Consider the following 55,791-nt stretch of genomic DNA (forward strand, 5'->3'; position numbering starts at 1 on the left):
CGCCGGGCCGGTGGGACATCCGGTCGCCGATGCCGAGCACACCGACGAGGTGGTCGAGCAGGTCGCGATCCAGCTGCTGGCCGGACATGGTGACCGGCAGCGCGATGTTGTCCAGAGCGCTCAGCTGCGGCAGCAGGTTGAACGACTGGAAGACGAAGCCGACCTTGTCCCGCCGTACCCGGGTCAGTGCCCGGTCGGACAGACCGGTCAACTCCATGCCGTCCAGGACCACTTGACCCGAGGTGGGCGAGTCGAGACCGGCCAGACAGTGCATCAAGGTCGACTTGCCCGAGCCGGAAGGGCCCACGATCGCCGTGAACCGCGCGGTGTCGAAGCCGACCGTCACCCCGTCCAGGGCCCTGATCTCGCTCTCGCCCTGCTGATAGGTCTTCACCAGATCGACGGCCGCGGCGATGTCCCCACCGTGGGTCGTGAGCATGTCCGCTCCCTGCCTCATCACCATGATTTCGCCTTTCCCTTCTCCGCGGGAGCGTCAGGAGGAAAGGGGCGGGAAAGTGAGCGTGACAAGGGCGTCCGCGCAGTGCTCATTGGCCTGGTCCGACAGCTGCGTCACCTTCTTTTCGGTCGGGTTCGCCTCGCCCTTCGCCTTCATGGCGGCCAGTCCGTGGTAATTGGAGACGCCGGCGGCGAGATATCCGTCCTTGAGGTCCGCCCTGCCCTTCTGCGCGGCCTTCTCCCACTGCTCGACACCCGCCCTGTCAGCGGGGATGTCCCGCGCGGAGTCGATGAGTCGCTGGGCGAGGGCGCAGTCGGACCTGGACGCCTGGCTGGGCTCGTTGCGCTCCTGCCACCAGAATGCGGCGCCGGTCGCGATCACCGCCGACAGGACCGCGGCGACAGCGCCGAAAACAATTGCCTTGGTCTTGCGCGGGCGGGAAACAGCGGTCATGACAGCCTCCGAGAAAGGTATTCCGTGCGGTCCGGTTCATTCCGGTTTTCTGGTCGACCGTTCGTCGAGCAACACGGTTGATTCTCGGAGAATGGGCGGCACCGGCACATCGGTTCAGAACCTGATCTGTGGGCCGCCGGTCTGCGACCGCGGAGGCAGAGCGGGACTACGACCGTGGTCGCAGTCCCGCCGAGTCGTCAGCTCGCGGGGCTCACCAGGCCGGAGTCGTAGGCGAAGATGACGGCCTGTACGCGGTCGCGCAGATCCAGCTTCGTGAGGATCTTTCCGAAGTGGGTCTTCACGGTTCCCTCCGCGATGAACAGCCGACCGGCGATCTCGCTGTTGGACAGGCCCTCGGCGACCAGTTCCAGCACCTCTCGTTCGCGCGCTGTCAGCAGGTCGAGCCGCTCGTCGTGGCGGGGCGAGGGATGCAGCTTGCCCGCGAACCGGTCCAGGAGTTGACGCGTGACGCGCGGGGCCACGACGGACTCGCCGGCGGCCACGACCCGGATCGCCGCCACGACGTCCTCGGGCGGGGTGTTCTTCAGCAGGAAGCCGCTCGCCCCGGCCTGCAGCGCGGCGAAGGCGTCCTCGTCGGTGTCGAACGTGGTGAGCACCAACACCCTTGGCCTGTCCGGGCGTTGGACCAGGCGCCGGGTCGCCTCCACCCCGTCCATGACGGGCATACGGATGTCCATGATGACGACATCGGCCGTGGTCCGGGCGAGCAACGCCAGGGCGTCCGCGCCGTTCTCCGCCTCCCCCACGACCTCGATGTCGCTCTGCGCGGCCAGCACCATCGCGAACCCCGCCCGGATCAGTGGCTGATCGTCCACCACGACGACACGGATCGGCCCGCGGGTGTCCCGCGTCCCGTCATGACCACCGCTCATGCCGTCACCGCCATCGCCGCCCACGCCGTCACCGCCATCGCCCTCGCCCTCGCCATCGCCCTCGCCTGTGCCGCCATCGCCTGTGCCGCCATTCATCCCGTCGTTCGTCGCGTCGTTCGTCGCGTCGTTCATCGCGAGGTCCTCACCGGCGAGGTCTCCACCGGAAGCTCCGCGTCGACCTGCCAACCGGCACCCAGACGCGGTCCGGCGGTGAAACTGCCGCCGGACACCTCCAACCGCTCGCGCATGCCCACCAGCCCGTTGCCACCGCTGACGCGGTCCGCCGCGGGCCGAGGGCCGGCCAGCCTGCCGGCCCCGTCGTCGACCACGCGGATCCGTACGGCGTCCTTGACGAACCGCAGCGTGATCGTCACGTGGGCGCTGGGACCGGCATGCCGCAGTACGTTGGTCAGGCTCTCCTGGACGACCCGCAGCACGGTCAGTTCGTCCGCCGTCGACAGTCCGCTCCGGTCGCCCTCGACGTCCAGGTCCACCTTCAGCCCCGCGGTACGGGCACGCTCGGCCACAGTCTCCAGATCGTCCAGCGAGATCCGGCGGCGATCGGTGTCCGGGTCCGGCGCCTCGCCCTGGCCGGGGGCGCGGTTGCCGCCGCGCAGGACCCGCACGATCCGATGCATGTCCGCGAGCGCGTCCCGCCCGGTGTCGCCGATCGCCTTCAGCGCCGTACCGGCCTTGTCGGGGTCGGACCTGAGGACGTAGCCGGCGCCGTCGGCCTGCAGGATCATCACGGCCAGACTGTGGGCCACCACATCGTGCAGCTCCCTGGCGATCTCGGCGCGTTCCTCGGCGGCCGCGAGCCGCACCAGATGCTCACGCTCCCGTTCGGCCGTGGCGGCACGTGCTTCCAGGCTGGCCACGTACAGCCGGCGGGTCCGCAGCACCATCGCGGTCAGCCATACGGCCACACAGACACCGCCGAAGGCGACGATGTCGACGAGGCTCTCGGTCGACGATCCGCCGAAGGGGACGAACCCGCCGAAGGCCAGCACCGCGCCGAGCAGCACGACCGCGCCCGCCGTGTGGGCGTGCCACATGGTCCGGGTGTGGGTGACCACCGAGACCATCGCGACGAGCACGGCCAGGTCGTACGCGGCCAGGTCGGACGCCACCAGCTGCTGGGCCAGCGCGAGCCCCACGACCAGAGCCATCACCGTCATCGGCCGACGCCGCCGGAAGACCAGTGCGAGGGCCATCGCCGACCCGATGAGTCGGTCGTCCGTCCGGTCGTGGCTCAAGGCGATGAGGAACACCAGCACGGCGATGGCGATGTCGTACGCCGTGTGCACCCACGGCAGAGCCAGCAAGCGGCGCAACATGGCCCCCAGGCTACGTGACCGGTCGCCGAACTCGTGGCCCTGGCGCTCGACTTCGACAGACGGGCACCAAGTCCTGGCGCACAGACCGACGAAGGGCAGCGTGTCCCGAAGCGACGCACACACGAGCGTGGAGCAACGGCTCTCGCAGACCCGCGAGATGTGCCGGCGGCGACCTCCTCCTGTCGCCCGGCGCCGGTGTCGCTCAATTCGCGCGCGGGGCAACCTCGTCGAGCGACGAAGGGCGAAAGGTCCTGCCGGGCATCCGGTGCGCCCCGGCCGACGGAGCATCGAGACCGGCCCCGGCCCGCGCACACCGATGTGGTCGCCGGAACGCTATGCGCGGCGGACCGTGGGGGCGGCAGGGCCGGGAATGGCCTGCTCCGCCCAGATGATCTTGCCGGTCGCCGTGTAGCGGGTACCCCATCGCTGGGCGAGCTGGGCCACGATCAGCAGGCCCCGCCCTCCTTCGTCGGTGGTCCGGGCATGGCGCAGGCGCGGCGAGGTGCTGCTGGCGTCGGAGACCTCGCAGATGAGGCTGCGGTCCCGGATCAGGCGGAGGCAGACCGGTCCGCTCGCATGGCGGATGGCATTGGTGACCAGCTCGCTGACGATGAGCTCCGTGGTGAACGTCAGGTCGTCCATGCGCCACTCCGCGAGCCGCCGGCCGACCAGGGCACGGGCGTGCGCCACGGCGGCCGGGTCGCTGGGCAGGTTCCAGGAGACGACCTGGTCCGGAGCCAGCACGCGGGTCCGGGCGAGGAGCAGGGCCGCGTCGTCCGACGGCGGACCGGTCAGCAGGGCGTCGACCACACTGTGGCCGATGCCTTCGAGGGTCGGCCGGGACACCGTGAGGGCCTCGCCCAGCCGGGACAGACCGACGTCGAGGTCCCGGTCGAAGGTCTCGATGAGGCCGTCGGTGTAGAGCGCGATGAGGCTGCCCTCGGCCAGTTCCAGTTCGACGGACTCGAAGGGGAGGTACCCGAGGCCGAGCGGCGGTCCGGTGGGCAGTTCCAGGACGTCGGCGGCACCGTCCGGGCCGACGACCACGGGCGGGAGGTGACCGGCCCGGGCCAGCGTGCACCGTCTGCTGACGGGGTCGTACACGGCGTACAGGCAGGTGGCTCCCATGAACGCGGTGCCCGCCGTCCCGTCCCCGTACGCCGCCGACTCCCCGCTGCCCTCCTCGGTGAGGCCGATGACCAGGTCGTCCAGATGAGCGAGCAACTCGTCCGGAGGGAGGTCCAGGTTGGCGAGCGTGCGTACGGCGGTGCGCAGGCGTCCCATGGTCGCCGCCGCGTTCATGCCGTGCCCGACCACGTCCCCGACGACCAGTGCGACCCGGGTTCCGGAGAGCGGGATCACATCGAACCAGTCGCCGCCCACACCGCTGGGGGCGTCCGCCGGGAAGTACCACGACGCCACCTCGAGAGCGGACCCCGCCGTCAGTTCCTGCGGCAGCAGATACCGCTGCATGGAACGGGCCGCGGCGCGTTCGCGGGTGAAGCGGCGCGCGTTGTCGACACTCACCGCCGCGCGGGAGACGAGTTCCTCGGCGAGACGGACATCGTCCTCCTCGAAGGGGTGGCAGTGCCGGGACCGGGCGAACGTCGCCACGCCCAGGGTGACGCCGCGCGCCCGTACCGGAACCACCATCAGCGAGCGGAAGTCGAACTCTCGCAGGGTGGCGCCCAGTGACTGGTCCTCGGTCACCCAGGCGCTGGTGGAGGGGTCCAGGATCCGTTCCACCAGGGTTCTGCTCTCCAGCAGACAGCGGGTCACGGGCGACGAGGCGGCGCGCCGTACCGTTTCTCCGACGGCCAGGGACGCCTCCGGACAGCCCTCGCGCACCGACTGCTGCGCCGCGCGGCGCAGCACGGGCGTCATGCCGACCGGTCCGGGGGCCGGCTCCTCGCCGCGCATCACCGAGTCCAGCAGGTCCACGGCGACGAAGTCCGCGACGAACGGCACGACCTCGTCGGCCAGTTCCTGAGCGGTCCGCGTCACGTCCAGCGTGCTGCCGATACGGGCACCGGCATCGTTCAGCAGGGCCAGGCGTTCCTGGGCCCGCCAGCGCTCGGTGACGTCGATGACCATGTACCAGACACCCACGTACCGGCCCCGGCGGTCCTTCATCGCGAAGAAGGAGGCGGAGTACGCGCGTCTGCGGTCGAGGCCCGTGAAGCCGGGGGCCCGGAACTCGTAGTCCATCACCGGGGACCCGGTCTCCAGAACCGTCCGCATCTTCTCCTCGAAGGCCTCCGCCTCCCCGCTCGGCAGCACTTCCGTCGCCTTCCGCCCCAGCCGCTGTTCCAGGGGGATCAGGCGGTCCAGCGGCCGGTTCACCCAGACGTAGCGCAGATCCGTGTCCAGGACGGCCATGCCGACCGGTGCGTGGGCGAGGAACGGCGAGAGCATCAACTGACTCATCCCGCCGCCCGGCATCCGCCAGAAGGCCCGTTTCGGCGGCCGGCCGACGAACCGGCCGAAGACCAGTGCGGCGACCGTGGCGACCAGCACGCCCGGGACCATTTCGTAGATGCCCGACTCCAGTGGCCCGAGCAGTGGATTGATCTTCTTCCAGAGGAGCACCGTCGCCGCGCCCGAGACGATCCCGGCCATGGCCCCCGCCCAGGTCATACGGGGCCAGTGCAGCGAGAGGAGGACCACCGGCCCGAAGGCGGCTCCGAAGCCCGCCCAGGCATAGGCGACGATGCTCAGCACACCGCCGCCCTCGAGCGCGATCACGAAGGCCACCAGGATCACCACGACGACGGCACCGCGACCGATCCACACCAGCGTCCTGTCGGAGGCACGCCGGTTGAGGAACGCGTGGTAGACGTCCTCCGTGAGAGCGACGGACGACACGAGAAGCTGGCTGTCGGCGGTCGAGATGATCGCGGCCAGTACGGCGATCAGCATCAGCCCGGCGACCCAGGGGTTGAGCAGGGTCCGGGTCAGGTCGATGTAGACCGTCTCGGGGTCGCTGAGCGGGACCCCGAGCTCCCCGATGCCCACGAGGCCGACGAGTGTGGCACCGGCGAGCACGACGACGACCCACACCGTTGCGATGCGACGGGCCGCGGGGATGGCACGGATGCTGCGGATGCCCATGAAACGGGCCAGGATGTGCGGCTGACCGAAGTAGCCGAGGCCCCAGGCGAGCAGCGAGATGATCGCGACGGCGCCGAGCGACCCGTCCGCCGACCACTGACCGCCCGCGTAACCGACGTCGGCCCCCGCGTCCAGAAGCTCCGGCGTCCTGCTCTCCACGGCGTCGCCCAGTGCCCCGAAGCCGCCGAGCGCCGCGATACCGACCAGCGGGAGCACGAGCAGGGCGAGGAACATCAGCGTGCCCTGCACCACGTGCGTCAGGCTCACGGCGAGGAAGCCGCCCAGACCCGAGTAGATGACGATCACCAGAGCGGTCAGCGTCACCCCGAGTCCGAAACGGATGTCGAAGACCTGCTCGAACAGCAACCCGCCGGCCACCAGACCGCTGGCGACATAGACGGTGAAGAACACGAGGGTGACCGCCGCCGAGACCATCCTGAGCATCCGGGTGCGGTCCTCGAACCGCTCCTCCAGATACGCCGAGAGACTCACCGCGTTGCCGGCGTGCTCGGTGTAGGTGCGCAGCCTCGGAGCGACGAACAGCCAGTTGAGGTAGGTGCCGACCGCCAGGCCGAGCGCGATCCAGCCGGCGCCGAGGCCGGCCGCGTACACCGCTCCGGGAAGGGCGAGGAACAGCCAGCCGGACATGTCGCTGGCCCCTGCGGACAGGGCGGCGACGAACGAGCTGAGCCTGCGGCTCCCGAGGGCGAAGTCGGCGAAGGTGTGAGTGCGGGTGTACGCCCAGACACCTATTCCGATCATGGCGGCCACGTACACGACGAACGTGGTCACGACCGGCGCACTCAAGTCGAACATGTCTGTCCTCGCCTGCGAGGTCCATGAGACGGGCGCGACCGTCGGCACGCCCGACAGCTGTGCACCCCGGCGTACAAATCTACAGATTCAGGTCACAGGGCGGCGACTCGCGCGTCCGCCGTCACCGGTGCAGCTGGGCGTCGGCGGTCAGGCACAGGTGCCCTCCCCCTCCCGGCCGGGCACGGCGATCATCAGCAGCGTCACGTCGTCGTCGTGGACGGCCGTGTCCGGGATGAGCGTCCTGATCAGCCGGGCCGCGGCACGGTCGAGGCTCTCCGGGTCCGCGGGAACGCCCTTCGGCACGGCTTCGAGGGCGTGGGCGAGCACGTCGATCTGGGCCTCGATGTCGGTGCCGGGCCGTTCGACCAGTCCGTCGGTGTAGAGCACGAGGGTGCTCCCCGGCAGCAGCGGCAGGGTCACCTCCTCGAACAGCGCCTCGCCGCCGCACGCGTCGTTGACGCCCAGCGGCACACCGACCGGTGCCGGCAGCCGGTGGGAGGGCCCGTCGGGGGGCAGGACGATGACGGGCAGGTGCCCGGCCGAGCACAGGGTGACCTCGCACGCGTCCTGGTCGATCACCAGGTAGGCGCAGGTGACGAGCTGGTCCGCCAGGTCGCCGACGAACGTGTCCAGCCCGGTCATGAGCAGGCTGGGCGACGTGCCGGTGCGGGCCAGCGCGTGGGAGGCGGCACGCAGCTGTCCCATGACGGCCGCCGCCTCCAGGCCACGGCCCATCACGTCGCCGATGACGACGCCGGTGCGACGTCGGCCGAGGGGGATGACGTCGAACCAGTCACCACCGACGCCGGGGTCCTGGACGGAGGCCAGGTAGCGGTGGGCGCTGGGCAGGTACGGAAGGCGGGGCGGCTCGCCCATGAGGCTGTGCTGCAGGGTGTAGGCGATGTGCCGTAGCTGCTCGTAGCGCTCGGCGCGTTCGGCCTCGGCCCGTCTGCGCTCGGTGATGTCCCGTACGGTCAGGAACACGAGGGTCTCGTGCTCGGCCCGGAGGCTGCTGACGCTCACCTCGACGGGGAACTCACGGCCGTCGCCGTGCAGCCCGTACAGCTCCCTGTCCATGATCGTCGGCTTCGGGGCGCGCAGGCGCAGGTAGGCGCCGAGGAGGGCGGCGTGCCGCCGACGGAGAGGACGGGGCACCAGGTCGACGACCTCGGTCCCGACGAGGTCATCCGGCGCACGCCCGAACAGGCGTTCCACCTGCGTATTGGCCATGACGATGGTGCCGCGGCCGTCCGTGATCAGGGTGGCGTCGGGGGCGGATTCCAGCAGCGCACGGAAGCGCCGGTGCGCCCGCTGGACCTCACGCTGAGCCGCGACCCGCTCGGTGATGTCGGTGACCACGCCGCACAGCGCGTAGGGCGTGCCGTTCTCGTCGTTGAGCGGGAACAGGGAGGTGAGGACGTCCCGTGGACCCCGCGGCAGGGTGATCGACTCCTCACGCTGCACGGGGGTGCCGTCGGTGAGCACGGCGAGCTCGGTGGCCCGCGCCTGACGCACGAGGCCGGGTGGCAGGACGTCCGCGTCCAGACGGCCCAGTACTCGCTCCCGGGACAGGCCCGTGTTCTCCTCGAACGTCGTGTTGACCGCCAGGAAGCGGCCGTGCAGGTCCTTGATGAAGACCAGGGCCGGCGTGTGGTCCATGAAGGCCTGCAGCAGCGCGTACTGCCGCACCTGCCGTTCGGCACGGGCATGAGCCACCTCGACACGGCGGCCCACGACCAGAGCCACGAAGACGACCGCCGTGAACACGGCGACGTGGCCGCACACCAGCAGCGTGGTGCCCAGCCGCGTCCCGAACAGCCCCGCGTCCTCACCTGCCAGAACGCTCCAGCCCAGCAACGGCGGCACGACCACGACAGTGGCGAACAGCCGGCGGCCCAGCGCGCCCGTGGTGCCCGTGTTCATCAGCAGCCCCGCGAGACCTTCGTCCGGCCGGGCCAGGAAAGCGGCCGTGCCCAGCAGCACCAGAGCGAGCGCGGTGTGCAGGGCCATGCCCGTGTAGGCGCCGAACCGCTCCAGCTCGGGCACCGCATAGGCGGCCCCGTACAGCCGGAGCATGCCGAGAGCCCCCACGGCCAGGCCCGGGATCTGGCTGCACCAGGCGGGGACCCGGGACGTACTGGCGCACAGCGACGCCACGGCCCCGAGGGTCAGCGCCGCGGCCGTGTTGGGGGCCATCCGGCCGGGCGTTCCCGTCGCCGCTTCCGCCGTGTCGTCGGTGAAGAGGAGCTCGTCGATGCCGAGGCCGGCCCCGGTCGTGTACTCCACGATGGTCAGTACGCCGATCAGGGCGGCCGCCGCCGCCACGGCGCGCGCCGCGATCATCCGTCGGCGGCCGGGACCGGTGGCCGCCACGGCCAGGGACAGCCCCAGCGCCAGAACGGCCACGGCGGTGTTCGGCTTCACGCTCACCGGGTCGCCGGGCAGCGCGCTCTTCAGCGCATCGACGTCGACGACCCATCCGGCCAGGCTCACCGCACCCAGCAGGGCTGCCGTCAGGGCGGCGGCCCGCGCCGTCACGCGAGCAGCGGCCAGGGCAGACGCCCGGAACGGCAGACCGTCGGCCTGTACCGCTCCACGTGCGCCGGGCAGTCCGGGCGCCTGCTGCTCTCTCGTCACCGCATCCCTTGCGAAGGAAGCACCAGCCAGCATTATCCAGGCCAAGGATAATAAGAGATGTAAAGGCCAATAAAAGCTAAACATAGAGCGATATGGCGTTTTCATCTCGCTATCGGCGTCTCCTGTCCGGCCACGACGCGCGATCACGAGCGAAGAACGGGAGCGGGGACGCGGGGGCGCCGGCGAAGCGGCGCGCCTTCGCCGGCCGGCGACGCCCGACCTGCACCGCCCTTTCGGTCAACGACGCCTCGCTGTGGTCGGCGGTGCCCGCTCCACGACGCACACCGGGACGAACGGCCCCTTGCGGCGCGGCCCGTCCGGCGACGCAGACTGCACGGCAAGAGGTACAGCCGTTCTCACAGTCCGAAAGCGGGTCCGACGCATGGACGGTCAGGTCACGGGCTCGACCGAGCCGACGCGGGTGCTGGTCGTGGAGGACGACCGCAGCATCGCGGAATCCCTGGCCCGTGGCCTGCGGCAGGCCGGATACGCGGTCGAGGGGGTGCGCACCGGCCGGGCCGCGCTGAGCGCCGCGGCTTCCGATGTCGTGCTGCTCGATCTGGGGCTGCCCGACATCGACGGGGTCGAGGTGTGCCGGATGCTGCGCGCACGGTCGGATGCCGCGATCATCGCGGTGACCGCGCGCGGTGAGGAAGCGGACCGGGTGGTGGCCCTGGACGAGGGTGCCGACGACTACCTGGTCAAACCGTTCGGGCTGGCCGAGCTCCTGGCACGGGTCCGGGCCGTACTGCGCCGCAGACGCCCCGCCGGCGCGGAGATCCTGCGGCACGGGCCGCTGGCGCTCGACCTGCGCACCCGGCAGGTTTCGTTGGGCGGACGGGCGATCGCGCTGACACCGAAGGAGTTCGGGATCCTGGAGTGCCTGACCGCCGACCCGGGCAGGGTGGTGAGCCGACAGCAGATCCTGGAGCGGGCCTGGGACGCCCATTGGTACGGCCCCACCAAGGTCCTGGACGTGCACATCGCGGCGCTGCGTCGCAAGCTCGGCGTGCCGGGACTGATCGAGACGGTCTACGGGCACGGTTTCCGGCTCGGTGCGGTCGAAGGGGCGCGGGAGCGGCCGTGACCCGCCGGATCACCTGGACGCTGCTCGCCCTGACCTCCGTGCTGCTGGTGCTGGCAGTCGTCCCCCTCGCCGTGTCGATGACGGCACGCGAGCGGGTCGCCTTCCGCGACGAACAACGGGCGGCCACGCGCTCGATCGCCGCGGCGGCGGAGGAGCACCTCTCCGACCGCAAGCCGCCCACCGGCATGCGCCGTGAACTGGAGACCGCGGCGCGGGCCGGGGACTGCGCCGCCGTGTACGACGCCGCCGCGCGACCGGTGGCGAGTACGCCCTGCACCGCCGCCCAGGGCGAGGAGGCGGAGGAACTGGTGGAGGACGTACTGGCCGGGCATGAGCCGGAGCCGCCGGAGGACGAGGGCCGGCTGCTGGCCGCGGAGCCGGCCGGTGAGGTCCGCCGACCCGCCGGCGTCGTCGTCCTGGCCCGCTCCTCGGATCCGCTCGACACCCGTGTCGCCGCGATATGGGGCTGGTCGGCCGCGATCGGCGCCGCGGGGCTCGCCGCGTCCGTGCTGTTGTCGGTCCGCCTGGCCCGGTGGGTGGCCGGACCGCTGTCGGCGCTGGACGTCAGTGCCCGGAGGCTGGGCGAAGGTGCCCTGGACGCGCGTGCCGACGTCGACGGCGGTCCACCGGAAGTACGCCGTCTGGCCGCCACGTTCAACACCATGGCGGCCCGTACGGAGGCCCTGGTGCACGGCCACCGGGCCGTGATCGCCGACGTGTCCCATCAACTGCGCACCCCGTTGGCCGCCCTGCGGCTACGGCTGGACGTCCTGGGCACCGGCGCCGAGGGTGACACGGCGGTGGAGCTGGACGCGGCCCAGGAAGAGATCGCGCGGCTGTCACGGCTGGTCGACGGGCTGCTCGCGGTGGCCCGTGCCGAGCAGGCGACGCCCCGGCCGACCATGGTCCGAGTCGGCGAGGTGGTGGCGGAGCGGGTGGCCGCGTGGTCGCCGGTGGCCGAGGAGCGCGGCGTGCGTCTGAGTACGTCGGAGGGGCCCGCCCTGACCGCCGCGCTCGGCAGCGGCCACGTGGAGCAGATCCTCGACAACCTGATCGCCAACGCCTTGGAGGCCGTTCCCGACGGAGGGAACGTGACGGTCGGCCACCGGCTGGTCGGGGAGTCGGCCCGGGTGTGGGTGCGGGACGACGGCCCCGGGATGACCGACGAGGCAAAGGCGGTCGCCTTCCGCCGGTTCGGCAATCCCGAGGCCAGAGGCACGGGGCTCGGGCTGGCCATCGTCCACCGGCTGGTCACCGTCAACGGGGGCGGCGTGCGGTTGGAGGACACGCCGGGCGGCGGGCTCACCGTCGTCATGGACCTGCCTCTGTGGGCGGGAGAGCCCTGAGATCTTCACCGGCTCAGAGATCTTTACCGGTTCCGAAGAGGACGTGAGCAGGTTCCCGGGTGCCGTGAGCACAGCCTGGAGGTGCACGCAGCCGATCGCGGGCCGCCGATCCACCAGGAGCCGCTGACATGTCTCCCTCGCTCGACGATTCCGGCCAGGTCCCGTCCCCCACCGACTCGGCGCGCACACGTGATCGTGGCTTGCGGCGGAGCCGCCGACTCACCCGCTGGATCGTCGTCGCCGCGGTGACCGGTGCGGCGGCCCTGGGCAGCCTCTACACCCACCTGCTCCCCGGAAGTTCGGCCTCGCCCGTGCCGTCGAGCCCGTCCCCGCACAACCCTGCGGTGTCATCCACCGGCTCCACCAAGACCGGTATCGAGGACCGTGGCGACTCGGCCCGTGACGACGCTGACGAAGAGCACGAGGGTGAGCACGAGGACGAGGGTGAGGACGAGGGTGAGGACGACGCGGGAACGGCTCCGGCGTCCCGACCGGCACCGCAACCCCCGGCTCAACCGCCCGCCCCCACCCGGCAGCAGCCCCACACCACCACGGGGGCGTCATGACCACCCGGGCTCCCGCCCCGTCCCCGGCCGCGGCCGTGTTCCCGGCGCTCGGCACGACTGCCGTGCTGCTCGTGACCGCCCCGGACGCCCGGCCGGCCGCGGAGGCCGTCCTGCGCGCCGAACTGGCCGCTGTCGATCTCACCTGCAGCCGTTTCCGGCCGGACTCCGAAATCACCCGCGTCAACCTGAACGCGGGAACCCCGACGACGGTAAGCGAACGCTTCGCCGAGGCCCTCCAGGCCGCTCTCCGCGCCGCCCGCCTCACCGACGGCGCCGTCGACCCGACGGTAGGGCGTGCCATGACCGCCCTCGGCTACGACCGCACCTTCACCTCCCTTCGTCCGGAGGACGCCCGCCCACTGCCACCCGCCCTCCCGGCCCCCGGATGGCGGCGGATCGACTTCGACCCGCGTTCCCGGCGGCTGCGGCTTCCGCCGCACACCCACCTCGACCTGGGCGCGACCGCCAAGGCCCTCGCCGCCGACCGCGCCGCCCGCCTGGCCGCCGCGGCCACCGGCTGCGGGATCCTGGTCGGTCTCGGCGGAGACCTCTCGGTGGCCGGTCCGGCCCCGGACGGGGGCTGGCGGATCGCCCTCGCCGACGACCACGCGCGGCCCGCCGCGGACCACGGCCCCACCGTCGCGGTGACCGGCGGGGCGCTGGCGACCTCAGGCATCCGGGTCCGCACCTGGCGGCGCGCCGGACGCACCCTGCATCACATCGTCGACCCGGCCACCGGTGAACCCGCCGCCCCCGTCTGGCGCACCGTGACCGTCGCGGCCGCCACCTGTGTGGACGCCAACACCGCCAGTACGGCGGCGATCGTGCTGGGCGACAACGCGGTCGACTGGTTGCGCGGCAGCGCTCTGCCCGCCCGGCTGGTCGGTCCGGACGGCCGCGTCGTGCGTCTCGGCGGCTGGCCGCCCGACTCCGCGCCCGCCACCACGTCCGGAGCCACCACGGGAGTCACCCCCGGAACCGGCTGCGGAACCGACCCCGGAACCGCTCCTGGAGGTCCGCGATGACGGCCTTGGCCCTGACCGGCAGCCCTCTCTGGTACGCGAGCCGCGCGAGCGGGACCCTCGCGCTACTGCTGCTCACCGCCACCGTGGTGCTCGGCATCGTCTCCGGCGGGCGGTCCCGGCCCCGTCGGATCGGCCGCTTCGAGCTCGGCGTGCTGCACCGCAACCTGTCCCTGCTCACGCTGACGTTCCTCGTCGTGCACGTGATGACGGCGGTGCTCGATCCGTTCGTCCACCTGGAATGGGCGGTGTCCGTGGTGCCGTTCGGGGCGTCCTACCGTCCCCTGTGGCTCGGTCTCGGCACGGCGGGGCTGGACCTGCTGCTGGCCGTCGCGGTCACCAGCGGGCTGCGCCGACGCCTGGGGGTGCGCCGTTGGAAGGCCGTGCACTGGCTGGCGTACGCGGCCTGGCCGCTCGCCCTCCTCCACGGGGTGGGCACCGGCACCGACACCCGGCTCCCCCTCCAGCTCTGGCTGTACGCCGGGTGCGTCGGCGCGGTGGTCCCGGCCGTGTGGTGGCGGCTGGTGAAGGCCGCCCCGGGACGGGTCGCCGGGCGTCTGACGGCCGCCGTCGCCGCTGCCGCCGTACCGGTGGTGCTCGCGGCGTTCCTCGCCACCGGGCCCCTGCAGCCCGGCTGGTCCCAGCGCGCCGCCTCGACGGTGCCCCTTCTCGGGGGTGGACGATGAACTCGTCGGCCACGGCACGGTTCGCTCCCCGCCCCCACGCACCCGGACCGGGCGATCCGGCCGCCGCCCGGCTGCTGGCGGGCTGGTACGCCACCGGCCGGGCGGCCACCCTGACCGATCACCTGAGGCGCCACGGGGCACTTCCCTTCACCTCGGCGACCGGCGGTCGCGCGCCCCTGCCGCTGGTGGAGGCCGTGGCGGCGGCCGGGCTCACCGGGCGCGGCGGCGCCGGGTTCCCCACCGCTCGCAAACTGGGCGCGGTCGCCGCACACCGGGGCCGAGGCGTGGTCGTCGTCAACGCCATGGAGAGCGAGCCGGCCAGCCGCAAGGACCGGTTCCTGATCGCCGTCGCCCCCCATCTGGTCCTCGACGGCGCCGTGCTGGCCGCCCTGGCGGTCGGCGCGGACACCGTCCACGTGTGCCTGCCCCGCGACCGCGCCGCCCAGCACCGGCAGCTCAGCGCCGCCGTGGAGGAGCGCCGACGCGCCCGCCCGGACCCGGTACGGCTGCTGGTGCACGGCCTTCCGCACTCCTACGTCTCCAGCGAGTCGACCTCTCTGGTGCGCTGGCTCGACGGCGGCCCGGCCCAGCCCCGGGGCGACCGGCCCCGCACCCACGAGCGGGGCGTGGGCCGCCGCCCCACGCTGGTCCACAACGCCGAGACCCTCGCTCATCTGGCCCTGATCGCCCGCCACGGACCGGCCTGGTTCCGGCAGGTCGGCACGGAGGACGAGCCGGGCACCCTGCTCGTCACCGTCTCCGGAGCCGTCCGCACACCCGCCGTGCTGGAGGTGGCACTGGGCACGCCGCTCGCCACGGTCCTCGATCAGGCCGACGGCGCCACGCAGCCGCTGCGGGCGGTCCTGCTCGGCGGCTTCGCCGGCGCCTGGCTCGCCGCCGAGCACCTGCGCACCCCGCTCACCCGGCACGATCTGGCCCCGCTGGGTGCGGCGCCCGGCGCGGGCGTGCTCGTCGCCCTGCCCGAGGCGTCGTGCGGCCTGACCGAGACGGCCCGCGTCCTCGCCTACCTGGCCGCGCACAGTGCCCGCCAGTGCGGCCCCTGCCGTCTCGGGCTGCCCGCCGTGGCCGAGGACTTCACCGCCCTGGCCACGGGACGGGCGGACGCGGTCCTGCTGGCCCGCCTGCGCCGCCGCGTCGGCCTGCTCCCGGACCGGGGCGCCTGCCGCCATCCCGACGGCGCCGCCCGCCTCGCGGCCTCCGCCCTGCACGCGTTCGCCGACGACGTCGACCACCACCTCGCCCACGGCGGCTGCCCGGCGGCCGATCGGCCGCCCCGGATCCCCGTGCCACCCGCCACAGCCCCGGGGACCTGGCGATGAGCCGCACCCGCACCCTGCGCGTCGACCGCGTCGCCTGCACCGGGCAGGGCCTGTGCGCCGAGCTCCTCCCGGAGCTCGTCCGCCTCGACGAATGGGGCTACCCCGTCCTCAGCGACAGGACCGTCCCCGACCGACTGCGCGCCCACGCCCGCCGGGCCGTCGCCGCCTGCCCCGTCCTCGCCCTGCACACGGAGGACGACCGGACCTGACCAGCGGGCGTCCCGGCCCGCGTACGGCACAGGCAGCGGGGCCGTACGCCCCTGGCGTGGCACCGGCCGACGCGGCGCGCCGCCGGACCGAAGCGAAGGTCGCCGTGCCGGGCGGACCCGGACCGGGAGCAAGCAGCGGCTTCCGGCCGCCCTCAGCCGGTGGGGAGCTGCTCGGCAGCGTCCCGCGAGGCCGTGTACGCCTTCACACGGAAGGCACTGCCTGCTGTGCGCCCCGCCAGCCACATCCTGGACCGGCGACATCGTCATCCGCACACGTGACGGCGCCGCCCTGGTCGTCAGCGCGCAGAAGGACGGCGGCCCCGGTGTCGTGGCCGCCTACGAGGCCGATGACATCGACCCCGCCACCCATCTCGGGTGGAGCGTCGTCGTCACCCGGCCTGATCACCGGCAGAGGAGTACGGGCCCGTTCTGGCGCTGCACGGAGGTCGCGCGCCCTCGGGCGGCCGGAAAGACGGCGGGGCAGACCGGATGCCGGGCACGCGCCCCACGAGGACGACCCGCGACGACGGCGTCGTCACCCGTCGTACTCACGCGTGCCCGGCACCGGGGCGGGACAAGCCGCCCGCCCCTTTTCCCGAGGAGCCGCTGTGGCAGCCCGCGCCGGTCCCCACTCCGGCGCAGCCCATGAGACGCTCCCGCCTCCGCGGGCCGCCACCCCTGTGCGGCCCGGGGCGAGAAGGCGGAGACGGGATCCTTCCCCCAAGAAGGGCCCCGTCACCGCTCGTCTCGCGGCCCGCTCTCCACCCTCACACCACAGGCGCCGCCGGAGCAGGTGCCGAACGACCCGTCCAGGGGGCCGACCGGCCCCACCGGCCCGCACCACTCCTTCTCGTCACCCTCTCTTCTCCATGCCCCAGGGCCCGATCACGCTCTGGGACGGCCCTGGCCTGCGGCGTGCGGAACGGCACGTGCCCGGCGGTGGTCCGCCTCGGCCTTCGGCAGGTTCCCGTCCGGCTCCGGGCCCCGCCGCCAGGGAAGGCGTCGCGCTGACGGGCTGTGCATGGCCTCTCCGGCGTGGCGGCGATCGGAACGTCGAGTACGTCGCCGCGGTCACCGGCCAGGATCGGGAACCTCCGGACGCCCGACGACGTTCGTGTCATGGCGGCCGGACGAGCCGCGCCGGCGGCACAGAGGACCCAACTGCTGGTTTCGTACGGCGACTTGACCGGGGGGCAAGAGGCGTGCAGCAGCACCGTGCTCATCCCGCGCGCCCCGCCGCCGTCGTGCTCTCCGCGCTGCTCGCGGTCCTGACCTTCTTCCTGCCGGTGTCGGCCAAGTCGGCGCCGGCATCACGCCCGTTCTCGACGGGCACCGCCGCCACGGCGACCGCACCGGCGTCCGCCACCACCGCCGACGCGCCGCGCCCCGTCACCGTGGCGCACGCCGCGCCCGGCCACGCCGACGCCGTACCGTACCCGTTCCACGGCTTCCTGGGCCCTGGCGCCGGGGACGCGGCCCCGCACCGCGCCGTCGGCGGTCCCGCCGTGGCCGTGGCGGCCGCCGTCGCCGGAGCGGGCCGGGGCGCCCACGCCCATCGCCCGCGCGGCCCTCCCTCCCGATGGAGCACCCAAGTCCGTACCGACGCCTGACCGTCCGCCTCCGCGCCCGGCACAGACGTCGGTTCCGTCTGCCTGCCCATCGTGGAGAACCCATGTCTCGCGCGCCCATGTGGCGGGCGATCGTCGCCCTAGGTGTGATCGCCGCCTCGCTCTACTTCGCCCTCACCCAGACCGCCCGCCTCGGCCTCGACCTGCGCGGCGGCACCCAGATCGTCCTGGAGACCAAGGACTCACCCGTCGTCGAGGCCGACGCCGAGTCGACCCAGCGGGCCCTGGAGGTGCTCCGCCAGCGGGTCGACGCGCTCGGCGTGTCCGAGCCGAGCCTCTACCGGTCCGGACAGCAGCGGATCTTCGTCGAGCTGCCCGGCGTGCAGGACCCGCGCGAGGCCGCCGAAGTCATCGGCCGTACCGCGCAGTTGACCGTCCACCCGGTGAAGGGCACCACGGACGCGCGCGACGCGGGCAAGGGGGAACCGGCCAAGGACGGCTCACGCGTCCTCCCCGACCCCGGCCAGAAGGGGGCCCACCTCGAACTCGGGCCCACCGCTCTCACCGGGGAGGGCGTCAAGGACGCCGAGGCGGTGCTCGACCAGCGGACGGCGTCGGGCTGGATGGTCGACCTCACCTTCCGTGGGCAGGCGGGCAAGGACTGGGCGCGGGTCACCGGGGCGGCGGCCTGCGCACCCCAGGGCGCCCCCGAGCGGCGCGTCGCCATCGTCCTGGACGGCAGGATCCTCTCGGCGCCCGGCGTCGACGCGAAGGTGGCGTGCGGGGTCGGCATCTCCGGCGGCTCCACGCAGATCACCGGCGGCTTCGGCCGGGAAGAGGCCCGCGAGCTGGCCGCGCTCGTCAAGGGAGGCGCACTGCCGGTGCCCGTCGAGGTCGTGGAGCAGCGCACCGTCGGCCCCACACTCGGCGCCGACGCCATCGCGGCCAGCACCCAGGCCGCGATCATCGGGGTCGCCCTGACCGGGCTGTTCATCCTCGTCGTCTACCGGCTGCTCGGCGCCCTGGCCACCCTCGCGCTCGCGCTCTACGGGCTGATCTCCTACGCCGCGCTGGTCGCCCTGGGCGCGACTCTGACGCTGCCCGGACTCGCCGGTTTCGTCCTGGCGATCGGCATGGCGGTGGACGCGAACGTGCTGGTCTTCGAGCGTGCCCGGGAGGAGTATCTGGGAGCCCGCGCCCTGAAGTCGGCCTCGGCGCGGTTGGACAAGCCGCTGCGCACCGGCTTCGCCAAGACCTGGAGCGCGGTCGTCGACTCGAACGTGACCACGCTGCTCGCGGCAGGGCTGCTCTTCTTCTTCGCCACCGGGCCCGTCAAAGGCTTCGGCGTCACGCTCTCCATCGGTGTCCTCGCCTCGATGATCACGGCCCTGGTGATCACCCGGGTCCTGGCCGACTTCGCGATCCGGCGCCGCTTCGTGCGCGAGCGGCCCGGCCTGACCGGGATCACCTCCACCGGCCGGGTGCGGGCCTGGCTCGCGCGCCGCGAACTCCGTCCGGTGCACCACCGGCGCCGCTGGCTCGGCGTCAGCGCGCTGCTGGTCGCGGTCGCCGTCGCCGGAATCGGCCTGCGCGGCCTGGACTTCGGGGTGGAGTTCACCGGCGGGCGCCTGGTGGAGTACAGCACCAGCAGGCCCGTGGACGTGGACGCGGCGCGCACGGCCGTCGCCGACGCGGGGTTTCCGCGCGCGGTGGTGCAGGAGTCGGGGGACGGGGACATCTCGGTACGCACCGGGGAGCTGAGCAACGACCAGCAGCACACGATCAGGACGGCGCTGGCGAAGGAGGGCGGCGAGGTCACCGTCGAGCGGGACGAACTGATCGGTCCGAGCCTCGGCGAGGAACTGCGCCGGCACGCGCTCATCGCGCTCGGCATCGCCGTCGCGGCCCAGCTGATCTACCTCAGCGTGCGGTTCCGGTGGACGTTCGCCGCCGCGGCGGTGTCGGCCATGGTGCACGACGTGCTGCTGGTGGTGGGCCTGTTCGCCTGGCTCGGCAGGCCCGTCGACAGCGTCTTCCTGGCGGCCCTGCTCACGGTCATCGGGTACTCCGTCAACGACACCGTCGTCGTCTTCGACCGGGTGCGCGAGGCGCGCCGCCGCGATCCGGCGGCGGACCTGGAATCCACGGCGAACAGGGCCGTCGTACAGACGCTGCCGCGCACGGTGAACACCGGTATGGGCGCGCTGTTCATCCTGGCGGCCCTGGCCGTGCTGGGCGGTGACTCGCTCGCTGACTTCTCCGTGGCGCTGATCGCCGGCGTGGTGATCGGCATGGCGTCGAGCGTGTTCACCGCCGTGCCGATCGCCGTGCAGCTGGAGAGCAGCCACCCGGCACCGCCTACGCGCCCCAAGCCCGGCGAGCACGACGGGCGGGGCGAGAGCGACGAGGACGGCGGCGGCAGCGGGGCACGCGGTCCGCTGGGGCGGCGCGGGCGGGCGCGGGGTTCTGGCGCCGTGGTGTGAGGGCGCGGGGAGGGACGCGGGGACGACTGGTCCGGGCGCCGCGCCAGCAGGCCCCCGCGGCGAACGGCGTCGGCGGCGGCCGGGCCACGGGCCTCGCCCAACGGCTCGCCTGGCTGTCCGAGGCGGACGCCCACGCGGGGGCCGAGCGCAGCTTGGTCGGCCTCCCGCAGGGCCAGGGGTGCCAGCCGCGGCCGCCATGAGCGGTTCCGCGGCTTCCTCGCTCATGTCGAGTCGGCGGTCGCGTCGACGGTCGCGTCGCGTCGACGGTCGCGTCGCGTCGACGGTCGCGTCGAGGCGGCGCGACACACCCTCGCGCTCCCCGCGGCGCATCCCCGCGCGGGACGACGCCCTGACGCCGCTGGTCACCGCCGCCCTGGTCACTGCCCCGGTCACCGCCTTGGTCGCCGCCCTGGTCAGCCCCCTCCTGCAGGCGAGCCCGGGCCGACGGCGCGTTGACACCCACCGGCCCCGGACGTTGACTGGCAGCACGGCACAGGGCCTGGAAGGGCAGGGCGACCGGGTCTCCGGAAGCCTGCGACAGGCCGCCCAGGAGGCGAACGGCGCCTTCGGGCGGTGACTCATCCCATGGAAGCGGTACACACGACGATGTACGACCAGACACGCGCCCAGCAGCCCGCGGACCGGCCCTCGGGTCACACCGGACGCCATGCCACGGGCCCGGAGCCGCTGCTCCCCTCGGACGGACGGGAGGAGATCGCGCACCGCCTCGGACATGCCGTCAACACCTTCGCGGACAGCCCGCGCGAGGCGCTGGAAGAGGCGGAAAGGGCGTTCGACGAAGCCGCCGCCCAGTTGATGAACGCCCTCGCGGAGCGGCGGCGGGCCCTGCGTGCGGGCTGGGCGGACCTGGACCACGAGACACAGTCCACCGAACTGAGGTTCGCACTGCGGGAGTACCGGGAGATCACCGGACGGCTGCTGCGCGTGTAGGAGGCCGTACAGGGCAGGGCGGGGCGGTAAATCCAAAAAACCACGGGGTCGAACAAGAAATCGTGCGGGATTATTTCCGGCCCCGTGATCGAGCATGCCGTGCTACTGTCGAATCAGGTTGCAGTTGTGGTTGCCAAAAGGGTTCATTTTCCGACGGGTTGATCATCACGGCGACACGGAGCCCACACACGGTGAGCTCCGAGCCCGTTTCCCGAAGGAGAAATGACATGGCTACCGGTACTGTGAAGTGGTTCAACGCCGAAAAGGGCTTCGGCTTCATCGCGCAGGACGGCGGCGGCGCCGACGTCTTCGCCCACTACTCGAACATCGCCACCCAGGGCTTCCGCGAGCTCCAGGAAGGCCAGCAGGTGTCGTTCGACGTCGCGCAGGGCCAGAAGGGCCCGACCGCCGAGAACATCGTTCCGGCCTGACACGCTCTGACGCTTACTTCGCAGCTGGGGCCCGCACCTTGGGGTGCGGGCCCCAGCTCGCTGCATTTTCCAGGGGGCTCTCCCCCGTTGTCTTCGGTCCGTTCTCGCGATTCTCTGCGCCGCTCACCGTGCTGCGGGAATTCCTTGATACGCGCCCGCATCGAGGAAGGTTCCGCATGAACCGAGCACGTCCGTCACGCAGTTCACGCACGACCCGCACCACCCGCACCACGCCCACCGCCCGCGCCTACGACCGTTTCGAGGGCCCCGCAGCCGGCCGCTCCGGCACCCGGCGCCGTCCCACGGCCGGGCCCAAGGGCCACGGTGGCGGCCGGCCCGCCGCGCCCGGAGGCGAGTTCGCGCTGCCGAAGACGGTCACGCCCGCGCTGCCCGCCGTCGAGTCGTTCGCCGAACTCGCCATGCCCGCACCGTTGTCGGCCGCACTCGGCCACGAGGGTGTGACCGTGCCGTTCCCGATCCAGGCGGCGACCCTGCCGAACTCCCTGGCCGGCCGTGACGTTCTCGGCCGCGGCCGCACGGGTTCGGGCAAGACCCTCGCCTTCGGCCTGCCGGTGCTGGCCCGTACGGCGGGGCGCCGCGCCGAGCCTCGGCAGCCGCTCGCCCTGATCCTGGTGCCCACCCGTGAGCTCGCCCAGCAGGTCACCGACGCGCTCACCCCGTACGCCCGCGCCGTACGGCTGCGCCTGGCCACCGTGGTCGGCGGGATGTCGATCGGCCGGCAGGCGAACGCGCTGCGGGCCGGGGCGGAAGTCGTCGTGGCGACACCGGGACGACTCAAGGACCTCATCGACCGAGGCGCATGCCGACTGGACGACGTCGCCGTCACGGTCCTGGACGAGGCGGACCAGATGACCGACATGGGGTTCATGCCGCAGGTCACCGCGCTGCTCGACCAGGTGCGACCCGGCGGCCAGCGAATGCTCTTCTCAGCCACCCTGGACCGCAACGTCGACCTGCTGGTCCGCCGCTACCTGACCGACCCGGTGGTCCACTCCGTCGACCCGTCGGCAGGCGCCGTCAGCACGATGGAGCACCACGTCCTCCATGTGCACGAGACGGACAAACACCGCACGACGACCGAGATCGCGGCACGGGACGGCCAGGTGATCATGTTCCTGGACACCAAGCACGCGGTGGACCAGCTGACCAAGCACCTCCTGGACAGCGGCGTCCGCGCCGGCGCCCTGCACGGCGGCAGGTCCCAGCCCCAGCGCACCCGGACCCTGGCCCAGTTCAAGGAGGGCCACGTCACGGTGCTGGTCGCCACCAACGTCGCGGCACGCGGCATCCACATCGACGACCTCGACCTCGTCGTCAACATCGACCCGCCCGGCGACCACAAGGACTACCTGCACCGCGGCGGCCGTACCGCCCGCGCCGGCGCGTCCGGCCGAGTCGTCACCCTGGTCACCCCCCGCCAACGCCGCGAGATGAACCGGCTGATGGCCTCGGCCGGCATCACCCCGACGACCACCGCGGTGCGCTCGGGCGAGGAAGCGCTCAGCCGTATCACCGGCGCCCAGGCCCCTTCCGGTGTCCCGGTCGTCGTCACCGCGCCGACCGCGGAACCGTCCCGCCGGGGCGAGGCCGGGGCACCGGCCTCAACCCGGGGCCGACGAGGCCGCACCGCTCGGGGCCGGTCCGCGGCCAGGCGCCGCGCCGCGTGAGGTGTCGGCGGGCCACGGGACGTGTCGGCGGGCCGCCGTCGCCCCCGGGGCCCGTCCGGAGCCATCTCGACCCGAACGTCCACTCGTACCGCAGGAGGCAGCCGTGACACCGGTTCAGACACCTCGAAGCCCCATCGCTCCCCATTTCACGCACAGGGCCGTTCACCTGGACACGACCGAGCTGCGGGTCGGTGACGACATGACCGTCGAGGTCGCCCTGTCCGTCATGGCCGGTGCCGGTGTGGAGCACCTGCTCCTGTGCGACGAGGACAACGAGCGCACCGGCCGCGTCTCCCGGGCCGAACTCGCCGTGCACCGCGGCAGCTCCGCCTATACGGACCGCGTCCGCCTGCGGGACGTCCTCGGCGGACCATTCACATGCCCGATCGTCAGCCCCTCCTCCTACCCTCAGTGAGGCATCATGCGCTGTGTCATCGCCCAGTACCCGTTCGAACTGACCAGGGTCGGAGTGCTCGCCACGATGGCGGGCGTCAGCCCCGAGATCGTCACCGGTGACTCGGTGACCATCGGCCGCCGCCGGTATCCCGTGAAGCAGGTCGGTGAGGTCATCACCCGGCAGGACCGTCGCGACTTCAGCGGCGGTGAGGTGGTCCGGGCCATGGTCCGCCTCGGCTTCTCCTGCCATGCCGGCCCCCGGGCCGCGCGGCCCCCGGCCCCGACCGCCCTCAGCCCCCTCCAGACCGCCTCGGCACTGCTCGGGGGCCCCGATCCGCAGAACGCGTGACGCCTCGCGGCGGGAGCACCGGCCGCCGCCCGGACGGTGCGCGCCCGCGGTGACCTGAACGGCGGTACCCGCCCGGCGACGCGTCCTGCCGGCCCGGGAGACCCGTGACGTGGACGCGCTCCTGTGACCTCTTCCGCCCGCCATTCATGCTTGCCATTCACGCCTGCCGTCCACGCCGGGCTGATCACCGGTGCTGTTCACCGGGCTCCTCACCCCGCCCCCATGGGCTCGCGTGGCGCCGGGGTCCGTTCGTCCGGTGCCGGGAAGAGGCCCGGGACCTGCGGCGACTGCCGGAGTAGGGTGGTGAGCACGGCCCGTCTCGTACGGGCACGTAGAAATCCGAGGTCGCCATGCCGTCGATCGAAACACCCTCGGACGGCCACGCCGAGGTCCGTGTCGTCGCCGCCTCGCCCGAAGTCGCCCGTCGGGTGGCGGAGGTTCTCCGCCGCTGCTTCGACTCCACCGAGCAGCGCAGCTACCCCGCCGGCCCCGACGGAGGCACCCGCCTCGACCTCACCGTGGACACCACCCACGCGGCGGAACCCGTCCGATCATGGCTGGAGACCAGCCGGTCCACGGGAGACGCCTGGCACACGGAGGACGGCCGGTCCACGGAAGACGGAGACAGCCACCTGCGCCGGTGACGGGCGTGCACCGACGGGCCCGACGGAGGTCAGGGCGCTGCGACCGAGCGCCCGGCAAGTACGCTGCCGGCCGCGCGGAGCAATATCTGTATCCGCAAAGTAAGAAATAGGCACGACACGCAACGAGTATTCCTCGAACGCCGACACCGGTGGAATTCTTTGACCGAAGAGGGCCGCTCGGGCCGTGCTAACGTCTTTTTCAGTTGCAGGTGTGGTTGCCAGAAGGTTTATTTCCGACGGGCCAATCAGCACGGCGACACGGAATCCGCACAGGGTGGATTCCTGGCATCGTCCCGAAGGAGAAAAACATGGCTACTGGCACCGTGAAGTGGTTCAACGCGGAAAAGGGCTTCGGCTTCATCGAGCAGGACGGCGGCGGCGCCGACGTCTTCGCCCACTACTCGAACATCGCCACCCAGGGCTTCCGCGAGCTGCTGGAAGGCCAGAAGGTGTCGTTCGACATCGCGCAGGGCCAGAAGGGCCCGACGGCCGAGAACATCATTCCCGCCTGATCTGACACCGGCGGCAACGCACACTTCGCAGCTGGGACTCTCACCCCTTGGGGTGCGGGTCCCAGCTCGCTGCGTTTCAGGGAGCGGCACGCCACTTCCTGTGTGACGGCGACGATCAACGCGCCGGCCCGCCCCTCGGCCCCGTCACCGACGGAGAGCACGGCCGAGCCCCGGGCCCCGGGCGCCCTCGCCCTGTCCCCCTGATCCGCCTCGGCGCGCCTCAGCCGCACCGGCCTCACCGGCCACGCCTGCCCCCACACCCCGCCACGCGGGTCTCCCACGTCGACCTACCGGTCGACGTTTTCCCAGATCACAGGCTATCTGCCTCCCCCAACAGGTGAAATCTACCTTTGCCACAGTAGACATTGGGCACTGGCTCAGTTAGTGTTTTCTCGTCAACACGAGTCGAGCGAACCCGGCAGACACGAACTGGCGGGTGCAGTACATGCAGTACGCAGGGCCTTACGGCCCTGGAGTCGAGTGAATGGTTCACAGGAAGGACGGAGGACACAGACGCCATCAGGATCGCCCGGCCCGACAAGTACCCGGCCGGGTACCGCAAGACCCCGGATTGGAAGGTGGTCCCCGGTCACGCAACCGCGATCCCCGCACCCCCCCTTCAGCAGGGCTGGGTAGCGGAAGCAGAAGGTCGGCAGAGCATCACGGCCGACGGATGGTGTTGAATTTCCTTCGGGGCCCTGGTGCCGTACGGCATCAGGGCCCCTCGACGCGTTGCACAAAGAGGTGACATGACAGCAGATAACCCCCTCAGTGATCGTCTGGACGACGATGACTACCCCGCATACACCATGGGGCGGGCCGCCGAGATGCTCGGCACCACCCCGGCCTTCCTCCGAGCGCTCGGGGAGGCTCGTCTGATCACTCCGCTGCGCTCGGAGGGCGGACACCGCCGGTACTCCCGCTACCAACTGCGGATCGCGGCGCGCGCCCGCGAGCTCGTCGACCGGGGCACCCCGATCGAGGCTGCCTGCCGCATCGTCATCCTTGAGGACCAGCTCGAGGAAGCCCAGCGGATCAACGCCGAGTACCGCCGACGCGCCGAACACGAGGCTTCCAGCTCTCACCTGCCTCAATCCAGCTGATCACCTGTGTGTGCGAGCTACCGCACGTCCACGAAGTCGCCGGTCGCCTTGACGGCCGGGGTCGTGGTCGTGCCCGCGAAGTTCCAGCGCCAGTAGCCGTCCACGGAGGCGGCGGCCGTGGTCGTCAGGCTGCCGGTGCCTGAGGTGTACACCGTCTTGAGGGTGGTGTAGGTCGTGGTGCCGGCCTTGCGGAACTGGAGCTTGACCGGCTGGTCGGTGTAGCCCCGGTGGTCGAGCGTGTCCCAGTTGGCGCGGGTGAGCTTGCCGGTGATGGTCAGCGACGCCCCCTTGGCGATCGGCTCGGGGCTCGCGTTGACGGTCAGCCGGGACTGCCGCTGGAGACGGGTGGTGGTGTAGGCCCACCGGTCGGTGTAGCTGCCGTCGTCGGCCCACACCTGGGCCTGGACCTTCCAGGTGCCGGCGTCGGCGTTCGTGAGCCACCAGTCCGGTTCGAAGGTGAAGGTCTTCGAGCAGGTCGACGTCGTACTGCCGGAGGCGACGCAGTCCGCGGGCGTGGTGTTCTCGTTGGGGTCGATGACGCCGTCGGCGCTGTAGTAGGGGTCGGTGCCGTCCGGGCCCCGCCACAGGTGGAAGTCCGCGTCCCAGATGCCCGACGGGTCGGTGGCCGTCACGGAGACCGTGACCGTCCTGTCGGCCGTGTCGACCACGATGTTCTTGCCTCCGTTGACGACCACGCCGTCGACCCGGATGTCGCCCACGATGTCGTCGGCGTAGGCGCCGGGGACGGCGAAGCCCGCCGTCGCGGCGACGGCGGCGAGTAGGGCAATGGCAGCGCGCTTGCGCATGTATCTCCTTCGGAGCGGTGGCTCGAAGCCACTGATCCACCAGTTCACGTTGACTTGGCTCAGGCACAGCCGTCACACAGGCTGTCCGCAGTTATCCAGCGCACCTGCCTGCTCAGACGTCACTCGTCCCAGGGGAGGGCGCGTCCGGTGCCGGCTCGATACCGGCTCGGTAGAGCTGCCGGCTCGGTGGAGCTACCGGCCTGCCCGAACGCCCATGCCTCGCAGGGGCTGCCGTAGCGGTCGTTCATGTGGTTCAGGCCCGACGAGGGCCACATGTGGGCCGCTCCGAGTCAGTCATCCCGGTGGCCGAGCGCGGCCCTCCGGCCGTTACGGGTATACGTTTCGGCCTTTTCCGTCGCGCCCGCGCGGACCGTGCGCCGCGCGGCCCTCGGCGAACCTATTCTTCTACTCGTCTGTAGAAGATCCGGCGCGGGCCGGGCCGGCCTCGCACGCACCCATTGGAGACGACACACATGGCTTCGATCGACCTGGACAAGGTGCTGGACAAGTCGTGGGCGGACAAGAGCCTGCCCGAGATCCTCGGGGCCCCGGTCGGGGCCCTGAAGGGTGTCTCGGACCGTGACGGCGAACTGCTCCGGGAGGCGTTCGGGGTCACGACCATAGCGGACCTGGCGGACCTCAAGTACGTCCGCTGGGCACAGGCGCTCGCCGCCCTCGACGCGGCCGAGTAAGCAGCCCGCGAACCGCCGTGGCGCCGCGAAGCCCCCGGCCCGGCGGCGCCACCCCCCAAGGAACACACGCACGTAGAAGGAGTGGACGCCACGATGGTGTTCAAACGACTGCTCGGCTCGCTCGGCATGGGCGGACCCACGGTGGACACGGTCCTCGACCCGGGCGCGGCCCGGCCCGGCGGTGCGCTGACCGGCCAGGTCCATCTCAAGGGCGGGGACGCCGACTTCGACATCGACCACATCACGCTGGAGCTGGTGGCACGGGTCGAGGCCGAGCACGGGGACGGCGAGGGCGAGGGTGTCGTCACCTTCGACCGGTTCACCGTCGGCGGCGGCTTCCGGCTCGCCGAGGGCGAGCTGCGCAGCGTTCCGTTCAGCGTGGCCCTGCCCTGGGAGACGCCGATCACCGAGCTGTACGGGCAGGGCCTGGGCATCGTCCTCGGCGTCCGCACCGAACTGGCGGTCTCGGGCGCCAAGGACAAGGGCGACCTGGACCAGCTGGCCGTCGCCCCGCTGCCCGTGCAGGAGGCGATCCTCGAAGCGCTCGGCCAGCTCGGCTTCGGCTTCAGGTCTGCGGACCTGGAGTACGGGCGCATCGGCGGCACCGGCCAACAGCTGCCCTTCTACCAGGAGATCGAGCTGCTCCCGGCGCCCTCGTACGCGCAGCAGTTCAACGAGATCGAGGTGACGTTCCTGGCCGACCCGGGCGGCATGGAGGTCGTCCTGGAGGCGGACAAGCGCGGCGGCCTGTTCTCCTCGGGCCATGACGCGCTGACCCGGTTCACCGTCTCCCACGAGGGCGTCGAGCACCAGGACTGGAACGCGGTCGTCGACGGCTGGATCCGCGGGCTGGCCGAACGCCGGTCCACGTACGGCTCGCACGCCGCCGACGGGCACGGCGACCCGTACGCGCACGGCCACGGTCACCACGGCCATGACGATCACCACCATGACGGCCACCGTTCCGGCCCCGGCATGGGCACGGTCGTCGCCGCGGGTGCGGCCGGACTCGCGGTCGGCGTGGTCGGCGGGATGGTCGCCGCGGAAGTGGTCGACGAGGTCGGGGACTTCTTCGAGGGCGAGGACGAGGAAGAGGAGGAGGAAGAGGAGAGCTGACGGGACGGCGCCCCGCCTTCCGGTGCACCTCCCGCGCAGAGAGGCGTGGCGGCTCAGAGAGGCGTGGCGGCGTACAGGATGGGGAACATGGTCACCGCGGAGTTCGCGGACGACATCGCCGATACGGCCGTGCCCGCGGCGGCTCCCCAGGCGGCCAGGCCCACCGTGGTGAACACCGACGGCCAGGTACGCACGAGGGGGGCCGGGCCGAGGAGGGCCGTCACCCGGCGTGGGATCGGGCCGGGTGAGGCGAACCCGGCCAGTGTCGGCACCGGGGTCCCGCGGGAGACCAGGGCCGCCTTGCCGATCGCGTGCGCCACCGTCCGGCGGCTGCCCACCACCTGGGCAGCCTCCTCGTCCGCCCATCGTTCCGCCGTGTAGGACACGGCCGTTCGCAGAGGACGCAGGAACGGATTGGCGCACGCGGCGAGTTGGGCGGCGAGCAGGAACCGGTGGTGCCGGGCGGCCAGATGGGCGCGCTCATGCGCGAACAGGGCCCGCCGCTCGGCCGGTTCCAGACAGGACAGCAGCGCGGTGGTCACGACCACCCGGTCCCGACGCCCGCCGGGCAACGCGTACGCGTACGGGGCGTCGTCGGGCAGTACGACCACTTCCGTGCCCGGCAGCCCGCCGAGCGCCCGGTGGGCCCTGCGGCGCACGCGGCCGTGCCGCCACACGGTCCGACCGCAGACCACCAGGACGGCGAACAGCGCGGGAATGGCGGCCTTGCCGGCCACCTCGTCGTACGGCACCGCCTCGCGCACCTCGGGGTCGGACCAGCCGTCGGGCAGCGGGTTGCCGGGCAACTGGGCGGTGCCGACCACCATCACGAGCCCCAGGCACACCGTGCTGCACGACGCCATCACCGCGGCCACCCAGGTCAGCAGCCGGGTCGCGGCGCGGGGATGCAGATGCTGCTCGGCCAGGCGGGCCATCGGCCATGCCGTGAGCGGCAGGACCAGCGGCAGAAAGACGAAGACCCCCATGTGGCGTCAGTCTTCCCCTTCGTTCCGACTCCGACCCAGCAGTTCGCGCAACAGTCGCTCGTCGTCCGGGCCGAGGCCGGTGACGAAGCTGGCGAGCACCGCCTCCCGGTCGCTCTCCTTGTCCAGCACCTTCCGCATCCTGTGCGCCGCGAGGCCCGCCTGGTCCGAGGCGGGCGTCCAGACGAAGGACCGGCCCACCCGCTCCCGGGTCACCGCGCCCTTGGCCAACAGCCGCGTCAGGATCGTGATCACCGTCGTATAGGCGAGGTCACCGTCGAGACGGTCCAGCACCCAGCCGACCGTCGCCGGCCCCTCCGCCTCCCGCAGCGCCAACAGGATCTGCGCCTCCAGCTCGCCCTGCCCCCGCCGCCGGGGACGCTCCCGGTGATCCGTCACGCCAGTCTCCCTTCCGCCGCCACCCGTTCTCCGACCGGACATCGTATGGACGCCCGACGGCCGACCACCCCACTGTGAACCACCACCCAGGATCTACGAAAGCGCGGAGCGGCAGCGCAGCCGCCGGGCAGGTGCTACCGCCGCATCCTCTTCGCCCGCTCCCGCGACCGGCCCGAAACCGGCACCCCCATTTCTTCTACAGTGCTGTAGATTTCAGAGCGGCCTCTCCGGGCCTCATCCGACGTGTCGAGAAGGAGTGCGCAGTGGGAGTTTCCCTGTCCAAGGGTGGCAACGTCTCGCTCAGCAAGGAGGCCCCCGGCCTGACCGCCGTCCTGGTCGGCCTGGGCTGGGACGTGCGTACCACGACCGGCACCGACTACGACCTCGACGCCTCCGCGCTGCTGCTCGACGCTTCCGGCAAGGTCCCGTCCGACGGGCACTTCGTCTTCTACAACAACCTCACCAGCCCGGACGGTTCGGTCGAGCACACCGGTGACAACCTCACCGGCGAGGGCGAGGGCGACGACGAGAGCGTCAAGGTGAACCTCGCGGCCGTACCCGCCGAGATCGACAGGATCGCGTTTCCGGTCTCCATCCACGACGCCGAGAACCGCGGCCAGAGCTTCGGCCAGGTCCGCAACGCCTTCATCCGCGTCGTGAATCAGGCGGGCGGTGCCGAGATCGCGCGCTACGACCTGTCCGAGGACGCCTCGACCGAGACCGCCATGGTCTTCGGCGAGCTCTACCGCCACGGCACCGAGTGGAAGTTCCGTGCCGTGGGCCAGGGTTACGCCTCCGGGCTGGCCGGGATCGCCGCCGACTTCGGCGTCAACGTCTGACTCGGGACCGTTCCGGTCGGACCGTCGCACACCTGCGCAGGGAGAGAAGGGCAGTGTCCGCATGTTCGGACTGAGCGAAATCGCCGTCATCCTCATCGTCGTGATACTCGTGTTCGGCGCCAAGAAACTCCCCGAGCTGGCCCGCTCCGCCGGCAAGTCGGCCCGCATCCTCAAGGCGGAGGCCCGCGCCATGAAGAACGAAAAGGCCGGTACCGGGGAAGCCACCCCACCCGAGGTCGTCGAGGGCAAGGTCGTGCCCCCGGGAAGCGGGCCGGTCCCCGGCTCGGGCCCGCCGCCGTCCCAGGAGCCCGGCCCGAGTCGCACGACCGAGGCACCGGGCGACGGCAACCGGCCGTAGGCATCCTCGACCACGAGCGCGCCCCGCCCGGCACTGATCAGCCCGGGCCACTTTTGGGTCGGGCTTCGCGTGGCCGGCCTCGACGTCGGCGGGGACGACGCCGCGTTCGAGGAGGGGAGAGCGAAGCCCAGCGTCTTGCCGGTGCCGGTGCCGGTGCCGGTCTTGGCCTGGCCGACCCGTCGGTGCCGGACAGGGCGACCGCGAGCATGGGAGTCGCCGTGCCGATCCGAGCCATACGGTGTCCGTCGCGGTGCCGCGGATGCGGGCTCCCCCGGGCCGACCGGTAGCGGTCGCCGCAGTGGTGTGAGGGGGCGCGTGCGAGGATGTCGGCCGTGACCGGATCGCCGTCCTTACCCGGACCTGGTGCCGAGGACAGTCCTCGCGACCGGGGACTGGGTCCCCGCGCCGCCGCCGTGCTCGTGTTCGGGTCCTCGGCCGCGGTCCTGGTCGTCGAGATCGTCGCTCTGCGGCTGCTGGCGCCCTACCTCGGTCTCACCCTGGAGACCAGCACCCTGGTGATCGGCATCGCCCTCACAGCGATCGCCGTCGGCTCCTGGCTGGGCGGGCGCCTCGCCGACCAGGTGGATCCGCGGCGGCTCATCGGCCCCTCGCTCGGGGCGTCGGGAGCGGTCGTGGCGCTCACCCCCGCCGTACTGCGCACCGCCGCGGAGTGGGCACCGGCGTTCCTGCTGCTGACCGCGTCGCTGGCGATCCTCGTGCCGGGCGCGCTGCTCTCCGCGGTGACACCGATCGTGACGAAGCTGCGGCTGACCAGCCTCGCCGAGACCGGGACGGTCGTCGGCCGGCTGTCGGGCGTCGGCACCGTCGGCGCCATCGTCGGCACCGTCCTCACCGGCTTCGTCCTCGTCTCGCGGTTGCCGGTCAGCGGCATCCTGATCGGCCTCGGCACACTGCTGGTGGTCGGCTCGGCGGTGGTCGAGTGGCGGACCCGGCGGTGGAGGGGGACAGGCACCCCCGCCCTGACCCTCGCGGTCGTCGCCGGCGGCCTCGGCACGGCGGTCGCGCCCGGCGGCTGCGACGCGGAGACCAGGTACCACTGCGCCCGGGTCGTCGCGGACCCCGACCGGGACAGCGGCCGCACGCTCGTGCTGGACGGCCTGCGGCACTCCTACGTCGACGTCGACGATCCGACGTTCCTGGAGTTCGCGTACGTACGCGCCATCGCGTCGGCCGTCGACGCCGCCTTCCCCGAAGGTGAGCCCCTGGCCGCGCACCACCTGGGCGGCGGCGGACTCACCCTCCCCCGCTACCTCGCCGCCACACGGCCCGGGACACGCAGCCTCGTGTCCGAGATCGACAGCGGGGTCGTACGCATCGACCGCGAGCGGCTCGGGCTGCGACCGGGCGCCGGGATCGACGTACGCGTCGAGGACGGCAGGCTCGGTCTGCGGGCGCTGGCCGCCGACAGCCGGGACCTCGTCGTCGGGGACGCCTTCGGGGGCGTCAGCGTGCCGTGGCACCTCACGACGGTGGAGGCGATGGCCGACGTACGGCGGGTGCTCGTCCCGGACGGCCTGTACGTCGCCAACCTCATCGACCACGGCGGGATGGACTTCGCGCGTGCCGAAGTGGCCACCCTGGACGAGACGTTCGAGCACGTCGCCGTCGTCGGCGAACCCGCCGACATCGGCCTCGACACGACCACGACCTCCGACGGCGGCAACCTGGTGGTGCTCGCCTCCGACCGCCCTCTCGACCTGCGCGCGACGCAGAAGGCGCTGGACGCCCGGGGAACCGGCTGGCGGACCACCACCGGCGACGACCTCACCTCCTGGATCGACGGCGCCCGCCCCCTCACCGACGACTACGCCCCCGTCGACCAGCTCCTCCAGCCGTCCACCACACGACGCGGCGACTGACCGGCCGGCTCCGCGCCGCCGTCCCCCGCGCGTGCCGTCCGTCAGACGCGCTCGTACGTGGTGCCGGACTCGTTCCTGCGCAGCAGACCCTCGTCCACCAGGGCACGGCGCAGGGTCACCCAGTCGTCGAACCATTCGCCGCAGATCGCGTTGACCTTGGCCTCGGAGTACGTCACGTCGGGCGCGAACGAGTCCCGCACCACGGCCAGTACGCGGCCGCGCACCTCCGCGTTGCCCGGAATGGAGGTGAGCCGGCCACGGCGGAAGTAGGAGCCCGCCCCGTCCCCGCCGCCCCGACCGGAGACCCTGACCTCGGCCTGGACGGCGAGCCGGAACGTGTCGTCGAGCAGCGTGTACGTGCGCCTCTCGCTGTCGAAGGCGGCGATCCGCCCGTCCGTCAGCTTCCGCAGCGCGGCGGCGGCCGCCGGTGGGCGGAGCTCGGCCAGTTCGGCGACCTCGGCCACGGAGGCCGCGCCGAGGGCGAGGGCGGCGTAGGCGGCGCGCCGGTCGTTCTGGGCGAGGAGACCGACCAGGTCTCGGCAGGAGGGCGAATGCCCGTCCGTGGGGGCCGTGTTCATGGTGTCCGTTCGGGGGTCGTGGTTCCGGTCGTGGTCCCGGTCGTCGTTCCGGTCGTCGTTCCGGTTGTCGTTCCGGTTGTCGTTCCGGGCGCCGATCGTCGTGGGAGCCTCGGGTGTGCCTCTACTCGTATCGCGATCTCATGCCGCCGTGGCCAGCGATTTACGGTGAGCGGGTGTGGTTTCGGCCAGCGCGATCCGTCCGGCCTCCCCCACGCGGGTCGACCGGTGTGATCACCCCGAGCCGGTCCTCGATCGCCTGCGCCGCCTCCAGGCACATGTCCTCCCGGAACGCCCGCCCGACGATCTGCACCCCTACAGGGAGCCCGTCCACCACGCCTGTCGGTACGGCCACTCCGGGCACACCGACGAAGCTCGTCACGGTGCACAGTCGCATCCCCGCCCCGACCCGGTCCCGGCCCGCCCTGTCGCGCGACTCCAGCCCCGGCTCGACCGGCGGCTCGGTGAACGACGGGCCGAGCAACAGCGGGTACGCGTCCAGGAATTCGGCCCACGAGCGGCGCACGCTCATCCATGTGCCCATCAGCTTCATCAACTCGTCCGCGCTCGCGGGCGGCGTCCGCTCCATCGCCATCGCGATGTAGCGGTCCCCGCCCTGGCCGAGCAGCCGGCGCACCACCGGCCAGGTCGGGGCGAACTCGGTCACGGTGATCCGGCCGTACGCTTCGAGCGCCTCGTCCATCCGCGGTACGTCCCGCACCTCGCGCACGTCGTACCCGGCGTCGCGCAGGGCGTCGGCCGCGGTCTCGATGGCTCCGCGCACCGTGGGGTGGACCCCGTGCCCACCGGGGTCCGCCACGACCCCGACCCTCACCGGGCCGGGGAGCGCTTCGCCGTACGCGGGGACCGGCACGGCCCGTGGGTCTCGCGGATCGGTCCCGGCCAGCACCTCGTAGACGAGCCGCAGGTCGCCGACGCTCCGGGCCAGCGGGCCGTCGGTGACCAGGAACTGGGACGCCGGGCCCGGATCGTCGGGGCCGAGGACGCGATGGTCGGCCGGAAAGCGGCCTGTGGACGGCTTCAGCCCGGCCACGCCGCAGAACTGGGCCGGGACTCGCACCGATCCCCCGGAGTCGTTGCCGAGCCCGAGCGCCGCCATGCCCGTGGCCACGGCCACCGCGTCGCCCCCGCTGGAGCCGCCCGGGGTCCGGCCGCCGTCCCACGGGTTGACCGTGTCGCCGAACAGTTCGCTGCGCGTGTGCATCCCCGCCAGGATCAGGGTGGGAATGTTGCTGTGCCCGATGGGGATGGCCCCGGCCGCGCGCAACCGTGCCACCGGGGGCGCGTCGGCCGGCGCCACCAGATCCCGGAAGCGCTCCGTGCCGAACGTGGTCGGCACGCCTTCGACGGCGGTGCTCTCCTTCACGGTGAACGGCACACCCGCGAGCGGCCCCAGGGGCTCACCGGCGGCCCGTCGGCGGTCGGTCCCGGTCGCGGCCTCGCGTGCGCGCTCCGCCAGGAGTTGCGTGACCGCGTTCACTTGTGGGTTGACCTCGGCGATGCGGTCGAGGTGGCTGTCGACCAGTTCGCGTGCCGAGACGTGCGTGCCGCGTACGGCCTCCGCCTGCGCGGCGGCCGACATCTTCCACAGGGCGTCCCGCATGGTCCTGCCTTCCTCCCACGTACCGATGCGCTCGCATCGGAACCATGACCGCCACCGTATCCCCGTACCGATGCGAGCGCATCGAATAAAGTGAACGTCGAACAGAGTGAGCATGGTGGCGGTGCGCGGCAGAGGGCCGTGGAGCGGGGAGGCGAACGGGCATGCCCAAGCAGGTGGATCACGTGGGCCGACGCCGCCTCATCGCCGAGGCCGTCTGCCGACTCGCCGACGAACGCGGCCTGGAGGGCGTGACCCTGCGCGATGTCGCCGCCCACGCGCAGGTGTCGATGGGCGCGGTTCAGCGGTGCTTCCGCACCAAGGAAGAGATGCTCGTGTTCGCTCTGGAACACGTGGGCGAGCGGATCAGTGAACGCGTACGGGCCCGCCTCGTCAGGAGCCCTGCCCAGTCGGCGGGCACCGCGCTGGGCCATGCGGTCACCGAGATCTCACTGCTCGGGGAGGAGCACCGCGCCGAGGCGCGCGTCTGGCTCGCCTTCGTCGCGCAGGCGGCTGTCAGCGAGGCGCTCGCCGGGACGCTGAAGGCGAACTACGCGACTCTGCACGAGGTGTTCACCCGGCTCGTCGCGGAGGCCGGCGAGGACGCGGACCGCGGCGTGCCCCTCGATCCGCAGCGTGAGGCCCGCACCCTCCTCGCCCTGGCGGACGGCCTCACCACGCACGTCCTCATCGGCCACCTCACCCCGCAGGAGGCACAGGACGTCCTCCACAGGCACCTGGCCGGCCTCTGGGAGCGACCGGGCCCGCCTCCTCGCTCGCATGGGAACCTGGCCGACTGAAGTACCCGAGCACGAACAGCAATTGGGGGAGCCCTGTGTCACGTCTAGCCGCGGGCCTGGAGAAGGAGCTTCCTCTCCGTGTCGAACGGCCGTTTCTGCTCTGGTCCTACGAGGTGTCCCATTGTCGACTCGTACTGCGGTCGCGACCGGGAGGCGGAGCGACGGGTGGAGTGATGGGCGGTGCGGTGGAGGTCGAGTTCCTGAACGTGCTGGGCATGAAGGTGAAGTCCCAGTACTCCCAGCTCCTCATCTCCCGCGCGCCCGCCCCCGGCACGGCGGCCGCCGTCGACATCGACGCGTTCGCGAGCGTCCCGGACCGGCATCGGTCCACATTCACCACGCTGCTCGTGTCGGACGGGGCGGACGACGGATTCGTCATCTGCGGCTCGCTCCGCGTCCGTGAAAGCTGACGGGACGACCTCGCTCGCCGGGGCCGTCCCGTCAGGCTGTCCAAGACTGCCCCCGCGTCTACCGCGCCTATCGCGCCTATCGCGTCTACAGACCGATCGGGTTGAGGTACGTCGCCGGGCGCGTGGCGCCGTCCTGCTTGAGGATCTGGCCGCCGAACGGCCACGTCAGGGTGAAGTGCTCCGTCTCGTTCGGCGGCGTGACCAGGAACTTCGACGGGACGAACTTCTCCGCCCGGGGCGTGGACGCGGCCACGGGGAGCAGAGTGATGCTGAAGTCCACCGTGTCGCCCTTCTCCAGAGTCATCTTCGTGGACTTCTGGGAGGAGCGCATCAACGACCAGGTGCCGTCGGTCGTCTGGGCGCCGACCATGTCGACCCCCGCGAAGCCGGACAGCGTGCAGGTGCGCTCACTTTGGTTGGTGAACCAGATGTAGGCCTGGGTCTGCTTCTCGGTCTGGTTCATCTCCGGCCTCGCGTCGTCCCCCAGCGCGAAGCCGGCCTTCAGGTCGGCGGTGTGGCAGCGGGTCGGCGCGGCCTGGGCGGCGGAGGCCGGTGCGGCGGCAGCGGCGGTGCCTGCGACGACGATCGCCGCCAGGGCCACGGCGGTCAGCTTGCTCTTCATGATGTGTCGGGTTCCCCTCGCGTACGAATCGGCGCACAAGGTCGGTGTGCGCCTGCCCCCCTGTAGATGCGCGTCACACGCAAGAGGTTCGGTGGGGCAGGGAATCTGTTCGGCGATAACCTGGGTTGGCTCAATTCCAGCTACCTACAGGCGAGTTGCCGCCTCAAGGGGCACCTCAGCCCACACCGTCTTGCCCACCGGGCGACGAGGCTCCGATCCCCAGCGCGCGGCCAGGACGTCCACCAGCAGCAGCCCTCGACCGGACTCGCCCTCGGGGTACGACGAGGGCGGGACCGTGGGTGGTCGCTTCGCGGAGGCGGCGTCGGCGACCTCGATACGGACCAGCCCTGCCGCCAGGTCGAGGGCGAGCCGGAGACCGAAGTCCCGTCCAGGTACTCGGCCGTGCTGTACGGCGTTCGCGGCGAGTTCGCCGACGACGAGAGCGACGCTGCACGACACCTCGGACGCCGCCGGGTAACCCCACTCCTCCATGTGCCTGACGGCGAGGTGCCGGGCAAGCCGCACACCTCGCGGGGAGGAGACGAACCGCTGGGCGACCACGGGGAGTCCTGGTTCGTCCGACGGGGTGGTGGTTGCTGTCAGCACGGCTGGTCCGTCCTTGTCTGTCGAGCTGAGACATTTCACGGCGTACGCGAATCGTCACGTTCCGTGTCCAAGAGTCGTCCGATCGCCCTACGCTCGACAGGTGACGCAGCCTTACTTTTCAGTCCGTAAGGAACGGAAGTGACGCTTTGGCCAACGGAATTGATCCCAGCGTGTCGATGGCGGCGCTGTTCGGCGCGCGAGTGCGCAGGCTCCGCACGGCGGCCGGACTGACACAGGCCGAGCTCGGTGACCGGACGCATGTGGTGAGCACGCGGATCACCCAGATCGAGCGGGCGTCCGGGGCGAAGCCGACGCTGGAGCTGGCGCGTGCGCTGGACGCGGTCCTCGGCGCGGACGACTTGTTGGTGGACCTGTGGCCGTACGTGTACCGGGAGGCGTTCCCGGACTGGTCGCGGAAGTTCATGGAGTACTCGGAGCGGGCGGTGACCATCAGGCAGTACGCGGCGCATGTGGTGCCGGGGCTATTGCAGACGGAGGACTATGCGCGGGCGGTGCTGAGGGTCGGCCGAACGCTCAGCAGCGAGGAGCAGTTGGAAGAGCGGGTCACCCTTCGCATGGGACGACAGGAGCGCCTCGGTACGCCCGACCGTCCCGAACTGTGGGTGGTCCTCGACGAGGCAGTGCTCAGGCGTCCGGTCGGTGGCCGGGAGGTGATGGGTGAGCAGTTGGCGCGGCTGCTCGGGACCACGGCGGAACCTCACATCACCATGCAGGTACTGCCGTTCGACCAAGGTGAGCACGATGCCTTGGGCGGATCGCTCACGGTGCTCACCATGCCGGACGGCTCGGAGATCGCCTACACGGAAGGCGCGCACTACGGCCAACTCATCGAGGATCCGGACCAAGTCAGGAGTTTCGCGCTGACTTACGATCGGCTGCGGGCGGCAGCTCTGCCCCCGCTCATGTCGCTCGACATGATCCGATCCGTGATGGAGGACAACCACCGTGGAGCCAACGTCCCGTCCCGATCTGAACGGCGTCGCCTGGCGCAAGAGCAGCTACAGCAATCAGGAGGGAGGCGACTGCGTGGAGGTGGCCGACGGGTTCCGGACCGTCGTCCCCGTCCGTGACAGCAAGGTCCCGCACGGCCCGGTGTTGCACTTCAACACAGCCATCTGGGCGGCCTTCATAGGCGAGTTGAAGACTGGGCGGCACCACCGTCCCTGAGGCGGCCGGGCCCCGGCCGCCGTCCGTCTTCCGGGCTCACCGGGCCCTTGTCCGCGAGGGTCCGGCGGGCCGCTGACCTCCCCAAAGAACCGGGGGAAAGAACTACCCGCCCACCCACCCTCCCTGGCCGCGAGGGGCCGCTTCACCCGTCCGGGTGACCGGCTTGCAGGCGCGGGAGGCGGGCGGTTACGTTCGCCGCGACAACCGCACAAAGACATCGGCCCCCGGCCGGGACTGCAATCCCGAACGAGGGCCTGACCGATCAGGAAGAGAACAGCTTCCCGATGGCTGATTCGCAGTCTAACGCGCGCCTGCGCGCTGACGCCGGAGTACCAACCTCCGGTGTGATCCATGTACGCACCCGGCTGACGGCCGACTTCACGGTGATCTCCAACGCCCTCGCGCAGCGGCGCGGCAGCGCGGTCACGATCGGCGTCGCAACGTACATCTCCTCCCTGCCCACCGGCACCCCCGTGAGCATCACCGCCCTGTGCGCCCACTTCGACGAGGGCGAGATCCTCATCTCGCGAGCGCTCAGGGAACTGGAAGCGGCCGGATACCTGGAACGCCGCCGCGAGCGAACCACCACCGGGCAGGTCCGCACCCGGACGTACTTCTACGACGTACCCGGCGGCAAGCCCGACCCGAACCCGGACGGGCCTCCCGCTCCCCCCAAGCCTCGTCGCCCCCGGACGCAACCCGCCGCCGCCACGCCCGCACCCGCGTCCGCGCCCGTGCGGGACACAGTGGAGACGCCCGTACAGACGCCCGTACAAGCGGAGGTGAAGACGGCGGAGGCACCGGCCCCACTCACCGACGCCGACCCCCGAGCCATCGCCCTGCTCGCCGGCCTCCGCCGGGTCGACCCCCGCCTCGTCCTGTCCGAACGGGAAGCCGCCCGCCTCGCCCCGGCCGTCACCCAGTGGCTCACGACAGGCCTCCTGCCCACCCAGATCACCGACCACCTCACCGCACGCCTCCCAGCAGACCTCCTCGTCCGCCCGGTCGGCATCCTCGCCTACCGCCTCAAGGAGACTCCGCTGACCGCACCGGAGTCCGGAAGCCCCGAGAGCCCAGAGCGCCCGGCGGTCCTGAGAATGCGGAACTGCGACGGCTGCGACCGAGGCTTCCGCTCCGCAGGACACAGCCACTGCCGGGACTGCCGGACCCGGAACCAACTCCCCGCAACCGGCTGAGCCGGTGGCCGGGTGTGCGGTCCGCCCGCAGGTGGGAGGCTTGGTGTGGCACGGTGCGAAATCTGACGCCAAGAGGAGGTGGGACATGGTCGACAGGTTCACGGACGGGCTTCTGACGCCCACGGAAACGGCTTCCTACCTTCAGATTCCTCAGTCGACCCTCACCTCGTGGCTGAAGGGCAAAGCCGCCGGAGCACCACTGGTCCACCAGGTGGAGCCGGTGCGGAAAGGGCAGCCTTCGGTGCCGTTCATCGCGGTGGCCGAGGCGCACGCCCTGCGCTCCCTCCGTTCTCTGGGGCTCCGCATGAGCGAGATCAGGGAGGCGGCTGCCGCCGTACGGGACGCTCTCGACACTCCCTACGGCCTCGTCTCCAAGAGAATCGCCACGGACGGCGTGGACATCTTCATCGAGCACGGCTGGGGGGATCTCCGCAGAGCCCGCGACGGCCAGGTACCCATTCACGAAGTCGTCTCCGACTATCTTCGCTACCTCACCTGGGAGCCGGGCGAGGACTTCCCCTCCAGCCTGCGGCTGAGGCAGTACCCGGACTCCGTCCCCGTAGTGATCGACCCGAGGTTCGGCCACGGTCTCCCTGTCGTGGCCGCGAACCGCGTCACGGTCCAGGCGATCACCGACCTGTGGGAGGCCGGGGAAACCGTCGAGGACATCGCCTACGACTACGACATGACGCCTGAGCAGGTGGACGCGCTCTGCCAGGCAGTGGTGCACCTTGTCGCCTGAGTCCTCCCCGAGTTCTTCCTCGACCGGAATCCCGGTCGCCGTGTGGCGGAGGGCCTGAGAGCCTGCGGGTGGACGGTTCACCGCATCGGAGACGTCTTCCCGGACGACGGCCAGGACATCCCGGACGAGGAGTGGATCACGCACGGTCTCGACCGCTCCTGGGTTCCGCTCTCGAAGGACGGACGGATCAAGACCCGCGACCTGGAGATCCAACCGGTCCTGGAACGCGAGGCGGTGCTGTTCTACCTGGACAACCAGCAGCTTCGCAGCGCCGAGATGATCGATCGCCTCGCCATGCACCGGAACGCGATCCACCGGGCGGTCGAGAAGGGCGGGCCGACGGCCTACGCCGTGCGGCACGACCGCATCGAGCGCACCTGGCCGTGAGGGGATGACGCAGGAACCCGGGACATTCGGGGTCGGTGCCGGGTCGATGCCCTTTCTGCCCTCGGAGTTGCCCCAAAGGGCAGGCCGGAAGAATCCACTTCGGCGAAGCAACCCCTTTCCCCGCAGACCCGTTTTAACAGTCGACCGAGTCACATTCTGTCGACTTCCGGAAGGTGAAGAATTTCCATGAAAGACCTCACCAAGCGGGCGGCCCTGGCCGCGACGACGACCCTGGCACTGACGGCCTCCCTGACCGCCCTCACCGCGACGAACGCGTTCGCGATCAATGAGGTCAGCTGTGGCCGGAGCGACTTCGTGCAGGTCACCTACCACCAGCCCGGCCGCTCCGACACCAACGTCTGCTTCGCCAACGCCGGAACGGCTCCCCTGCCCGGCAACTCGTGGATCACCCGCATCTCGACCGGAAACAACCGCGTCCAGTGGTTCGGGGACGCGGCATGGCAGCCCGCCAACGGAATCAACAAGTGGAACGTGATGACCTGGCCGAATCACCCCGGCGGGGTGAGCGCTTCCTGGATCAAGATCCTCTGAAACGCACGGCAATTACCCGAGTGAAGGACCGGCGAGCACGGAAAAGTCCTGCCGGTGACCACAATTCTGAAAGGCGTCGAACTCCATGAGAAACATCGCCAAGCGGGCGGCTCTGGCCGCGACGACGACCCTGGCGCTGACGGCCTCCCTGACCGCCGTCACGGCCACGGAGGCGTTCGCGATCAATACGGTGCCGTGCGGCCCCAGCGAGTTCCTGCGGATCACGGTCCACTCGACCGACTCCGGCGGCCCCTACGACTGGTGTGTCGCCAACGCCGGCACCTGGGACATGACGGGCGCCAACATGTGGCTGCACCGGATCTCGACCGGCAACAACCGCGTCCAGTGGTACGGCGACGGTAGGTGGCAGCCCGACACACCGATCGCGAAGAACACCGTCTACACCTTCTCGAACCACCCGGGCGGCGTGCGGATGGACAAGTTCAGGATCCTCTGAACCACCGGCACCGACGGGACGGCGATCCTGCCCGCACTGCCCGGTCGCCGTCCCGCTCGTCCCGTGGCCCTCGCCCCCGGCCCATGCGCCTCACTACGATCAGCGGCCATGGACTGGCTGGAGCGGGTGGCGAAGCTGAGACAGTGGACCAGGAACGGGACGCGCGCTCCGCACAAGCCGCTGCTGCTTCTGCACGCCCTCGGCCGGTTCCAGCAGGACCCCGACGGCGAACTGCGGTACAGCGCGGTCGAGGAGGACCTCCAGCGTCTGCTGACCGAGTACGGCCCGCCCCACAGGACGTCACCCGCCTACCCGTTCCACCACCTGGTCAGTGACGGCGTCTGGGAGGTCCGTACGGATCGCGGCCCCGGCAGTCCCGGGAGCGGGGTGCGGGATCTCCGGGAGACGGGTGCCACCGGCCGGCTCTCGGCGGAATTCGGCGCCGCGCTGCGCAGCGAGCCGGAACTGCTGCCGCGCGTCACGCGGTTGCTGCTGGACCGGCACTTTCCGCCCTCCGTCCACGGGGAGTTGTGCGAGGCCGTCGGCCTGGAGCTGGACCCGGCGGAGGTCGTCCCCCTCTCGACCGTACGGAAGCAGCGGGACCGGCGCATGCGCGAACTGGTGCTGACGGCCTACGAGTACCGGTGCGCCTTCTGCGGCTACGACGGCCGGCTCGGCCCGGTCCCGGTGGGGCTGGAGGCCGCCCATGTGCGCTGGTGGGCGCTGGGCGGACCGGACGACGTCGACAACGGGCTGTGCCTGTGCTCGCTCCATCACAAACTCTTCGACAAGGGTGTCCTCGGGGTCGACGGCGACCACCGCGTCCTCGTCTCCCAGCACTTCGTCGGCCACAGCCCCGCCGCCCGGGAGCAGGTCATCGCCCTGGCGGGACGTGCGCTGGTCGGTCCGCAGCCGGGCGTCCGCCCCGTGGCGGCCGACCACCTCGACTGGCACATCAGCCAGGTCTTCCGCGGCACACCGCGCCCCGCCACGGCTGCCTGAGGGCAGTCCTCCGCCAATGCCATGGCCGCTCACGGCACGTCACGGTTTGTGGTCTTCTCGTTCAGGTGATCTTCGTCCGGTAGGGAACTTCCTGGCACCTACTATCCCTTCTCGTGACAGATAGGAAGATCCGGCGAGCAGCCGATGTGGTCGTTCTCGGTGCCGGTCCGGCCGGGCTCGTGCTCGGCAATCTCCTCCAGGACAGCGGGATCGACTGCGTCCTCCTGGAGCGTGCCGAGCGCGCGCACGTCCAGACGCGGGCGCGGGCCGGGTTCCTGGCCGCCCACACCGTACGGATCCTGGAGCGGCACGGGCTGGCCGAGGGGCTGCGCCGGGACGGACAGGCCCACAGCACCTGCGAGTTCCGCACGGAGGACGGCCGGTTCCGGCTGGACTACAGCGGCCTCGGGCGCGGTGAACGGCACACCGTCTATCCCCAACAGCGGCTGGTCACGGACCTGTTGACGCGGTTCCTGGCCGCCGGCGGACAGGTCGAGTTCACCACCGAGGCCATGGACGTCCTCGACGCCGACACGGACCGGCCCTCGGTGACCGTGCGCGACCAGGACGGGCGGCCCGACCGCTGGCGGGCGCGGTACGTGGCCGGGTGCGACGGACGGCACGGCGTGGCCCGCCGGTCGCTGCCGGCCGGCTCCGTACGCCGTCACCACCTGGACCACGGTGTGACCTGGCTCGGACTGCTCGCCGAGGCACCGCCCAGTCTGGACGCCGTCGGATACGCGGTGCACGAGCGGGGTTTCGCCGGGCACATGGCGCGGACCCGGGACATCACCCGCTACTACCTGCAGTGCGAGCGCGGGACCCCGGCCGACGCCTGGTCCGAGGAGCGCCTCTGGGACGAGCTGGAGCTGCGGATGCGGGCGACGGAGTACGGTCCGCTGCACCGGGGCCCCGTGGTGCAGCGGACCGTCGTCGACCTGGAGTCCGATGTGCTCGAACCGCTGCGGCACGGTTCCCTGTTCCTGGTGGGCGACGCCGCCGGTCTCATCAGCCCGTCCGCGGCGAAGGGCGCCAACCTCGCCGTTCTGGAGGCGGAGTTCCTCGCCCGCGCCCTGATCGACGCGCTCCGGCACGGCGACACCGGGGGGCTCGACACGTACTCCGCGCGCTGTCTGCCGTACATCTGGCGCGCGCAGGAGTTCTCGCACTGGATGATCGGACTGCTCCACGGCCCACCCGGCAAGGACGGCCACGGCCCCGGCACGGACGGCGGCTACAGCACCGACGGTCACGGCACCGACGGTCACGGCACGGACGGCACGCTCTCGTTCCACGACTCCCTGCGGCGCGCCCGCCTCGCGTCGCTGCGCAGCTCGCGCACCCGGCAGGACTGGTTCGCCGAGCACTACGTCGGCGTATGAGGTCGGCCCCTCTTCCCGATCCCCGCCCCGCCCTCCCCCAGCCCCGCAGTTCCCTTATCCCTCCCTTTCCCTCCGCCCTCCCGAATTCCGCACCCCCGAATGAGGATCCCCGCAATGATCACGACGTTGTCGGGCGACAGCGACACGTCCCGCCTGCGCGCGACGGTCGACTTCGTCAAGGAGCAGGACACCGCCGCGCTGCTCCCGCTGCTGCTGCCCGGCCTCGACGGTCCCGAGCTACGGGCTCTCGCGGAGCGCTGCCGCTTCTCCCACGCCGCGCTGCTCGTCTTCCCCTCGGACGAGACGGAGTTGCGCGCCATGCTCACCGACTGCGGGCTCGGCGCGGTCCCGCCGCCGAGGCCCAGTGTCGTCGTACGCGAGCGACTCGCGCTGCGGCATCGGCGGCCGCGGGCCGAGCTGGACATCGGCATCGTGCGCCCCTCGGTGGTCGGCGCGGGCGGGGAGCACCGGACGGTCGAGGTGTTCGCCCTGACCGTGCCGCCGGGATCCGGCCTGGAGACGCTGGCCGCGCACGAGCGGGAGCGGCAGCACGAGACCCACCTCGCGTTCGACGTCACGGCGCCCGAACCACTGGTGCTGCGCGGCCTGTGCGCGACCTTCGCGCGCTACGGGGCCACCCCGGACGGCGGCGGCTACAACCCGCACGAGAACGGCACCGTCCTCTACTTCGACGCGCCCGCCGAGGCCAAGGCCGGGTACCGGCGCGTGGAGCTGTACGTCCCCGGCGACCACCGCGACGTGCTCGCCGACCACCTCGCCGGGCACCGCGCACGGCAGCCGGCCGAAACGCTCCTGCGCCTGCTGACCGGGGCGTGGACCACCCAGGCGCTGACCGCCTTCGCGCAGCTCGGGGTGGCCGACGCGATGGACGGCGAGCGGGGAACCGGCGTGACGGAGCTGGCGCGGGAGGTCGGCGCGCGGCCGGAGAACCTGGCGACGCTGCTGCGCTACCTGGTGATGCTGGGCGTGGTGGCGGAGGGCCGCGACGGCTTCCGGCTCACCGGACCGGGCGCGCTGCTGCGGGCGGACGCCCCGGGGTCGATGCGGGCGCTGGCGCTGATGTACGGCGGCCCGTTCTACCGGTCCTTCGCCGGGCTCGGGCACACCGTGCGCACCGGAGAGGTCGCCTTCGAGCACCTCTTCGGCGAGAACCACTTCGACCACTTCGCCCGCGACCCCGAACTGGCGGAGCTCTTCGACCGGTCCATGGCCGCCGGGTCCGCGATGTTCGACCCGCTGCCCGCGCATCCGGTGCTCACCGCCGCGGCTGAAGCCCCGGTCGGGGGCACGGTGGTCGATGTGGCGGGCGGCAACGGGGAGTTGCTGGGCCGTGTCCTCGCCGCGCACCCCCGTCTGAAGGGGGTCCTGCTGGAGCGTCCGCACGCCGTCGAGGCCGCCCGCCGCCGACTGGCGGAGGCGGGGCAGGGCACGCGGTGCGCCTTCGTGGCCGGCGACTTCGCGGACGTCCCCGCGGGCGGTGACGTCTACGTCCTGTCCCGCGTCCTGCACGACTGGGACGACGAGCGCTGCCGCGAGATCCTGCGCCACTGCGCCCGCGCGATGCCCGACCACGCCGATCTCCTCGTCGTCGAACGCGTCCTGCCCTCCGACGGTTCGGTCTCGCTGGCCACGGCCTGGGATCTGCACATGATGTGCAACGTCGGCGGGCGCGAACGGCGCGCCGACCACTACGGCCGGCTGTTCGCCGACGCGGGCCTCGCCCTGGTGGACCGGAGCCCGCTGCCCCTGGACGGGAACGTGCTCCACGCGAGGAAGTCCCGGGCCGCCGTCCAGTGTGAACGCAGGTGTGAATAGCGGCATTCGGGCTGGGGATCAGCATGTCCCGGTAAGCGCTGTCTCGCGAGAAAAACGCGCGACTACTCTGATCCCACTGAACAGCCATTCGAAGGCACGGCACAGGGAAAAGGTGACGGGCGATGCCGCTGAGGCCCGGTGATGTGGAGTCCATAGGCGGCTACACGCTGACCGACCGGCTCGGCAGCGGCGGCATGGGCATCGTCTACCTGGGCCGCTCGGCCTCGGGACGGCAGGTCGCCGTCAAGGTCGTCCACCCCCCGTACGCGCAGGACGACGAGTTCCGCACGCGCTTCCGGCAGGAGGTCGCGGCGGCACGCCAGGTCAGCGGGGCGTTCACGGCGCCGGTGGTGGACGCCGACCCGGACGCCGAGCAGCCGTGGATGGCGACGCTGTACGTGCCCGGCCGCACCCTCTCCGAGGTCGTGGCCGAGGACGGGCCGCTGGGCGGACGTGCGCTGCGCACGCTCGCCCTGGGGCTCGTGGAGGCGTTGCGGGACATCCACCGGGCGGGGGTGGTGCACCGCGACCTGAAGCCGAGCAACGTCCTGATGGCCGAGGACGGCCCCCGCGTCATCGACTTCGGCGTCTCGCACGCCGTCGACAACGAGGCCCTCACGGTGACGGGGCGGCTGATCGGGACGCCGCCCTTCATGTCGCCGGAGCAGTTCGCCTCCCCCCGGGAGGTCACCGCCGCCTCGGACGTGTTCTCGCTGGGTTCGGTCCTGGTGTACGCGGCCACCGGGACCCGTCCGTTCGACGGGAGCAGCCCCTACCTGACGGGCTATCAGGTGATGTACGAGGCGCCGGCCCTGGACGGGGTCGCCGAACCGCTCCGGAGCATCACCGAACGCTGCCTGGCCAAGGACCCGGCCGAACGCCCCGATCTCGCCGAGCTGCACAGCCTGGTCCTGACGCTGCCGGAGGCTCCGGAAGCCAAGGAGGCTCCGGAGCCTCCGGAGACGCCGGACGCGCCGGTACCGGCGGTGTCGACCGCACCGGCGGCACCGATGGGACCGGGGGAACCGGCGGAACCGGCGGAACCCGTTGAGTCGGCGGCAGGCTCCCCGGCTTCCGACGCCCCGGATGCCCAGGATGCCCGCGACGGGCGGCCCGCTCGGCAGGGAGGTCGTGGGCGGCGTCTCCTCATCGGCGTCGGCGCGGTCCTGGTCGTCGCGGGGCTGAGCTTCATGCTGCTGACGACGACCGGGGAGACGGAGGAGAGCCCGTCAGGCTCGGGGGCTGGGACTGGGGCTGGGGCTGGGACTGGGACTGGGACTGGGGCGGGTTCGGGGTCGGGGTCGGGGTCGGGGTCCGCCGCCGTGTCCCTGCCCCCGCAGCACGTGCGGTGGGACTACCAGATCGGCGGGGCGTACACCCTGCCGGCCGGCGTGCGGGTGGTCAGCCGTAGCTACGAGGACCCGGCTGCGCCCGGGGCGTACAACATCTGCAACTTCAACGCACTCCAGGCGCAGGAGGACGCGGAGGACGACTGGGACTCCGATCTGCTGCTGCGCGACGCCGCCGGGAAGGTCGTCCGCGACGAGGACTGGAACGAGGCCGTCCTGGACATTCGTACGGCCGCCAAGCGGCAGCGCATCGCCGCCCGGGTGAATTCCTGGATCGACGAGTGCGCGGCCAAGGGGTACCAGGCGGTCGAGCCCGACAACTACGACACGTTCACCCGCTTCCCGGACCAGCTCACGGCCGATCAGGCCAAGGCGTTCATGAAGCTGCTGTCCGCGCACGCCCACGCGAAGGGCTTGGCCGTCGCCCAGAAGAACACCCTGGAACTCGCGCCCGACCGCACCTCCGTGGGGCTGGACTTCGCCGTGGTGGAGGAGTGCGGCGAGTGGGACGAGTGCGGTGATTTCGCGAAGGCGTTCGACAACAACGTCTTCGTCGTCGAGTACACGGCGAAGGGCCTGGCGAACGCCTGCGAGGGCTGGGGCGGCGAACTGAGCATCGTCCGCCGCGACCAGAACGTGGTGCCCGAGGGCACCAGCGGCTACCTCGACGAGACCTGCTGACACCGTCCCCGCGGGGTACGCCTGCCGGACCTGACCCTTCGCACCCGGCCACCCCGGTCACCCCGGCCACCCCGCCTCACCCCGGCCGGACACGTACCCGGCACCAGAGTTCAGGTCGGCCGTCCGGTCCGGCTCAGGGCTCGCGGCGGAGTACTCGGAAGCTCTCCAGGGCCTCCAGCAGGGCGCGGACGTCGTCGCGTGGTGTGCCGGGCGGGACGAGGGACAGGACGTCGGCCACCCGCACCGGGTCCGGGCCGGCCAGCGCCCGGGTCACCGCCGTCAGGGCACCGGGCCCGAGGGGGGTGCGGGTCTGGAGGCCGTTGGCCGTGCAGAGCGTCCCGTCGTCGCCGTCCGGGGCCCACAGGACGCGCGCGCCGGGCACGGTCCGCAGGCGGTCGTCGTCGGCGAGGGGAAGCGGCGCGGCGGCGGCCGGTGCGGGCGCGAAACCCCCGGACGACCAGTGGCGCAGGGAGACGGTGGTGACGCGGGGGCCCGTCCGCTCGGGCCGGGCGAAGGCGGCGAGCGCCCGCACCGCACCGCCGAGCGCCTCGGGGAGCACGGGGGACAGCAGGCCGTCCAGGCCGGGGCCCGGTGCGCCGGCCTCGGCCTCGGGGACGTGGAGCAGGGTGTCCAGGCTGCCGCGGCCGGTGAGCCGGGTCGGGTCGAGGTCGGCGATGAGGGCCTCCACCTCGTAACCGGCGTGGTGCTCGTCCCGGGGCACACCGACGTTGACGCTGGTCGCGGGGGACGTCGTGGCGCTCTCGCCGACGTGGTAGTAGTCGGCGGGCCAGTACAGCAGGTCGCCGGGCCCCACGTCGGCGGAGAAGGACCCGGGCAGGTGCCCGGTGTAGTCGACCTTGGTGGAGACGGCCTCGTCCCACGGCCTGCGCGGCCAGAACCGCATGCGCTTGCGGCCTCGGAGCCCGAACATGAAGGTGGCGAAGCGGTCCTTGTGGACGCCCACGGGGCTGTGCTCGTAGGTGCCGTGGAACAGGGTAGTGATGGCACCGGTCACGGGCAGGCCGACCGCTTCCCACAGGCCGGCGTAGAAGGCGCGCTCACGCGACCACAGGGCGGCGTCGAACGCGTGGAAGTCGTTGACGACGAGGGCGTACCGCGAGCCGCCGAGACGGGCAGCCAGCCGGGTGTCGTATCCGTCGAAGCCACCGTCGGCGGCGGTCGGCAACAGGCCGTCGGCCGTGTCGCGCTGGACCCGCTCGACCGTCAACTGCGCGTGCGGCGGCACCCGTTCCTCCGGTCCCGCGCACGGGCCTGCGTGCACGGCCGCCCGGAACACCTCCGACACCTCGAAGGGGGCGGGCGACAGACCACGGAACAGCACGGGCGACCGGTCCCAGTACCGCTCCACGAAGGTCGTCCAGTCGAACTCCGTCTCCACCGCCACCGCCGCCGCCACCGAGGTGCTCACCTGCCGCTCTCCCGTCCGGCCACGTACACGTCCGTGTCCGTGTCCGTGTCCGTGTCCGTGTCCACGTCGTCCATGTCGACGCCCCGCAGCGTGTACAGCTTCTCCAGCAGGGCCACGACGGCCTCGTCGTGGCCGGGGCCCGCCACGGCGCACAGCTCGCGGACCGTGGGGGTGTCGCCCTGCCGCAGGCGGTCCAGGACGCGTTCGCCGAGGGTGCCGCGGAGCGAGAAGGCGTGGCCGTCGACCGCCCAGAGCCATGTCTGCCCGTCGTCGAGGGGCATCCGGACGACGGCGGACGCGGGCCGCAGGCGGTCGTCCGGGGAGAGGCGTACGGGTGGCCGCGCGTCCGGGGCGGGTTCCAGACCGGCGGCGCTGACCCTGCGCGCCCACACGGCGCTCAGCAGCCGCCCGAGCCGTGGCGTCGCCGTCACCTCGCGCACCAGCTCCGCCGTACTCGCCAGTTCGGGCACGTCGGGCGGGGTCGGGCCGTCGGGCGGGTACGGCAGGTAGGGGACGCGCTCCTGGCCGCGCCGCGCGTGCACCAGACCGGCCACGACGCCCGTGACCTCCGCCGTCGCCAGTCGGGGGTCGCGGGGCACCAGGAGCCGCAGGGCCATGGTGCGGGGACCGAAGGTCAGGGTGTGCGGCCGGTCGGCCGGCCAGTGGAGCAGGTCGCCCGCTTCCGCGTCGAGGGCGGCCCCGGAGCCCCGGGGCGTGGCCGTCAGGCTGCCGCGCAGCACCCAGACCAGGGCGGAGTGCGGGGAGCCTTGGCTCTCCGCGATGCCCTCGCCGAGGACGAGTTCGGCGACGACGGGCAGGACGGGAAAGCCGACCCGCTCCCACAGGGGCGTGACCAGGGAGCGCACCCCCGCCCACAACGGCCGGTCGAGCATGAGTCCCTGCTCCACCACGAGCAGCCGGCCGCGTCCCGCCATCCGCTGGTCGAGGCGCTCGGCGTACCGCTCGGCGGTCGTGTCCTCCGGCCCGGGCAGCAGGTCGCCCGGGGCCCGGATCCGGCCGTCCTCGACGTGGAAGCGGACATCGGGCAGGGCCTGGAAACGGGTCCCGGCGCGGAACGGTCGCGCGGCCTCGACCATCGTCGTGTAGGCGCGGTCGGCGTCGACGGTGAGCGGCCCGCCCGGCGCGGGCACCACCACCGGTGTCCGCTCCCAGTGGCGGGCGGCGAAGAGGTCCCACGCGGTCCCGGTCACCCGGTGTGCGGCTGGTACCGGCGGTGCAGCCGGCCGGCGTACCGGGCGAGCGGCTCCATCCTCAGACGGCGACGACGTTCGTCCACCTGCTCGGGCTGTTCGATGGGGCACGGCTCCAGCTTCCCTTCCCGCATGCGGAACTTGGTCCCGTACAGCTGCGGCCGGCCTTCCCGGACCCGCAGCGCGTCGGTCACGTACGCCACCTGACGCCAGGGCAGATCCCCGTCGCGGGCGGCCTGTTCGATGAGCCCGAGGCACTCGTACTGGAAGTCCGCCGGCCCCTCGGCGTGCTGGAGGAGCCGGCAGGCCGCGGCCGCCGCCGCCGGGCCGACGAGGGCCCTGCCCGGCCAACCGTGCCGTCGCACGACGTCCTCCAGCCAGCGGACGGCCGCGGCGGTCAGGGCGCGCAGTCTCTCCCCGGTCTCCTCGTCGCCGAAGCGGGAGTCGGTCCAGCGGGCGCGCAGGGCCGCGTCCACCCGGTCGATCGCCAGCAGGCGCCGCCGCACATCCAGTGCGGGGGCGGGCCGCACGTCGGGTCCGGGGGCGGGCCGCACGTCGAGCGCGGGGGCGGGCCGCGCCTGCGGTTCCGGGCGGATCCTCGTCGTGTCGCGGTCCCAGGTGTAGACGATCCGGCGCCCGGCCTGCGGCCGGTCGAAGGCGACCTCGCCGGAGTTCCGGTCGGTGAGCCGGACGTGGACGCCGTCCCCGTGGAGGTCACCGGGCCCGACGGTGTCGTACACGTACTCCACGGCGTCCCGCAGGGCCACGCCGAGGCCGGCCAGGTCGCGGCCGCGGTCGTCGCGGACAGTGGCCGACGGCGGCCAGTCCGGGTGCGGGGGCCCCGGTACGGGAGTGGGGGCCGGTCCGGTGCGCAGCAGTGGCCCGCCCTCGGCGGAGCGGAAGAAATAGGGGGCGTCCAGCACGTCGAGCTGAGCCGTCTCCTCCGGGCCGAAGACGGTGTCGGCGGGACCCGGTGTCGTCGTGGTGACGCGGTCGGCGAGCACCTCGGTGTAGGCGGCCGTCGGCTTCAGCAGGACACGGACGTGCCGCTCACGTCCGGCGCGGACCAGGAAGGACCGGATGACGTCGTGGTGACGGGACATGAGGGTCCAGGCGTCGAACATCCCGCGCAGGAACTCCGGGAGGTAGGGCCCGTATCCGGTGCGCCCCAGGGTGTCCGCGACGACCGTGCGGGTCCGGTCGCGCGCGCAGGGCCGGCTTCGGCGCACCAACCGCAGGCCGCCGTCGGGGAGTTCGGTGAAGTGGGCGACCGGTCCGTCCAGGGTGCACCAGCGCGGCTGGTCCTCCAGCCCCGGGTGGTGGTGGTCCCCGGCTTCGGTGTCGGCGACGAGGCCGGTGTCGTAGAGGCGTGGCAGCGGCGCGAGGAAGATCTCCAGGTCGACCGGGTAGAGGAGGGGTTCCGGCTGGTCGGAACGGGTCCCGGCGAGGATGTTGCCCTCGGCCAGGTCGGCGATGCCGAAGCGGAACGCGACGGCGGCGAGGGATCCCGCCCGGTGCCAGAGGAGTTCCGCGCGGCGCCGGCCGAGCCGGGTCCCGTCGAGCCGTCTTCCGGGCGCCGAGCGGATCGGGCCCCACTGCGGGGGCGGCTCGATCCACTCCTGCCAGGTGTAGTCCCGTCCGTCGGGGCCGCTGCCCGCCGTACAGCGCAGGACGGGCAGGACGACCGGTCCCGTGACGGGCGGCAGGGAGTTGAGGAGGGCGAACACGGAGTCCTCGGGGGCGAGGAAGAGCAGTTCGCCGTCCACCGGGCGGGGCTTGTACGCGACGACGCCACCGCCGCTCAGGCTCACCCGCAGGATCCTGCCGCGGCCGTTGTGCGTCTCCCCGCCCTGGGCCTCGATGCCCGTCAGGGGCGGACGCAGCGCGGGCCGGTCGAACCAGGGCCCGGTGACGTCCCGGCTCACCCGCTCCAGGAACCGGTCCAGGAACGTCGTCCAGTGGGTGTGCTGCTCGTCGGCCGCGTAGGGGACGCCGGCGGCACAGGCGGTGAACGCCTCGGCCACGAGCGGTCCGAAGAGGGCGCCGTCGGTCACGTCGAGCAGACCGGGGGCGAGCAGGGTGCCGTACCGGGAAGTGGCGTGCCCGCACCAGGCGTCCAGGGCGTCCAGCACCGCGACGACGGGGGCGAACCGAGGGGAGGCGAGGGCCGCCGCCAGGACGTCCGCGTCGCCGTCGCCGGCCAGGAAGCGGTCGTGTACGAGCAGACCGTCGTCGGCGAGCCGCAGCACCGGAGGGAACAACCGGCCCGCCGTACCCGCCCTCACCGCCGCCACGACCTTCCGGGCGGCGGCCGAGGCGAGCGAGCGCGCGGGGCGCGGACCGGCGGCCGAGCCGTGCGGACCCGCGAGCCGCGGGCCGGTGGCCGGTGCCACGTCCGGCATGGCCGGGGCCGCGTCCCACAGCACGTCGATCACGGTTGGTGTGCCTCCCCCTGAACGGTGCCGCCCGCCGACAGCCGAGCGGCACCTGCGCGATGGCCGGTGATGTGGTTCGGCCGTGGCTTTGGTCAGAGGCAGTACCAGCGGACACACGTGCTGGCGGCCGCCTTCGTACGCTGGGGGATGTCCTGCTCCAGTTCGCCGATGACGAGGTCGAGTTCCTCCTCGGCGGACGTCCCGGCCTCGATGGTGGTCCGGATGTCGGCGGTCACGGTGTAGGTCATGGTGATCCTCCTGGATCGACGAGTGGTGATCGGAAGAGGTGGAGCGCCACGGCCGGGCTCGGCCGACAGGGCCGGCGCCGGAGTCGCCAGGCCGATGGCACCCTTCACGAGAGGTGAGGGAGAAGCCCCGTCGCGACGGCGATGATCACACCCGTCTCGTCCGGTGCCCGGCCATGACAGCCGGTTCCCCCTCCGAACGCCGCGGCGGCCGGTCGAGCCGCTGCTTCAGCACATCGTGCGGCGGTGGCCGTCTCCACCGCCATGTTTTCGATGCTCGTCGAAAACATGGGTCCCCTTCCGGCCAAGTGGCCGGGAAGCCGCCGGGACGGGACGGGCCCTGATCAGAGCTGGGCGGGGTGAGCCTGGCGAAGGACGTGGTGGGCCGCCTCGCGCAGGGCGGTCACGGTCGGTTCGTCGCGGTGGTCGGGGAGCCAGGCGAGTTCGGCCGTGGACACACCCAGCTCGGGGCAGTGGACGTAGGTGACGCCGGTGCGCGGATAGAGGTGGCGGGCCGCGGAGGGCAGGAAGGCGATCGCCTGTTTCTGGGTGACGGCGAAGACCATGGCCTCGGTGTCCCTGATGACGGGGCCGTAGCGGACGGGCGTGCCGTCGGGACGCGGGTTGACGGTGAGGTGGTCCCACCACGCGCGGGGCACCTCCGGGGGCATGTCGACCACCGTGCGGTCGGCGAGGTCGGCCAGGGTGACGGTCTCCCGGCCCGCGAGGGGGTCGTCGGCGGGCAGGCAGACCACCCGGGTCTCGGTGGCCAGACGCAGGGACTGGATCCCGCCGGGCAGCGGGCCACGCAGGAACGCGGCGTCGACCTCCCCGGCGAGCAGGGCACCGAACATGTCGACGAAGGTCAGGTTGCGGACCTCGATCTCCAGGTCGGGGTGGAGTTCACGGAGATGGGCGAGGACGGCGTGCGCGTGCGGCATGGCCGCTTCCGCGCCGAGGCTGCCGATCAGCAGACGCCCGCGCGCCGTTCCGGCGTGGCAGTCCGCGGTCCGCCGTAATCGGGCCATGGCGTCGACCACCGCCCGCGCCTCCTCGGCGAGTGCCCGGCCGGCCGGCGTGAGCCGTGTGCCCCGCCCGCCGCGTGCGACGAGGGTGACACCGAGCCGCTGTTCCAGCGACCTGATCTGCTGGCTGAACGCGGGCTGGGTGACGTAGACGCGTGCCGCGGCCCGTCCGAAGTGGAGCTCCTCGGCGAGAACGAGGAAGAGCCGGAGCTGGTGCAGGCTCGGTTCTCGCACCCCACCAATGCCGCGACCAGGGCTCATGGAGAAAAGGCTATCGACGCGAATCCGATCCTCTTCTCATTCTCGACTTCTCCGTACCGATCATCTGCGTCACGATCACAGGAGTTGTTCCCGGGACACGAGCGGCGAGGAGCCATGTGCTTCGCATCCACTTCGGCTGGCGCGACCTGGAGAACGTACGTCTGGTTCAACAGCCTGATCCCCTCTGGGAGTTGATGTGTGCCGTCTGTCGTCTACAGACGGACGAGGGGCCGTTGGAGTTCGGGCACTGGCGTCAGCGGTCCACCCACCTGCTGTCGCGGGACAGCCGCGCCGACACCGCCCTGCGTACGCTGCGCACCCTCATTCCGGCCACCGGATACATCCCCGACTTCCTGACGCCTCCGGTCACCGGTGAGAACCTGGACGCGGCGCTCGACAGGGTCCGCGCCACCCCCCGTGAACGGCTGGTGGCCGAACTCGCCCAGCTCGCCGCGTCGCGGCCGTTGCCGCTGCCGGCATGGGTGCGAGGCCCGCACGAACGGCACACCTCCACCCTGCTGATGACCGCCGACGCCCTGCGGGACTCCTTCCGGGTGCTGCTGGAACCGTACTGGCGGCAGGTGCGCTCGGCGGTGGGCGACGACGTCGCCGTCCGCGCCC

General features: G+C 72.0%; 54 protein-coding genes and 1 pseudogene (2 of these 55 running past the window's edge). 37 read left to right on the forward strand and 18 right to left on the reverse strand.

Annotation, left to right across the window (positions count from 1 at the left end; genetic code table 11):
* From ACZ9QC_RS19535 to ACZ9QC_RS19560, 6 genes are all read right to left on the reverse strand, one after another.
* Positions 1–439, reverse strand: partial view of an ABC transporter ATP-binding protein gene (locus tag ACZ9QC_RS19535; protein WP_472921295.1) — the 5' portion only. The gene continues 332 nt to the left of window position 1, outside the view; 439 of the gene's 771 nt are visible here — the first part of the coding sequence; the start codon lies at positions 437–439; its stop codon lies off the left edge, out of view.
* Between the two features lie 54 nt (positions 440–493).
* Complete coding sequence (locus tag ACZ9QC_RS19540) at positions 494–910, reverse strand: hypothetical protein (protein WP_472921296.1); 417 nt, start codon at positions 908–910, stop codon at positions 494–496.
* Positions 911–1,107: 197 nt separating this feature from the next.
* Positions 1,108–1,803, reverse strand: a complete 696-nt coding sequence (locus tag ACZ9QC_RS19545; protein WP_472921734.1) for a response regulator — start codon at positions 1,801–1,803, stop codon at positions 1,108–1,110.
* 128 nt (positions 1,804–1,931) lie between these two features.
* Positions 1,932–3,140 (reverse strand): sensor histidine kinase, encoded by a 1,209-nt coding sequence (locus ACZ9QC_RS19550; protein ID WP_472921297.1) that lies wholly within the window; start codon positions 3,138–3,140, stop codon positions 1,932–1,934.
* 333 nt (positions 3,141–3,473) lie between these two features.
* A complete protein-coding gene (putP, locus tag ACZ9QC_RS19555; protein ID WP_472921298.1) occupies positions 3,474–7,067 on the reverse strand; it encodes a sodium/proline symporter PutP in 3,594 nt (1,197 codons plus the stop codon).
* A gap of 147 nt (positions 7,068–7,214) precedes the next feature.
* Positions 7,215–9,704: a PAS domain S-box protein gene (locus tag ACZ9QC_RS19560; protein WP_472921299.1), complete on the reverse strand. Its 2,490-nt coding sequence runs from the start codon at positions 9,702–9,704 to the stop codon at positions 7,215–7,217.
* Positions 9,705–10,086: 382 nt separating this feature from the next.
* Between ACZ9QC_RS19560 and ACZ9QC_RS19565 the strand changes: the two genes are divergently transcribed.
* The 18 genes and pseudogenes from ACZ9QC_RS19565 to ACZ9QC_RS19650 all read left to right on the forward strand — a co-directional run bounded on the left by ACZ9QC_RS19565 (position 10,087) and on the right by ACZ9QC_RS19650 (position 26,085).
* Complete coding sequence (locus ACZ9QC_RS19565) at positions 10,087–10,791, forward strand: response regulator transcription factor (protein WP_472921300.1); 705 nt, start codon at positions 10,087–10,089, stop codon at positions 10,789–10,791.
* Positions 10,788–12,137: a sensor histidine kinase gene (locus ACZ9QC_RS19570; RefSeq protein ID WP_472921301.1), complete on the forward strand. Its 1,350-nt coding sequence runs from the start codon at positions 10,788–10,790 to the stop codon at positions 12,135–12,137. The genes ACZ9QC_RS19565 and ACZ9QC_RS19570 overlap by 4 nt, the downstream gene beginning before the upstream one ends.
* 128 nt (positions 12,138–12,265) lie before the next feature.
* A complete protein-coding gene (locus ACZ9QC_RS19575) occupies positions 12,266–12,703 on the forward strand; it encodes a hypothetical protein (RefSeq protein ID WP_472921302.1) in 438 nt (145 codons plus the stop codon).
* Positions 12,700–13,728, forward strand: a complete 1,029-nt coding sequence (locus ACZ9QC_RS19580; protein ID WP_472921303.1) for an FAD:protein FMN transferase — start codon at positions 12,700–12,702, stop codon at positions 13,726–13,728. The genes ACZ9QC_RS19575 and ACZ9QC_RS19580 overlap by 4 nt, the downstream gene beginning before the upstream one ends.
* Complete coding sequence (locus ACZ9QC_RS19585; protein ID WP_472921304.1) at positions 13,725–14,411, forward strand: ferric reductase-like transmembrane domain-containing protein; 687 nt, start codon at positions 13,725–13,727, stop codon at positions 14,409–14,411. The genes ACZ9QC_RS19580 and ACZ9QC_RS19585 overlap by 4 nt, the downstream gene beginning before the upstream one ends.
* On the forward strand, positions 14,408–15,751 hold the full coding sequence (locus ACZ9QC_RS19590) for an NADH-ubiquinone oxidoreductase-F iron-sulfur binding region domain-containing protein (RefSeq protein ID WP_472921305.1): 1,344 nt from the start codon (positions 14,408–14,410) through the stop codon (positions 15,749–15,751). The genes ACZ9QC_RS19585 and ACZ9QC_RS19590 overlap by 4 nt, the downstream gene beginning before the upstream one ends.
* A complete protein-coding gene (locus tag ACZ9QC_RS19595) occupies positions 15,748–15,960 on the forward strand; it encodes a ferredoxin (protein WP_472921306.1) in 213 nt (70 codons plus the stop codon). The genes ACZ9QC_RS19590 and ACZ9QC_RS19595 overlap by 4 nt, the downstream gene beginning before the upstream one ends.
* Before the next feature lie 104 nt (positions 15,961–16,064).
* Positions 16,065–16,609: pseudogene (locus ACZ9QC_RS19600) on the forward strand (pyridoxamine 5'-phosphate oxidase family protein).
* 553 nt (positions 16,610–17,162) lie between these two features.
* Complete coding sequence (locus ACZ9QC_RS19605; protein ID WP_472921307.1) at positions 17,163–17,570, forward strand: hypothetical protein; 408 nt, start codon at positions 17,163–17,165, stop codon at positions 17,568–17,570.
* A 62-nt stretch (positions 17,571–17,632) separates the two neighbouring features.
* A complete protein-coding gene (gene secD / locus ACZ9QC_RS19610; RefSeq protein ID WP_472921308.1) occupies positions 17,633–20,011 on the forward strand; it encodes a protein translocase subunit SecD in 2,379 nt (792 codons plus the stop codon).
* A gap of 606 nt (positions 20,012–20,617) precedes the next feature.
* The gene (locus ACZ9QC_RS19615) at positions 20,618–20,962 is read left to right on the forward strand and encodes a hypothetical protein (protein ID WP_472921735.1); all 345 of its coding nucleotides are present in this window, start codon (positions 20,618–20,620) and stop codon (positions 20,960–20,962) included.
* Between the two features lie 227 nt (positions 20,963–21,189).
* Positions 21,190–21,393 carry a cold-shock protein gene (locus tag ACZ9QC_RS19620; protein ID WP_215447838.1) on the forward strand — a complete coding sequence of 68 codons (204 nt, stop codon included), beginning with the start codon at positions 21,190–21,192 and terminating at the stop codon, positions 21,391–21,393.
* A gap of 176 nt (positions 21,394–21,569) precedes the next feature.
* The gene (locus ACZ9QC_RS19625) at positions 21,570–23,081 is read left to right on the forward strand and encodes a DEAD/DEAH box helicase (protein ID WP_472921309.1); all 1,512 of its coding nucleotides are present in this window, start codon (positions 21,570–21,572) and stop codon (positions 23,079–23,081) included.
* A gap of 103 nt (positions 23,082–23,184) precedes the next feature.
* Positions 23,185–23,496 (forward strand): CBS domain-containing protein, encoded by a 312-nt coding sequence (locus tag ACZ9QC_RS19630; protein ID WP_472921310.1) that lies wholly within the window; start codon positions 23,185–23,187, stop codon positions 23,494–23,496.
* 6 nt (positions 23,497–23,502) lie between these two features.
* Positions 23,503–23,826, forward strand: coding sequence for an SCO5918 family protein (locus ACZ9QC_RS19635; protein WP_472921311.1), 324 nt, complete (start codon positions 23,503–23,505; stop codon positions 23,824–23,826).
* Between the two features lie 350 nt (positions 23,827–24,176).
* Complete coding sequence (locus tag ACZ9QC_RS19640) at positions 24,177–24,470, forward strand: hypothetical protein (protein WP_472921312.1); 294 nt, start codon at positions 24,177–24,179, stop codon at positions 24,468–24,470.
* Between the two features lie 308 nt (positions 24,471–24,778).
* Positions 24,779–24,982: a cold-shock protein gene (locus tag ACZ9QC_RS19645; RefSeq protein WP_184905941.1), complete on the forward strand. Its 204-nt coding sequence runs from the start codon at positions 24,779–24,781 to the stop codon at positions 24,980–24,982.
* Positions 24,983–25,731: 749 nt separating this feature from the next.
* Positions 25,732–26,085: a helix-turn-helix domain-containing protein gene (locus tag ACZ9QC_RS19650; protein WP_472921313.1), complete on the forward strand. Its 354-nt coding sequence runs from the start codon at positions 25,732–25,734 to the stop codon at positions 26,083–26,085.
* A gap of 17 nt (positions 26,086–26,102) precedes the next feature.
* On the opposite strand, the gene ACZ9QC_RS19655 is transcribed toward ACZ9QC_RS19650, so the two are convergent.
* Entirely contained in the window at positions 26,103–26,891 is a 789-nt protein-coding gene (locus ACZ9QC_RS19655) for a calcium-binding protein (RefSeq protein ID WP_472921314.1), read from the reverse strand.
* Positions 26,892–27,364: 473 nt separating this feature from the next.
* On the opposite strand from ACZ9QC_RS19655, the gene ACZ9QC_RS19660 reads away from it, so the two are divergent.
* Positions 27,365–27,583: a hypothetical protein gene (locus ACZ9QC_RS19660; RefSeq protein ID WP_472921315.1), complete on the forward strand. Its 219-nt coding sequence runs from the start codon at positions 27,365–27,367 to the stop codon at positions 27,581–27,583.
* A gap of 93 nt (positions 27,584–27,676) precedes the next feature.
* Positions 27,677–28,699 carry a sporulation protein gene (locus ACZ9QC_RS19665; protein WP_472921316.1) on the forward strand — a complete coding sequence of 341 codons (1,023 nt, stop codon included), beginning with the start codon at positions 27,677–27,679 and terminating at the stop codon, positions 28,697–28,699.
* A gap of 53 nt (positions 28,700–28,752) precedes the next feature.
* Here ACZ9QC_RS19665 and ACZ9QC_RS19670 read toward each other — a convergent pair whose 3' ends face one another.
* Positions 28,753–29,685, reverse strand: a complete 933-nt coding sequence (locus ACZ9QC_RS19670) for a M56 family metallopeptidase (RefSeq protein WP_472921317.1) — start codon at positions 29,683–29,685, stop codon at positions 28,753–28,755.
* Between the two features lie 6 nt (positions 29,686–29,691).
* Positions 29,692–30,123, reverse strand: a complete 432-nt coding sequence (locus ACZ9QC_RS19675; RefSeq protein WP_472921318.1) for a BlaI/MecI/CopY family transcriptional regulator — start codon at positions 30,121–30,123, stop codon at positions 29,692–29,694.
* A 221-nt stretch (positions 30,124–30,344) separates the two neighbouring features.
* On the opposite strand from ACZ9QC_RS19675, the gene ACZ9QC_RS19680 reads away from it, so the two are divergent.
* From ACZ9QC_RS19680 to ACZ9QC_RS19690, 3 genes are all read left to right on the forward strand, one after another.
* On the forward strand, positions 30,345–30,920 hold the full coding sequence (locus ACZ9QC_RS19680) for a TerD family protein (protein ID WP_472921319.1): 576 nt from the start codon (positions 30,345–30,347) through the stop codon (positions 30,918–30,920).
* Positions 30,921–30,981: 61 nt separating this feature from the next.
* Positions 30,982–31,278, forward strand: coding sequence for a twin-arginine translocase TatA/TatE family subunit (gene tatA, locus ACZ9QC_RS19685; protein ID WP_472921320.1), 297 nt, complete (start codon positions 30,982–30,984; stop codon positions 31,276–31,278).
* Between the two features lie 332 nt (positions 31,279–31,610).
* A complete protein-coding gene (locus ACZ9QC_RS19690) occupies positions 31,611–33,158 on the forward strand; it encodes a fused MFS/spermidine synthase (protein WP_472921321.1) in 1,548 nt (515 codons plus the stop codon).
* Positions 33,159–33,199: 41 nt separating this feature from the next.
* On the opposite strand, the gene ACZ9QC_RS19695 is transcribed toward ACZ9QC_RS19690, so the two are convergent.
* Complete coding sequence (locus ACZ9QC_RS19695; protein WP_472921322.1) at positions 33,200–33,736, reverse strand: DUF2087 domain-containing protein; 537 nt, start codon at positions 33,734–33,736, stop codon at positions 33,200–33,202.
* Positions 33,737–33,896: 160 nt separating this feature from the next.
* Positions 33,897–35,357: an amidase gene (locus tag ACZ9QC_RS19700; protein ID WP_472921323.1), complete on the reverse strand. Its 1,461-nt coding sequence runs from the start codon at positions 35,355–35,357 to the stop codon at positions 33,897–33,899.
* A 161-nt stretch (positions 35,358–35,518) separates the two neighbouring features.
* Between ACZ9QC_RS19700 and ACZ9QC_RS19705 the strand changes: the two genes are divergently transcribed.
* Together ACZ9QC_RS19705 and ACZ9QC_RS19710 are read left to right on the forward strand one after the other, a co-directional pair.
* Positions 35,519–36,154, forward strand: coding sequence for a TetR/AcrR family transcriptional regulator (locus ACZ9QC_RS19705; RefSeq protein WP_472921324.1), 636 nt, complete (start codon positions 35,519–35,521; stop codon positions 36,152–36,154).
* 173 nt (positions 36,155–36,327) lie between these two features.
* Entirely contained in the window at positions 36,328–36,564 is a 237-nt protein-coding gene (locus tag ACZ9QC_RS19710) for a hypothetical protein (RefSeq protein ID WP_472921325.1), read from the forward strand.
* 85 nt (positions 36,565–36,649) lie between these two features.
* Here ACZ9QC_RS19710 and ACZ9QC_RS19715 read toward each other — a convergent pair whose 3' ends face one another.
* Positions 36,650–37,186 (reverse strand): DUF4232 domain-containing protein, encoded by a 537-nt coding sequence (locus tag ACZ9QC_RS19715; protein ID WP_472921326.1) that lies wholly within the window; start codon positions 37,184–37,186, stop codon positions 36,650–36,652.
* Positions 37,187–37,330: 144 nt separating this feature from the next.
* Complete coding sequence (locus tag ACZ9QC_RS19720) at positions 37,331–37,792, reverse strand: ATP-binding protein (RefSeq protein ID WP_472921327.1); 462 nt, start codon at positions 37,790–37,792, stop codon at positions 37,331–37,333.
* Between the two features lie 176 nt (positions 37,793–37,968).
* Between ACZ9QC_RS19720 and ACZ9QC_RS19725 the strand changes: the two genes are divergently transcribed.
* From ACZ9QC_RS19725 to ACZ9QC_RS19775, 11 genes are all read left to right on the forward strand, one after another.
* Complete coding sequence (locus ACZ9QC_RS19725) at positions 37,969–38,883, forward strand: helix-turn-helix domain-containing protein (RefSeq protein WP_472921736.1); 915 nt, start codon at positions 37,969–37,971, stop codon at positions 38,881–38,883.
* Positions 38,846–38,980 (forward strand): DUF397 domain-containing protein, encoded by a 135-nt coding sequence (locus ACZ9QC_RS19730; RefSeq protein WP_472921737.1) that lies wholly within the window; start codon positions 38,846–38,848, stop codon positions 38,978–38,980. The genes ACZ9QC_RS19725 and ACZ9QC_RS19730 overlap by 38 nt, the downstream gene beginning before the upstream one ends.
* A gap of 284 nt (positions 38,981–39,264) precedes the next feature.
* Entirely contained in the window at positions 39,265–40,176 is a 912-nt protein-coding gene (locus ACZ9QC_RS19735; protein ID WP_472921328.1) for a hypothetical protein, read from the forward strand.
* An 85-nt stretch (positions 40,177–40,261) separates the two neighbouring features.
* Positions 40,262–40,918, forward strand: a complete 657-nt coding sequence (locus tag ACZ9QC_RS19740; RefSeq protein WP_060887836.1) for a DUF433 domain-containing protein — start codon at positions 40,262–40,264, stop codon at positions 40,916–40,918.
* A 42-nt stretch (positions 40,919–40,960) separates the two neighbouring features.
* Positions 40,961–41,305, forward strand: coding sequence for a PIN-like domain-containing protein (locus ACZ9QC_RS19745; protein WP_472921329.1), 345 nt, complete (start codon positions 40,961–40,963; stop codon positions 41,303–41,305).
* Positions 41,306–41,491: 186 nt separating this feature from the next.
* On the forward strand, positions 41,492–41,857 hold the full coding sequence (locus tag ACZ9QC_RS19750) for a beta/gamma crystallin domain-containing protein (RefSeq protein ID WP_472921330.1): 366 nt from the start codon (positions 41,492–41,494) through the stop codon (positions 41,855–41,857).
* Between the two features lie 85 nt (positions 41,858–41,942).
* Complete coding sequence (locus tag ACZ9QC_RS19755) at positions 41,943–42,314, forward strand: beta/gamma crystallin domain-containing protein (protein WP_467331151.1); 372 nt, start codon at positions 41,943–41,945, stop codon at positions 42,312–42,314.
* 108 nt (positions 42,315–42,422) lie between these two features.
* Positions 42,423–43,316: a phosphorothioated DNA-binding restriction endonuclease gene (locus tag ACZ9QC_RS19760; RefSeq protein ID WP_472921331.1), complete on the forward strand. Its 894-nt coding sequence runs from the start codon at positions 42,423–42,425 to the stop codon at positions 43,314–43,316.
* 146 nt (positions 43,317–43,462) lie between these two features.
* Positions 43,463–44,698 carry a 4-hydroxybenzoate 3-monooxygenase gene (locus ACZ9QC_RS19765; RefSeq protein WP_472921738.1) on the forward strand — a complete coding sequence of 412 codons (1,236 nt, stop codon included), beginning with the start codon at positions 43,463–43,465 and terminating at the stop codon, positions 44,696–44,698.
* Positions 44,699–44,812: 114 nt separating this feature from the next.
* Positions 44,813–46,534, forward strand: a complete 1,722-nt coding sequence (locus ACZ9QC_RS19770) for a methyltransferase (RefSeq protein WP_472921332.1) — start codon at positions 44,813–44,815, stop codon at positions 46,532–46,534.
* Positions 46,535–46,656: 122 nt separating this feature from the next.
* Positions 46,657–48,564: an endo alpha-1,4 polygalactosaminidase gene (locus ACZ9QC_RS19775; RefSeq protein WP_472921333.1), complete on the forward strand. Its 1,908-nt coding sequence runs from the start codon at positions 46,657–46,659 to the stop codon at positions 48,562–48,564.
* A gap of 133 nt (positions 48,565–48,697) precedes the next feature.
* Here the strand turns inward: ACZ9QC_RS19775 and ACZ9QC_RS19780 are convergent, their stop codons facing one another.
* From ACZ9QC_RS19780 to ACZ9QC_RS19800, 5 genes are all read right to left on the reverse strand, one after another.
* Positions 48,698–49,993, reverse strand: a complete 1,296-nt coding sequence (locus ACZ9QC_RS19780) for a JmjC domain-containing protein (protein WP_472921334.1) — start codon at positions 49,991–49,993, stop codon at positions 48,698–48,700.
* Complete coding sequence (locus ACZ9QC_RS19785) at positions 49,990–51,204, reverse strand: cupin domain-containing protein (protein WP_472921335.1); 1,215 nt, start codon at positions 51,202–51,204, stop codon at positions 49,990–49,992. The genes ACZ9QC_RS19780 and ACZ9QC_RS19785 overlap by 4 nt, the downstream gene beginning before the upstream one ends.
* Entirely contained in the window at positions 51,201–53,639 is a 2,439-nt protein-coding gene (locus ACZ9QC_RS19790; protein ID WP_472921336.1) for a DUF6624 domain-containing protein, read from the reverse strand. Before ACZ9QC_RS19790 ends, ACZ9QC_RS19785 begins: the two co-directional genes overlap by 4 nt.
* A 92-nt stretch (positions 53,640–53,731) precedes the next feature.
* Positions 53,732–53,887 carry a hypothetical protein gene (locus ACZ9QC_RS19795; protein ID WP_472921337.1) on the reverse strand — a complete coding sequence of 52 codons (156 nt, stop codon included), beginning with the start codon at positions 53,885–53,887 and terminating at the stop codon, positions 53,732–53,734.
* Positions 53,888–54,228: 341 nt separating this feature from the next.
* On the reverse strand, positions 54,229–55,170 hold the full coding sequence (locus ACZ9QC_RS19800) for a LysR family transcriptional regulator (protein ID WP_472921338.1): 942 nt from the start codon (positions 55,168–55,170) through the stop codon (positions 54,229–54,231).
* A 116-nt stretch (positions 55,171–55,286) separates the two neighbouring features.
* Between ACZ9QC_RS19800 and ACZ9QC_RS19805 the strand changes: the two genes are divergently transcribed.
* Positions 55,287–55,791: the start of a winged helix-turn-helix domain-containing protein gene (locus ACZ9QC_RS19805; RefSeq protein WP_472921339.1), read on the forward strand. Its footprint extends 521 nt past the window's final position; 505 of the gene's 1,026 nt are visible here — the first part of the coding sequence; it begins with the start codon at positions 55,287–55,289; the stop codon falls past the right edge of the window.

This window comes from Streptomyces sp. HUAS MS02 (genome assembly GCF_055702265.1).

Coding starts and splice junctions, on each gene's coding strand:
- ACZ9QC_RS19540 (WP_472921296.1), bottom strand. CDS start 910: ATGACCGCTGTTTCCCGCCCGCGCAAGACCAAGGCAATTGTTTTCGGC.
- ACZ9QC_RS19545 (WP_472921734.1), bottom strand. CDS start 1,803: ATGAGCGGTGGTCATGACGGGACGCGGGACACCCGCGGGCCGATCCGT.
- ACZ9QC_RS19550 (WP_472921297.1), bottom strand. CDS start 3,140: ATGTTGCGCCGCTTGCTGGCTCTGCCGTGGGTGCACACGGCGTACGAC.
- putP (WP_472921298.1), bottom strand. CDS start 7,067: ATGTTCGACTTGAGTGCGCCGGTCGTGACCACGTTCGTCGTGTACGTG.
- ACZ9QC_RS19565 (WP_472921300.1), top strand. CDS start 10,087: ATGGACGGTCAGGTCACGGGCTCGACCGAGCCGACGCGGGTGCTGGTC.
- ACZ9QC_RS19575 (WP_472921302.1), top strand. CDS start 12,266: ATGTCTCCCTCGCTCGACGATTCCGGCCAGGTCCCGTCCCCCACCGAC.
- ACZ9QC_RS19580 (WP_472921303.1), top strand. CDS start 12,700: ATGACCACCCGGGCTCCCGCCCCGTCCCCGGCCGCGGCCGTGTTCCCG.
- ACZ9QC_RS19585 (WP_472921304.1), top strand. CDS start 13,725: ATGACGGCCTTGGCCCTGACCGGCAGCCCTCTCTGGTACGCGAGCCGC.
- ACZ9QC_RS19590 (WP_472921305.1), top strand. CDS start 14,408: ATGAACTCGTCGGCCACGGCACGGTTCGCTCCCCGCCCCCACGCACCC.
- ACZ9QC_RS19595 (WP_472921306.1), top strand. CDS start 15,748: ATGAGCCGCACCCGCACCCTGCGCGTCGACCGCGTCGCCTGCACCGGG.
- secD (WP_472921308.1), top strand. CDS start 17,633: ATGTCTCGCGCGCCCATGTGGCGGGCGATCGTCGCCCTAGGTGTGATC.
- ACZ9QC_RS19615 (WP_472921735.1), top strand. CDS start 20,618: ATGTACGACCAGACACGCGCCCAGCAGCCCGCGGACCGGCCCTCGGGT.
- ACZ9QC_RS19620 (WP_215447838.1), top strand. CDS start 21,190: ATGGCTACCGGTACTGTGAAGTGGTTCAACGCCGAAAAGGGCTTCGGC.
- ACZ9QC_RS19625 (WP_472921309.1), top strand. CDS start 21,570: ATGAACCGAGCACGTCCGTCACGCAGTTCACGCACGACCCGCACCACC.
- ACZ9QC_RS19635 (WP_472921311.1), top strand. CDS start 23,503: ATGCGCTGTGTCATCGCCCAGTACCCGTTCGAACTGACCAGGGTCGGA.
- ACZ9QC_RS19640 (WP_472921312.1), top strand. CDS start 24,177: ATGCCGTCGATCGAAACACCCTCGGACGGCCACGCCGAGGTCCGTGTC.
- ACZ9QC_RS19645 (WP_184905941.1), top strand. CDS start 24,779: ATGGCTACTGGCACCGTGAAGTGGTTCAACGCGGAAAAGGGCTTCGGC.
- ACZ9QC_RS19650 (WP_472921313.1), top strand. CDS start 25,732: ATGACAGCAGATAACCCCCTCAGTGATCGTCTGGACGACGATGACTAC.
- ACZ9QC_RS19655 (WP_472921314.1), bottom strand. CDS start 26,891: ATGCGCAAGCGCGCTGCCATTGCCCTACTCGCCGCCGTCGCCGCGACG.
- ACZ9QC_RS19660 (WP_472921315.1), top strand. CDS start 27,365: ATGGCTTCGATCGACCTGGACAAGGTGCTGGACAAGTCGTGGGCGGAC.
- ACZ9QC_RS19665 (WP_472921316.1), top strand. CDS start 27,677: ATGGTGTTCAAACGACTGCTCGGCTCGCTCGGCATGGGCGGACCCACG.
- ACZ9QC_RS19670 (WP_472921317.1), bottom strand. CDS start 29,685: ATGGGGGTCTTCGTCTTTCTGCCGCTGGTCCTGCCGCTCACGGCATGG.
- ACZ9QC_RS19675 (WP_472921318.1), bottom strand. CDS start 30,123: ATGTCCGGTCGGAGAACGGGTGGCGGCGGAAGGGAGACTGGCGTGACG.
- tatA (WP_472921320.1), top strand. CDS start 30,982: ATGTTCGGACTGAGCGAAATCGCCGTCATCCTCATCGTCGTGATACTC.
- ACZ9QC_RS19695 (WP_472921322.1), bottom strand. CDS start 33,736: ATGAACACGGCCCCCACGGACGGGCATTCGCCCTCCTGCCGAGACCTG.
- ACZ9QC_RS19700 (WP_472921323.1), bottom strand. CDS start 35,357: ATGCGGGACGCCCTGTGGAAGATGTCGGCCGCCGCGCAGGCGGAGGCC.
- ACZ9QC_RS19705 (WP_472921324.1), top strand. CDS start 35,519: ATGCCCAAGCAGGTGGATCACGTGGGCCGACGCCGCCTCATCGCCGAG.
- ACZ9QC_RS19710 (WP_472921325.1), top strand. CDS start 36,328: ATGGGCGGTGCGGTGGAGGTCGAGTTCCTGAACGTGCTGGGCATGAAG.
- ACZ9QC_RS19715 (WP_472921326.1), bottom strand. CDS start 37,186: ATGAAGAGCAAGCTGACCGCCGTGGCCCTGGCGGCGATCGTCGTCGCA.
- ACZ9QC_RS19725 (WP_472921736.1), top strand. CDS start 37,969: ATGGCGGCGCTGTTCGGCGCGCGAGTGCGCAGGCTCCGCACGGCGGCC.
- ACZ9QC_RS19735 (WP_472921328.1), top strand. CDS start 39,265: ATGGCTGATTCGCAGTCTAACGCGCGCCTGCGCGCTGACGCCGGAGTA.
- ACZ9QC_RS19740 (WP_060887836.1), top strand. CDS start 40,262: ATGGTCGACAGGTTCACGGACGGGCTTCTGACGCCCACGGAAACGGCT.
- ACZ9QC_RS19750 (WP_472921330.1), top strand. CDS start 41,492: ATGAAAGACCTCACCAAGCGGGCGGCCCTGGCCGCGACGACGACCCTG.
- ACZ9QC_RS19755 (WP_467331151.1), top strand. CDS start 41,943: ATGAGAAACATCGCCAAGCGGGCGGCTCTGGCCGCGACGACGACCCTG.
- ACZ9QC_RS19760 (WP_472921331.1), top strand. CDS start 42,423: ATGGACTGGCTGGAGCGGGTGGCGAAGCTGAGACAGTGGACCAGGAAC.
- ACZ9QC_RS19770 (WP_472921332.1), top strand. CDS start 44,813: ATGATCACGACGTTGTCGGGCGACAGCGACACGTCCCGCCTGCGCGCG.
- ACZ9QC_RS19775 (WP_472921333.1), top strand. CDS start 46,657: ATGCCGCTGAGGCCCGGTGATGTGGAGTCCATAGGCGGCTACACGCTG.
- ACZ9QC_RS19795 (WP_472921337.1), bottom strand. CDS start 53,887: ATGACCTACACCGTGACCGCCGACATCCGGACCACCATCGAGGCCGGG.
- ACZ9QC_RS19800 (WP_472921338.1), bottom strand. CDS start 55,170: ATGAGCCCTGGTCGCGGCATTGGTGGGGTGCGAGAACCGAGCCTGCAC.